The organism is Secundilactobacillus malefermentans DSM 5705 = KCTC 3548 (genome assembly GCF_001436395.1).
GTDB lineage: Bacteria > Bacillota > Bacilli > Lactobacillales > Lactobacillaceae > Secundilactobacillus > Secundilactobacillus malefermentans.
On the sequence record NZ_AZGJ01000017.1, the window covers coordinates 1 to 44,012 of the forward strand.

The 44,012-nt window shown below is 42.4% G+C and carries 41 protein-coding genes; 27 read left to right on the plus strand and 14 right to left on the minus strand.

Going from position 1 to position 44,012, the window contains the following annotated elements:
• Positions 1 to 99: 99 nt before the first annotated feature.
• A complete protein-coding gene (thiD, locus tag FD44_RS04550; RefSeq protein ID WP_010619495.1) occupies positions 100 to 915 on the minus strand; it encodes a bifunctional hydroxymethylpyrimidine kinase/phosphomethylpyrimidine kinase in 816 nt (271 codons plus the stop codon).
• A 77-nt stretch (positions 916 to 992) separates the two neighbouring features.
• A complete protein-coding gene (locus tag FD44_RS04555) occupies positions 993 to 1,928 on the minus strand; it encodes a helix-turn-helix transcriptional regulator (protein ID WP_010619496.1) in 936 nt (311 codons plus the stop codon).
• 82 nt (positions 1,929 to 2,010) lie between these two features.
• Between FD44_RS04555 and FD44_RS04560 the strand changes: the two genes are divergently transcribed.
• From FD44_RS04560 to FD44_RS04580, 5 genes are all read left to right on the plus strand, one after another.
• Positions 2,011 to 2,655, plus strand: coding sequence for an FMN-dependent NADH-azoreductase (locus tag FD44_RS04560; protein WP_010619497.1), 645 nt, complete (start codon positions 2,011 to 2,013; stop codon positions 2,653 to 2,655).
• Positions 2,656 to 2,867: 212 nt separating this feature from the next.
• Complete coding sequence (locus FD44_RS04565; protein WP_010619498.1) at positions 2,868 to 3,461, plus strand: hypothetical protein; 594 nt, start codon at positions 2,868 to 2,870, stop codon at positions 3,459 to 3,461.
• Between the two features lie 35 nt (positions 3,462 to 3,496).
• Positions 3,497 to 3,928 (plus strand): MarR family winged helix-turn-helix transcriptional regulator, encoded by a 432-nt coding sequence (locus FD44_RS04570; protein ID WP_010619499.1) that lies wholly within the window; start codon positions 3,497 to 3,499, stop codon positions 3,926 to 3,928.
• A gap of 498 nt (positions 3,929 to 4,426) precedes the next feature.
• Positions 4,427 to 5,014 carry a hypothetical protein gene (locus FD44_RS04575; RefSeq protein ID WP_010619500.1) on the plus strand — a complete coding sequence of 196 codons (588 nt, stop codon included), beginning with the start codon at positions 4,427 to 4,429 and terminating at the stop codon, positions 5,012 to 5,014.
• 26 nt (positions 5,015 to 5,040) lie between these two features.
• A complete protein-coding gene (locus tag FD44_RS04580) occupies positions 5,041 to 5,751 on the plus strand; it encodes a glycosyltransferase family 2 protein (protein ID WP_010619501.1) in 711 nt (236 codons plus the stop codon).
• A gap of 84 nt (positions 5,752 to 5,835) precedes the next feature.
• Here the strand turns inward: FD44_RS04580 and FD44_RS04585 are convergent, their stop codons facing one another.
• Complete coding sequence (locus tag FD44_RS04585; RefSeq protein ID WP_010619502.1) at positions 5,836 to 6,183, minus strand: MerR family transcriptional regulator; 348 nt, start codon at positions 6,181 to 6,183, stop codon at positions 5,836 to 5,838.
• Positions 6,184 to 6,258: 75 nt separating this feature from the next.
• On the opposite strand from FD44_RS04585, the gene FD44_RS04590 reads away from it, so the two are divergent.
• The 4 genes from FD44_RS04590 to FD44_RS04605 are packed head-to-tail and all read left to right on the plus strand — an operon-like array spanning position 6,259 to position 9,446.
• Positions 6,259 to 6,900 carry an NAD(P)H-binding protein gene (locus FD44_RS04590; RefSeq protein WP_010619503.1) on the plus strand — a complete coding sequence of 214 codons (642 nt, stop codon included), beginning with the start codon at positions 6,259 to 6,261 and terminating at the stop codon, positions 6,898 to 6,900.
• Between the two features lie 9 nt (positions 6,901 to 6,909).
• Positions 6,910 to 7,812, plus strand: coding sequence for an amidohydrolase family protein (locus tag FD44_RS04595; RefSeq protein WP_010619504.1), 903 nt, complete (start codon positions 6,910 to 6,912; stop codon positions 7,810 to 7,812).
• Between the two features lie 14 nt (positions 7,813 to 7,826).
• Positions 7,827 to 8,849 (plus strand): aldo/keto reductase, encoded by a 1,023-nt coding sequence (locus tag FD44_RS04600; protein ID WP_010619505.1) that lies wholly within the window; start codon positions 7,827 to 7,829, stop codon positions 8,847 to 8,849.
• A gap of 45 nt (positions 8,850 to 8,894) precedes the next feature.
• Positions 8,895 to 9,446 (plus strand): sugar O-acetyltransferase, encoded by a 552-nt coding sequence (locus FD44_RS04605; protein ID WP_010619506.1) that lies wholly within the window; start codon positions 8,895 to 8,897, stop codon positions 9,444 to 9,446.
• 41 nt (positions 9,447 to 9,487) lie between these two features.
• On the opposite strand, the gene FD44_RS04610 is transcribed toward FD44_RS04605, so the two are convergent.
• Together FD44_RS04610 and FD44_RS04615 are read right to left on the minus strand one after the other, a co-directional pair.
• Positions 9,488 to 10,216, minus strand: coding sequence for an SDR family oxidoreductase (locus FD44_RS04610; protein ID WP_010619507.1), 729 nt, complete (start codon positions 10,214 to 10,216; stop codon positions 9,488 to 9,490).
• An 11-nt stretch (positions 10,217 to 10,227) separates the two neighbouring features.
• Positions 10,228 to 11,070 carry an oxidoreductase gene (locus tag FD44_RS04615; RefSeq protein ID WP_010619508.1) on the minus strand — a complete coding sequence of 281 codons (843 nt, stop codon included), beginning with the start codon at positions 11,068 to 11,070 and terminating at the stop codon, positions 10,228 to 10,230.
• A gap of 91 nt (positions 11,071 to 11,161) precedes the next feature.
• On the opposite strand from FD44_RS04615, the gene FD44_RS04620 reads away from it, so the two are divergent.
• The 4 genes from FD44_RS04620 to nudC all read left to right on the plus strand — a co-directional run bounded on the left by FD44_RS04620 (position 11,162) and on the right by nudC (position 14,992).
• Complete coding sequence (locus FD44_RS04620) at positions 11,162 to 11,653, plus strand: MerR family transcriptional regulator (protein ID WP_010619509.1); 492 nt, start codon at positions 11,162 to 11,164, stop codon at positions 11,651 to 11,653.
• 147 nt (positions 11,654 to 11,800) lie between these two features.
• Positions 11,801 to 12,763, plus strand: coding sequence for a DMT family transporter (locus FD44_RS04625; protein ID WP_010619510.1), 963 nt, complete (start codon positions 11,801 to 11,803; stop codon positions 12,761 to 12,763).
• A 220-nt stretch (positions 12,764 to 12,983) separates the two neighbouring features.
• Entirely contained in the window at positions 12,984 to 14,024 is a 1,041-nt protein-coding gene (locus FD44_RS04630) for a zinc-dependent alcohol dehydrogenase family protein (RefSeq protein WP_010619511.1), read from the plus strand.
• A gap of 122 nt (positions 14,025 to 14,146) precedes the next feature.
• Positions 14,147 to 14,992: an NAD(+) diphosphatase gene (nudC, locus tag FD44_RS04635; protein ID WP_010619512.1), complete on the plus strand. Its 846-nt coding sequence runs from the start codon at positions 14,147 to 14,149 to the stop codon at positions 14,990 to 14,992.
• Between the two features lie 31 nt (positions 14,993 to 15,023).
• Here the strand turns inward: nudC and FD44_RS04640 are convergent, their stop codons facing one another.
• Both FD44_RS04640 and comA read right to left on the minus strand, forming a co-directional pair.
• Positions 15,024 to 15,683, minus strand: coding sequence for a histidine phosphatase family protein (locus FD44_RS04640; RefSeq protein WP_010619513.1), 660 nt, complete (start codon positions 15,681 to 15,683; stop codon positions 15,024 to 15,026).
• An 8-nt stretch (positions 15,684 to 15,691) separates the two neighbouring features.
• Positions 15,692 to 16,462 (minus strand): phosphosulfolactate synthase, encoded by a 771-nt coding sequence (gene comA, locus FD44_RS04645; protein ID WP_010619514.1) that lies wholly within the window; start codon positions 16,460 to 16,462, stop codon positions 15,692 to 15,694.
• Positions 16,463 to 16,629: 167 nt separating this feature from the next.
• Here comA and FD44_RS04650 point away from each other — a divergent pair, with 167 nt between their 5' ends.
• The 5 genes from FD44_RS04650 to FD44_RS04665 all read left to right on the plus strand — a co-directional run bounded on the left by FD44_RS04650 (position 16,630) and on the right by FD44_RS04665 (position 25,084).
• Positions 16,630 to 17,415: an alpha/beta hydrolase gene (locus FD44_RS04650; protein WP_010619515.1), complete on the plus strand. Its 786-nt coding sequence runs from the start codon at positions 16,630 to 16,632 to the stop codon at positions 17,413 to 17,415.
• A 72-nt stretch (positions 17,416 to 17,487) separates the two neighbouring features.
• Positions 17,488 to 20,034 carry a M1 family metallopeptidase gene (locus tag FD44_RS04655; RefSeq protein WP_010619516.1) on the plus strand — a complete coding sequence of 849 codons (2,547 nt, stop codon included), beginning with the start codon at positions 17,488 to 17,490 and terminating at the stop codon, positions 20,032 to 20,034.
• A 234-nt stretch (positions 20,035 to 20,268) separates the two neighbouring features.
• Positions 20,269 to 22,338, plus strand: a complete 2,070-nt coding sequence (locus tag FD44_RS04660) for a MucBP domain-containing protein (RefSeq protein WP_010619517.1) — start codon at positions 20,269 to 20,271, stop codon at positions 22,336 to 22,338.
• 182 nt (positions 22,339 to 22,520) lie between these two features.
• On the plus strand, positions 22,521 to 22,616 hold the full coding sequence (locus FD44_RS10900) for a KxYKxGKxW signal peptide domain-containing protein (RefSeq protein ID WP_076621467.1): 96 nt from the start codon (positions 22,521 to 22,523) through the stop codon (positions 22,614 to 22,616).
• Positions 22,574 to 25,084: a leucine-rich repeat protein gene (locus FD44_RS04665; protein WP_010619518.1), complete on the plus strand. Its 2,511-nt coding sequence runs from the start codon at positions 22,574 to 22,576 to the stop codon at positions 25,082 to 25,084. Before FD44_RS10900 ends, FD44_RS04665 begins: the two co-directional genes overlap by 43 nt.
• Before the next feature lie 60 nt (positions 25,085 to 25,144).
• Here the strand turns inward: FD44_RS04665 and FD44_RS04670 are convergent, their stop codons facing one another.
• The 3 genes from FD44_RS04670 to FD44_RS10630 form a co-directional block, all read right to left on the minus strand.
• Positions 25,145 to 26,539: an FAD-binding oxidoreductase gene (locus FD44_RS04670; RefSeq protein WP_010619519.1), complete on the minus strand. Its 1,395-nt coding sequence runs from the start codon at positions 26,537 to 26,539 to the stop codon at positions 25,145 to 25,147.
• Positions 26,540 to 26,570: 31 nt separating this feature from the next.
• Complete coding sequence (locus tag FD44_RS04675; RefSeq protein ID WP_010619520.1) at positions 26,571 to 27,626, minus strand: zinc-dependent alcohol dehydrogenase family protein; 1,056 nt, start codon at positions 27,624 to 27,626, stop codon at positions 26,571 to 26,573.
• 183 nt (positions 27,627 to 27,809) lie between these two features.
• On the minus strand, positions 27,810 to 28,097 hold the full coding sequence (locus FD44_RS10630) for a hypothetical protein (RefSeq protein ID WP_010619521.1): 288 nt from the start codon (positions 28,095 to 28,097) through the stop codon (positions 27,810 to 27,812).
• Positions 28,098 to 28,312: 215 nt separating this feature from the next.
• Here FD44_RS10630 and FD44_RS04685 point away from each other — a divergent pair, with 215 nt between their 5' ends.
• On the plus strand, positions 28,313 to 28,771 hold the full coding sequence (locus FD44_RS04685; protein ID WP_010619522.1) for a MarR family winged helix-turn-helix transcriptional regulator: 459 nt from the start codon (positions 28,313 to 28,315) through the stop codon (positions 28,769 to 28,771).
• A gap of 5 nt (positions 28,772 to 28,776) precedes the next feature.
• On the plus strand, positions 28,777 to 30,195 hold the full coding sequence (locus FD44_RS04690; RefSeq protein WP_010619523.1) for a DHA2 family efflux MFS transporter permease subunit: 1,419 nt from the start codon (positions 28,777 to 28,779) through the stop codon (positions 30,193 to 30,195).
• Between the two features lie 44 nt (positions 30,196 to 30,239).
• Here the strand turns inward: FD44_RS04690 and FD44_RS04695 are convergent, their stop codons facing one another.
• The gene (locus FD44_RS04695) at positions 30,240 to 30,800 is read right to left on the minus strand and encodes a cysteine hydrolase family protein (RefSeq protein WP_133278386.1); all 561 of its coding nucleotides are present in this window, start codon (positions 30,798 to 30,800) and stop codon (positions 30,240 to 30,242) included.
• A 137-nt stretch (positions 30,801 to 30,937) separates the two neighbouring features.
• Between FD44_RS04695 and FD44_RS10635 the strand changes: the two genes are divergently transcribed.
• The 6 genes from FD44_RS10635 to FD44_RS04725 all read left to right on the plus strand — a co-directional run bounded on the left by FD44_RS10635 (position 30,938) and on the right by FD44_RS04725 (position 40,089).
• Positions 30,938 to 31,525: a hypothetical protein gene (locus FD44_RS10635; protein WP_010619525.1), complete on the plus strand. Its 588-nt coding sequence runs from the start codon at positions 30,938 to 30,940 to the stop codon at positions 31,523 to 31,525.
• 21 nt (positions 31,526 to 31,546) lie between these two features.
• Positions 31,547 to 32,296, plus strand: coding sequence for an SDR family oxidoreductase (locus FD44_RS04705; RefSeq protein ID WP_010619526.1), 750 nt, complete (start codon positions 31,547 to 31,549; stop codon positions 32,294 to 32,296).
• A gap of 55 nt (positions 32,297 to 32,351) precedes the next feature.
• Complete coding sequence (locus FD44_RS04710) at positions 32,352 to 32,678, plus strand: hypothetical protein (protein WP_010619527.1); 327 nt, start codon at positions 32,352 to 32,354, stop codon at positions 32,676 to 32,678.
• A 448-nt stretch (positions 32,679 to 33,126) separates the two neighbouring features.
• The gene (locus FD44_RS04715) at positions 33,127 to 37,788 is read left to right on the plus strand and encodes a KxYKxGKxW signal peptide domain-containing protein (RefSeq protein ID WP_056973810.1); all 4,662 of its coding nucleotides are present in this window, start codon (positions 33,127 to 33,129) and stop codon (positions 37,786 to 37,788) included.
• 179 nt (positions 37,789 to 37,967) lie between these two features.
• Complete coding sequence (locus FD44_RS04720; RefSeq protein WP_010619530.1) at positions 37,968 to 38,516, plus strand: PadR family transcriptional regulator; 549 nt, start codon at positions 37,968 to 37,970, stop codon at positions 38,514 to 38,516.
• 1 nt (position 38,517) lies between these two features.
• Positions 38,518 to 40,089: an MFS transporter gene (locus FD44_RS04725; protein WP_010619531.1), complete on the plus strand. Its 1,572-nt coding sequence runs from the start codon at positions 38,518 to 38,520 to the stop codon at positions 40,087 to 40,089.
• Positions 40,090 to 40,182: 93 nt separating this feature from the next.
• Here FD44_RS04725 and FD44_RS04730 read toward each other — a convergent pair whose 3' ends face one another.
• A complete protein-coding gene (locus FD44_RS04730) occupies positions 40,183 to 40,995 on the minus strand; it encodes a hypothetical protein (RefSeq protein WP_010619532.1) in 813 nt (270 codons plus the stop codon).
• Between the two features lie 80 nt (positions 40,996 to 41,075).
• Positions 41,076 to 42,290, minus strand: a complete 1,215-nt coding sequence (locus tag FD44_RS04735) for a DUF2075 domain-containing protein (RefSeq protein WP_010619533.1) — start codon at positions 42,288 to 42,290, stop codon at positions 41,076 to 41,078.
• Between the two features lie 129 nt (positions 42,291 to 42,419).
• Between FD44_RS04735 and FD44_RS04740 the strand changes: the two genes are divergently transcribed.
• Positions 42,420 to 43,241 carry a serine hydrolase gene (locus tag FD44_RS04740; RefSeq protein ID WP_010619534.1) on the plus strand — a complete coding sequence of 274 codons (822 nt, stop codon included), beginning with the start codon at positions 42,420 to 42,422 and terminating at the stop codon, positions 43,239 to 43,241.
• 36 nt (positions 43,242 to 43,277) lie between these two features.
• Here the strand turns inward: FD44_RS04740 and FD44_RS04745 are convergent, their stop codons facing one another.
• Positions 43,278 to 43,961: an N-acetylmuramoyl-L-alanine amidase gene (locus FD44_RS04745; protein ID WP_010619535.1), complete on the minus strand. Its 684-nt coding sequence runs from the start codon at positions 43,959 to 43,961 to the stop codon at positions 43,278 to 43,280.
• Positions 43,962 to 44,012: the final 51 nt, after the last annotated feature.

The following is a 44,012-nucleotide window of genomic DNA, read 5'->3' on the forward strand; positions in this document are numbered from 1 at the left end:
CAATACCGGGGGTTCACTTCAAGACGTTGTTCTTTTATTTCTATCCACATTATTTAAACATTGATTATTTGCTACATACCATCAAAAATGGATGTGATTTTAATCCATATTCTTCATCGCCGCCCAATGATTAATCGGGCCATACTTGTGACCCACAGCGATTTCATTTGAAATAGCGGTGTGGACAAATGCTTTCGCAGTTCGAATTGCCTGCTCAACGGAAAATCCTTTGGCAAGCTCAGCGGCGATAACGGCGGATAGCGTGTCGCCAGTACCATTGACTCTTTCCGTATTAACGAATTGCTCTGTTAGCCAGAAGGAGTCACCATTTTCCAACAAAATATAATCGCTAACGTCAGCTTGTTCAGGATTGTCATGGCGGCCCTTAATCATGACGTTTTTTGCGCCAAGATTCTGCAATTTGGCTGCCGCGGCAATGATGGATTCTTTTGAGTCTAACGGCTCGTCAGTTAATTTTTGCGCTTCAAAGAAATTCGGTGTAATGACGTTGGCTAACGGAATTAGTCGCTTCTTGAAGGTTTCATAAGCTTCTTCCTCAAGCAGCATCGCGCCGTGTTTGGTGATGATGACCGGATCAACAACGAGTGGGCCAAAGACCTGCGTATCGTAGTTATCGGCCACAACGTTGATGACGTCGGAATCTGCCAACATACCAGTTTTGGATGCTCGAATTTTAAAATCCTTTGCTAAAACGTCAAATTGAGTCTTGATAAAATCCACCGGCATTACATGAGCGGCTTCGATACCATATGAATTTCCCGCCACTGCGGCCGTGATTAGTCCCATACCATAGACATTTCGGGCATAGAAACTGCGCAAATCAGCGGGCATTCCGGCGCTTCCGTCAGAATCGTTACCCGCAATGGTCAATGCTTGAATCTCGCCATTTACCATAATCTCACCTCATTTTAATTTATGATGCCTATTTTACCATTAGAGAGAAGAAGTCCCTAATTTGAATGTTAGCCTCATCAAATATAGCTTCCCCGTATGTCATCTAGCTGATTCAGATAACTTTCCTGGAGCTGCTTCGGATACTCAATATGCATGTGCTTACCAAATGAAATCAAAAAATGGGTCATATAGTCTAGTTCTGTCTGGTTATAACCGCCAACCATGTAGGGAATATCATTTATTACTTCCAAATGCATGTTTGGATAATGATGTTTCAGGAACAACTCCTTGCCGTAAGCGGTCAATCGACAGCGAAAAGGGATGTTGTGGAATTTATTTTCATATTGATCTTGGATTTGCTGGAGTTCTAATCTCGAGTAGGTAGTCTTAACCGTTTTATTAGTCGATAAATCGAACATGTAGTCACAACGGTAAGTGCCCCATTGTTGAGTCACAAAATCAAAAGCACTCGTAAACCAAATGCCGTTTCGATAAAATAACTCAAGAATTTGCAGTTGCAAATGACTACGTTCGTGCTGTGTATAGGTGACGTTAACAACTTTTTCATCAAAAATTGCGTCTAACAACTTTTCTAAATCAATCGAAAGTGTCACCTGTTCAGCGTTGTAGTAGTGGACAGCAGCCAGCATTTTGGTCACATTTTTCTGGCGTTCAGGCAAAATTGTGGCCATTAGTTTTTTCTGAATTCGTTGATAAGATTCGTTGAAAGGCGTCGCGGAAATTGCCTTCAAGGCATCCAATGCGAAAAAGATTGCCTGCGTTTCCTCACTGTTAAAGTAGACCGGAATTAAAGGTGTTTGGTTAATCAGGCGATAGCCGCCACTGCGCCCGTTCTCACCGTAGAGGGCAAGGCCCATGGATTCAAGTTCCTCAATGTCCCTGAGGGCAGTTCGTTTGGAAATCTCAAATTCAGCCATGAGGTTCTTAAGCTGAAATGTGTGTTTGTCCCTGAGAAAAATAAGTTCCTGGTTAAGCCGTTCAGATTTATTCATTTGAAAATTCCTCCATAAAGGTGCCATGTATTGGCACCTTTTAGTTATACACTAAGTTTATCAAAGAAAAAGGAGTATGACGATGCAAACTTTACTTATTAATGCTCATCCAGATTTCGCAAACCAGGATCACTTTTCTAACCAATTAGAGGAACAGTTTTTAACAAAGTATCAGCAGCTCTTTCCAAATGAGCAGCCCACAGTTCTAAATCTCTACGACTCAGAAATTCCACGGATTGAAAAGGGACAACTATTAGATGTTTGGAATAAGCAACGAAGTGGTGAAAAAATGACTGCTGACGAGGACCACGTCGCGCAAGTATCTAATAACTTATTAACCCAATTTAAAGCGCACCATCGAATCGTGATTGTTTCGCCACTTCACAATTTTAATGTGACCTCCCGAATGAAGGATTATATCGATAACATCTTGATTGCTCAGCAGACTTTCAAATATACGGAAACTGGCTCAGTGGGATTGATGACAGATGATTATAGAGTGATGCTATTACAGGCAAGTGGTTCAATTTATACCAATAACGATCGATACACACCGCTTGAATTTTCTCACTTTTACTTAAAGGAAATGTTTGTAGAAATGATGGGATTCGATCAATTTAACATTGTCAGGGCACAGGGAACCAGCGTAAGAAGTCCGGAAGAAGTGTGGCAGTCGGTACCAGAAGAGCTGGATCAGGCAATACATGATTTTTATGCAAAGAAGTGACCTGATCTAAGTTGCAATTGTGACTGTATCTAAACAAAAATATGGATCAAAACCTCCTCAAAGTTGGGTTTGGTCCATATTTTTTTGTTTCGCGGTTTATATACTGTCACCTTTATAAGTTTAATTGCTTGCGCACGCAACTAAAATAGGACATAATACCGATGGTTAAAAGATTATTGTTGAACAACTATTTACTGAAAAGGGGTTAACTAATGACTAAACTCGAAATTAATGGTCGAACTTATTCTGAGCTACCTATTCCAGATGATTATCAGTTAGTTTATGATCAGACGGTTGAACGTGATGGTGAGAAAATTCAGTTGCGTCGATATCAACCGGCTAATTTGAAAAAAGAAGCTTTGGGGCGTGAACACGTGACGGTACTATGCCGAGACGATGGTTATGTGATGACCTATAATTCGCTAATCCACCCGAGTTCAGGAAATTTACCACAGGAAAAGGAATTATGGGCCAAGGCGGAGCAAGTATGGCAAAATGTTGATGCATCATATCGGCAACGACTTGAGCCCTTAAGCACATCATACCAGGAACGCCACTACACTGACGATACTGGTAAAACAGTTACAGTACCAATTGTTTGGGCAAAATATGCCGATACGCAAAATATGGGTAACTATTGCTGGGTTGGACTTGGAGCTAACGGTGAAGTTTTGGAATTCGAACGTGATAGTTATTGGGATTATTCAGCTGGTCGACAAAGTTCAGAAATGTGGAACGGAGATGACTGGATTCTTGCACATCGGGGAGATGGACCACAGTTGCAAGCACCGATGGCATTGGCTTGAAAATCAATTTAGATGAAAGATGAGGAGCTGACAGTTTGCAAGAATCACGAGATAATTCAATCCATAAGTGGTTGATTATTGCTGGACGACAGGTAAGCCAACGGTTGGACCAACAATTGGCCCTGATTGGACTCAGTGCCAGTAATTATTTTTATATTTTAAAAATTCATGATAATCCGGGCCTAACTCAGAAAACGTTGGGGGAACGGGAATTCATTGATGCGAGTAATGTGACCCGAGCAGTTAAGCAGTTGATTGACCAGGACCTGATTGAACGAAGACCGAATCCACAGGACAAGCGGGCGTACCAACTTGCACTGACGGAAAAGGGAACCGCAATCTATCCGAAAATTTTTCAAATTTTAGATGCTGAAGAAAAGCAGTTGGCCGCCGTTGTTTCAGAACAGGACTTCGATCAGCAAAAATTTATTGATGCCATGCGGAGTATCAGTGACACAAGGAAATAAAGTGGCGTTACTTTTTTATGAAAATTATTATAGCTGAAGAACACTTTGATACACCAGCTAATATTAAGCAATTTAATGCTTATTCAGCGGTTAAGAACAATAATCCCCATCAAGAATGTTGACGCGACCTTAACTGATTTCGCTAAGCACATTGATTATATGGACCAGTACGGAATCAATATGCAGGTTATCTCTGACGCCGGGAATTCTCCCCCTATATTGAGCGTAAAGAAAATGTCCAAGGCTTTATGACGAAAGCTGATTTGAGTGAAAAAGACCGTGAGCAATTTGCCCATGGTACTGCGGAAAAACTATTCAAACTTTAATATAAAATTGCTTGATTATAATGCTTAAGGCCATTCTGTTGTCAGTAGCGGGATGGCTTTTTTATGTCATTTTTTGCAATAATAAAAACGCTTTAGTAGCTATTCCCGCTCAATGCTCTATACTTTGAACCGACTAGAGGCCGATTGCCAGGATAAGAAGGAGGAGACTTAAATGTTTGATTGGGAAGATAGAGAACAAGCAGAATATAGTCGCAGCACTCATATAAGTTTCGTGGAACTGACAAAAAGAAGTTACCTAACGGCAAGTGGTACCGCACCAAAGCGAACCGTTGATCCAACTTTCTTGGCAAAAGCGGCGGCCGTCACAAAATTAGCACAGTTAATTAGTGAGGGACCAAAGGCTGGAATTGAGGTTCCGGGGTTTAAAGATTATCGGCCGTACCCAGTTCAAGCCGTTTGGCATGGAGATGATTTTAAGATTTGGCTTAAACAACCGCTGTTCATTAATGAAACAATTTATAATCAGGCAGTGAATCAGGCCAGCCTATCCGAACTCGTCAACTTTGAACAATTGAGTGAAGGCACTGAAATGCAAACCAGTTTCAGCGGTGCTGTGACGGCCACTCAAGTTGATGGATTACAAGAAGAGGCTAAAGAAGTGGGCTATCAACTAGTCGATTCAGGTAGTCACCGGGAAGTTTATTTGGATGGACTACCGCTAACGGACGACAAACAAGTGCTCGTGAGAATACCAATTGACGCGACCGGTAAACGGCCACCACTGGCTGCAGTAAACTAATCAAGATAGAAAAGTGGGCGATACGTATGAAACTATCAGTTGTCGTACCAACCTATAATCTGGGGTCATATGTAAAAGCATTGTTGGAAAACTTAGCAGATCAAACGGTGCCATTTGAATTATGGCTGATTGATGATGGATCAACCGATGACACCTTTGCGCAGCTAAGTGAATTTTCAAAAAGTAATTCAGACTTCCATGCGGTTCAGTTAGAACATCGAGGAGTTTCAGTGGCTCGTAATTTTGGTCTGAGTCATGCGACTGGGGATGGCGTAGTCTTTGTGGATGGCGATGATATGATTGCACCAAGCTTTGTTGAAATGTTGGGGAAAGGCTTGAATACTGGAGCGGTTATGGCAGCTGTTGGATATGAATGGTATCGTCGTCCGGCGACACAGTCTGACTCTTTTATTGAATTAAATCAAAAAACGGCATTTGATCAGGTCTCGCAACGAGGGACTGAATTCGGTGGGTATGTTTGGAATAAGGCCTTTCGAACTTCAGCAATTCGTTCAGCAAATTTATCTTTCGATGAGTCTTTGCACTTAGCTGAAGATTACCTCTTTACATCAACTTTTGTGGCTAACACTCCTGGTCAGTATGTGTATTTACCAAAATTATTGTACACAAAACGCAATCGGCCAGGTAGTACAATTCACATGGCCAGTCGACAAGATCGACAGGAAGAAAATCAGGTGTTTCAGCAGATCTATGAGTTACAAAAACTAATTAACTAAAATTCATTTTACTGACAGATATACTCCAAAACCTTGCATCAAAAAACAACCTTCAACTTATTCTATGAATAGTTGAAGGTTGTTTTAGACTAACGCCTTAACGTCATTAATTTTTGTTTCCAGGTGCTCAATTGACTGTTCCAACTTATTTAAATTATCGCGGGATGTTTGTAATTGCTTTTGGAGGATTGTTAATCGCTCCGTAGCGGTTGAATCTCCCTTTTGATAGAGCGCCATGAAGGACTTCATTTGGCTAATCGTCATGCCACAACGCTTTAAACAAATAATAAAATCGAGTTGTTCTAAATCAGATTCCTTAAATTCGCGAATCCCATTGACACGATTCACGGGACCTAAAAGATCTTCATTTTCGTAGTAGCGCAATGTAGAATTTGAAACTTGGTATTGGGTTGCAACTTCATCAATTTTCATAGCTCGATCCACTCCTTGACTTAAAGTATACTTTAAGGAGTAAAATTTGCAATAAGAAGTAAGGAGGAAAAATTAATGACAAAAATAATGATTATTGGTGCATACGGAAAAACGGCGCAATTACTGACGGAAAGATTATTAAGCGAAACGCAAAATGACTTAATTTTATTTCTAAGAAAAGCAGAACGGTTGAATAAGTATACTAATAATAAACGGGTTCAATTAATAGATGGGGATGTTTTGGATACGGAACAGCTTTACACGGCCATGGCAGACGTCGACTTGGTTTATTCGAACCTAGGCGGCATTAATTTGGCGGAACAAATTCAAAGTGTCCTCGATGCAATGAAAAATGCTAACAAGCAACGCTTCGTCTATATAAGTTCATTGGGTGCCCATCATGAAGTTCCAGGTAACTTCGGCAAATGGAATGAACAGGCAATTGCGGCATATTTACCAGGATTTAGAGCAGCTGCCAAATTAGTTGCGGAGTCTGGCCTGCAGTATACGGAAGTTCGGCCTGCTTGGTTAACGAATACCGATGAAGTCGATTATGAAACGACACAGGGGAGCGAACCATTTAAGGGAACTGAAGTATCTCGCAAAAGTGTTGCGGACTTTGTTTTCAAAGTAGTGACAGACCCTAAGACCCATTTGAACGAAAGTGTTGGGCTTAATAAACCGAATACTGATGGGGATAAGCCAAGTTTTATGTGAGGTGATCAAATGATCGACGTTTTTGCACATGTATTGGCACCTAAATTTCTAAAAAAGATGCTCGAGGTTGCGCCGGATGCCCTCGAAAAAAATAGCTGGATGAAGAACCCGTTGCTAACTGACTTATCAAAACGAATCGCAACAATGGAAACGGATCAGCAGCAAATTATTTCCATGGTTAATTTGAATCCGGAAGATTTTACTGGAGTTGAGGAATCAGTTAACCTGTGTCGTCAGGCAAATGACGAACTTGAATCTATTGTCAAAACTTATCCAAATCAATTTCCAGCGTTTGTTGCGATGCTGCCAATGAATGATATCCAGGCTGCGTTGAAACTTATTGACCAGCAGGTTGTTGATAACCCACTTGCGGCAGGTGTCCAATTATTTACGAGAGCCATGCAGAAGCCAATTGCGTCTGAAGAATTTGAGCCTATTTTTGCAAAGATGGTGCAGATTGGGAAACCCATTTGGCTCCATCCAGTTTTTGATGAACGTAAATTGGACAATAATTTAACATTTGGCTGGGAATATGAACAGACCTTAGCAATGAATGATATTGTTAATAAAGGGTACTTTGATCGATTTCCTGGATTAAAAATTATCGTGCATCATGCGGGCGCAATGGTGCCTTATTTTGCACAACGAATTTATCATATTCAGGGACAGGAAAAATATCAGGTATTTAAAAAGTTTTATGTAGATACTGCCCTCTTAGGAAACTCAGGAGCTTTGGCGCTTGCAGTGAGTTTCTTTGGGATTGATCATGTGTTATTTGGAACGGACACACCATTGGGAATTGCGCCCGATGGTCCAACTGAGGTTATCAAGCAGGCCATTTTGGCGATGAACCTATCAGAGGCGGAGAAAAATCAAATCTTTTCGGGTAATTGGCAGCAGCTTAAATCATAATTGGGAGTGATGATATGCAATTTGATACATTAGGCAATACGGATATAGAGGTTTCAAAAATTTGTGTGGGCGCTATGAGTTTTGGTGAACCCGGCACCATGCACGACTGGTCACTTAGCTATGATGATAGTAAAAAGGTGATTAATCATGCGCTAAATTTAGGCATTAATTTCTTTGATACGGCCAACGTTTATTCCAAGGGAACCAGTGAGGAATATTTAGGTCAGGCATTAAAGGAGAATGGGATTGCACGGGACAAAGTTGTGCTGGCATCGAAAGTTTATTTTAATCCGGGCCGACTTTCTAGCGAAGCCATCCATCGAGAAATTGATGGGTCGTTGAAGCGCCTAGGAACTGATTATTTAGACCTGTACATCATTCACCGATTTGATTTTGATACGCCAATTGAAGAAACGATGGCCGCTTTGAACGATTTGGTTAAGTCAGGAAAAGTTCGGGCAATTGGGGCTTCCGCCATGTATGGCTACCAATTCTATAATATGCAACAAGTCGCCAAAGACCATGGTTGGGCCCAATTCCAAGCAATGGAAAATCACTATAACTTACTATATCGTGAGGATGAGCGTGAATTAATTCCCATCTGCAAGCAAATGAACGTGTCATTAATGCCATACAGTCCGTTAGCGGCTGGACATCTTAGCCATCGAGATTGGCAAATTGACACAAAACGAAGTCAGACGGATCGCGTGGCCATGGGCAAATATGACCGGGCGGAGACTGAAGACTTGAAGGTTGTTGCCCGCGTTGATGAATTGGCCAAAAAGTACCAGGTTTCGATGTCGCAGATTGCCTTAGCTTGGCAATGGGCCAAGGGAGTCACGGCACCAATCGTCGGTTCAACGAAGGTCAGCCATTTAGATGAGGCCGTTGATGCATTGGCGGTTAAGTTGACTAAGGAAGACGTGCATTATTTGGAAGAACCGTATACACCGCATGAAATTGTTGGCGCCATCGATTCAAATCCGGCCCAAGGTGTGACGTTGATTGATGAAAAAAGTAATCTAACTTACCTTTGACTTAAACCCTAGTTCAAGTGCTACCCTAGTACTGAGGTGAATGTGATGACTGAATTAGAAAAATTGATGGCCGGACAGGAGTACTATTTCTTGGATCCGGAGGTTGCTAAGCGAAAGGCGCGAGCCGCTCGTTTATGCCAAGAGTTTAACGATATTTCGGCGACAGATCCGGAAGCGCAAACAAGCAAAATTAAAGAAATCCTGGGCTCAACGGGCGAACGGGTTTCGGTCCAAGCTAACTTTAATTGTGATAATGGGAAGAACATCCATGTGGGTGAAGATTTCCTGAGCAATTACAATTTGACGATTATCGATATTGCACCAGTGACGATGGGGCATAACGTGATGATCGGTCCTAACGTTGATATTTACACGGTTAACCATCCAATGACTGCCGAGGGACGTAGCAAATACTTGGCACAGGCAACACCAGTCACTATTGGGGATGACGTTTGGATTGGTGGCAAAGTTGCCATCATGCCAGGAGTCACAGTTGGCAGTAATGTCGTGATTGCTGCCGGTGCAGTGGTCACCAAGGATGTTCCAGATAATACGCTGGTTGGTGGCGTACCGGCACGTAAAATTAAATCATTATAAGCAAAAATCGACAACTGGAAATATATCCAGTTGTCGATTTTTTAATAGGTGACATTATTTGAAGCTAAGCGTAATTCGACGATTCTTGAGTGCTTGGGTTGGGTACAAACACTAAGGAGTGCTTGGCCAACATCTTCTGGCGTTAAGAACCCAGATTCTGCAACTTCCTCTGGGGTGCGACCGTAGCCAACTTCAAATTCTGTGGCACCGGCATGGGGGCAGAAAACACATGTGCGGATTCCTTTGCCAAGTAACTCTTTATCTAAAGCCTGACCGAAGCCACGTAGCGCGAACTTGCTGCACGTATACGCTGTTTCGTCAGGGTGACCTTTGATTCCAGTCACGGATGACGTAAGAATAATTTGACCGTCTTTTCGTTTTAGCATCTCTGGCACGGCATACTTAGTAAAAGCGTAGGCACTTCTAACATTTGAATTCATGATCAAATCATAGTCTGCCATTGATGTTTCAGTCAGTGATAAAGTTCGACCAATTCCCGCATTATTGATTAAGATGTCAATCTTGCCGAAATGGTTAATAGCTAATTTAACAGCCTCAATAGCTGTCTCCTCAAGCTGTGCGTCACCGGCAAAGTAAATTGCGTCTACGCCAAATTGCTTACAAGCTTCGACAACTTGCTGTAATTTTTCTTCGCGGCGAGCAGTTAAAACGAGATTACAGCCTGCCTCAGCAAACGCCATTGCTGTTCCGCGGCCAAAGCCGGAGCTGGCGCCGGTTATTAGGGCAACCTTTCCTGTTAATTTCTCCATTATTAAATCCTCTATTCTGGTTGATCAGCAGATGCAGACAGGTCGTGTAACTTTTTGAAATCTGCTAAAGAATCAGTATACTTTTGGACAGCCGTATCAGCTGCAAATTTACCTAATGGTAATCGTAGTGGTAAGTCTGATTCGTGATTCGTCACTTGGTCATAGATGATTGCTGCTGCCTTGTCAGGATCGCCGGCTTCATGGTGAGCGCCTTCTGCATTGCCTGTGATAGATTCGCTAAATTGTTGATAATCAGCAATTTTTGGCATTTCCTTTTCGGATGAACGGCCTGCCCAATCAGTTCTAAAGCCACTTGGTTCAATTAACATAACTTTAATATTCAAATCAGCAACTTCTTTTGCCAAGGATTCGCTAATCCCTTCGACGGCGTACTTTGTTCCGTGATAGAAGGAAAGGGTCGGAAATGAAAATAACCCGCCAATTGAGGAGAAGTTGATAATGATGCCGGATTTTTGTTGACGCATTGTCGGGAGCACACTGCGAGTCATATCGACCAAGCCCCAAACGTTTACATCAAACATGTATTTCACAGCGTTGCGGTTGCTTTCTTCAAAGGTACCAAAGTAACCAAGGCCAGCATTATTAATCAAAACATCGATTGACCCAAATGCGGCGATCGTTTCTTTAACAACGGATTTAATTTCAGCTTGGTTAGTGACGTCTAAGGTTAATTTTTTGATTTGGCCATGATTAAATTCATCCAAGTAGTCTAATCTTTCGGCATGGCGCGCCGTTGCTACCAAATTAACATCATCCTTTTTTGCAAGGAAGGTTGCTAGAGACTTTCCAAAACCAGTTGAAGTACCCGTAATGAGCCATGTTTTATTTGCCATTATAAATTTCCTCTTTTCATATTAATTGATTCTCTGTTATCATACGACTTGAAGTAAGGTTTAAGTCAAACGTGAAATGGAGATTATAATAATGAAATATTCAATTGGTGAAGTCGCGGAAAGAATGGGAACGAATACTTCCACACTTAGATACTATGACAAGCAAGGACTCTTGCCATTTGTGGACCGAAACGCAGCTGGCAGAAGAGAGTTTAAGGACAATGATTTTAATTTTTTAGAAGTGATTAATTGTTTAAAAAAGAGCGGGGTACCAGTTAAGGATATTGGCAAATTTATTAATCTATGCTTGCAGGGTGATGAAACACTGCGGGAACGATATGATTATTTAGATCAAGAAGAACGGGTGCTGGAAGAAAAAGTAACTGAAATGCAAAAGCAGTTGGACTTCTTGAGATTCAAAAAGTGGTATTACAAAACCTCTGTGGAAGCTGGGACGGAAGATATTCATTTTACAAAGGGGACAAAATTTGTTGATCCGGAAACGCATCAGCAATATCGATATGAATTGAAGAACACAAAAGACATCCATCAACTAATTAATTTAGCGGTGGATGAAATTTAACTGTGCGAAGTGATAGGTTTCTCCTAGCGATAGGAGAAACTTTTTTCATTATCCGAATATTTAGGAAGGTAAGTAATCAGGATAATAGTAAATTAGGGCTTATAATGAACAGGAAACCTAATTGTCGAACATAACGGAGGAGAACTAATGATAGCTATCATAATCGGCCTTACAATTGGGTTCGGATTGCCCATCCAAACGACCATTAATTCGAAATTAAGGGATGCATTTGGTTCGCCATTTTTATCGTCATTGATTTCCTTTATCATTGGGACCATTTTTCTGGCGATTGTCGTGGTTGCGTCGGGGCAAGTTTTAATCGTTGGAATGACAACAATTTCCAGTCAACCTTGGTGGCTTTGGCTAGGTGGCGTTTTCGGAGTGATTTATCTAACGTCAAACATTCTGCTATTTCCCAAAATCGGCAGCGTTCAAACGGTTATTTTCCCGGTCTTAGGACAAATTTTGATGGGGCTTTTAATTGATAATGGTGGTTGGTTTAGTTCTGCCGTTCAACGCCTGACGGTTAGCCGGGGATTGGGTGCACTCCTGGTACTAATCGGTGTGATTGTCACGGTTGCATTACCAAACTATCTTGAAAGTCGAAAGGCATTGGTCGATGTTCAGGCAAAGGCAGATGTTCAGGGGAGTGGAAAAGATGGACTGAATAGTTGGCTTTGGCGACTCTGGGGTGTTTTTGCTGGGATGTTGAGTGCTAGTCAAACGGCGATAAATGGGCATCTCGGAATTGTTGTCGGTTCCGCGATAAAGTCCGCATTTATTTCATTCTTGATTGGGACGGTGCTATTGATTATCATCGTTTTAATCATGCGGCCAAAAGTTCGTTACAAGGAAACCACAGATCAGCATCGCTGGTGGATGTGGATTGGCGGCGTCATTGGCTCGCTATATGTACTTGGCAATGCCTATTTGGCACCAACGATTGGAACCGGTCTTGCCGTCGTCATTGTCCTAATCGGTTTGATGGCCGGCAGTTTATTGATTGACCAATTTGGTTGGTTAGATGCCAAACGAAACCCAATCACGCCCATTCAAATTATTGGTTTAATAACAATGATTTTGGGTGTTGTCGTTATCAGATTAATATAGTATAAATCAGTTTCGGACGATAAAGTCTGGGGCTGTTTTTGTACGACTTGGCAAAAAGACACTTGATGGACTCGGACGTTATTCATAAATTTTTATTATCAGAATCGCTGGTATTAGATCCAAGAAACCAGATGATTAAAAAAAGGATTGCCTTGAAGTGTAATTCAGGGTATATGATACAAATGTGTGAAATTTAACAATAAAATTTGGAGATGATTTTTTGAAAGCAACAGCTTTTATGGAACCTGGAAAAGTAGAAATTCACGAGGTCGCTAAACCCGAGATTCAATTATCCGGAGATGCGATTATTAAAATTGTTAGAGCTTGTGTTTGTGGTTCAGATTTATGGTTCTTCCGTGGTATTAATAAGATGCCATCAGGTTCACGAGTGGGTCATGAAGCAATCGGCATTGTTGAAGAAGTTGGTAGTGAAGTGACGAATGTGAAACCCGGTGACTTTGTTATCGTACCTTTCACCCATGGCTGTGGTCACTGTGCTGCTTGTTTAGCCGGCTTCGATGGTGACTGTATGGATGTTCCAGAAAATGTTAACAACGGCTATCAAGCTGAATATTTACGTTACGTTAACGCCAACTGGGGCTTGGTTCCCGTTCCTGGCAAACCTAGCGACTATTCAGATGACATGTTGAATAATCTGTTGACCTTAGCTGATGTTATGGCAACGGGTTACCATGCTGCTGCTACCGCAGAGGTTAAAGAAGGTGACACTGTAGTCGTTATGGGTGACGGTGCCGTTGGGCTTTGTGGTGTAATTGCTTCTAAACTTCGCGGCGCAAAGCGGATTATTGCCATGAGCCGTCATGAAGATCGTCAAAAACTTGCTAAAGAATTTGGTGCCACTGACATTGTTGCAGAACGTGGCGACGATGCAGTGAAAAAAGTTTTGGAAATGACTAATGGTGGTGCTGATGCCGTACTTGAATGTGTCGGCAATGAGCTGGCCGTGGAAACCGCAGTTAAAGTCGGTCGTCCAGGAGCTGTTATTGGTCGAGTGGGAATTCCTCAAACACCAACTATGAATACAAATGACTTGTTCTGGCGCAATACCGGACTTCGTGGTGGAATTGCTGCTGTTACAACTCATGATAATGCTATTTTGTTAGACGCTGTATTGAACGGTAAGATTAATCCTGGAAAGGTCTTCACCGAAACCTTTGATTTAGATCATATCGAGGATGCTTATGAAGCAATGGATCAACGAACCGCAATTAAATCATTGTTGAAGGTTAGCGAAGGCTAATAAAATTCAGTATTTTTAAGAATGTATCGTGTTTCAATGAAGCAATAAATGCTATTTAATAATAGTGTTTATTGCTTTTTTATTTGATTTGAGTATCGTATGTGATAAAAGGAGTCGAGAAAATGTTTCAAGACATTCAACCACACATTTTAGACACACAGTATTTTTCCAAAGAAATAACCCCCGCAGACTTTGTCGTCATCGTTAAACGGGGAAAGGTTTTAATGATTGATGAAACTGAAACGAGTCGGACACCCACTTTCAAGGAATTGAGCGAAGGCTACTCAAATCATTTTGATAAGCCAAACTACCTCCTATCGGTAGCGGACAAACGGTTCTTCACGTTTGACGTTGATTTGGAAGAACAGGGTAACTTCCATTTTCATCAGTTAAATGATCTACGAAATTTAGAGCCTCGCTGGTCGGCTTTTGCCACGGCAACCAGCGCTCACCTTGCAAATTGGTATGGGCAGAACCGCTATTGTGGTCACTGTGCCCATCCCTTAGAAAAGAGTCAAGATGAACGCAAACTCGTTTGCCCAAACTGTGGAGCGGAGATTTTTCCAAAAATTTCACCAGTCATTATTGTTGGCGTTAAGAAGCAAAACAAACTTCTGCTTACCAAATACGCATCAGGCTATAACCACTTTGCCCTAGTTGCTGGTTTCGTTGAAATTGGTGAAACGCTGGAAGGTGCAGTGCGACGTGAGGTTTTTGAGGAAACTGGACTGCAGGTCAACAACATCCATTACTATAAGAGCCAACCATGGGCGTTTTCCCAGTCCGTTTTAATGGGATTCTTCGCTGATGTGGCTGGTTCGGATGCCTACCCGACCTATGAATACAAATCGGACAAAGAGGAACTATCACTTCGAAAGTGGTTTGACCGCGAAAAGATGCCTCATGATGATACTCGGCTTAGTCTGACTTGGGACATGATTGAAGCGTTTCGTCATGGGTTAAACTAAAAAAATCTCAACGATTAACGTTGAGATTTTTTTATAGGATTGAGACGTTACCTTCGTTCAAATCGATATCCTGTAAGTAGGCGGTTTGATTGTACACATCGATGAAAAAGTCACTATGATTTTCAGCAATGATTGAAGTGGATAAATTCTTAAGTCCCAGTAAATGTTCATTATGCGTCAGTTCTTTGATGCCAAGTTGACTAATCCCACCGTGAGCAAAAACAACGGCGTTTTCGTCTGGTCCAAGCTTAGCAGAAATAGACTGAATGGTATTTGCAAAACGTTGACGAGCTTCCGTGAAATTTTCAACGCCAATCGCGGCCAACTCAGGATCATTTTGGCGCTTGGACAACTTTTTGAAGAGTTCCAAATTTTCGTCCATGAGTTCCGCCTTGGAGCGGCCCTCCCATTTGCCGAAGGAGACTTCTTTCAAGTCGTCCAACTGCTGAATTTTAAGGTCAGAATTATTTTTGAATTGTTCAATGACTAATCGTGCGGTTTCGGTTGCCCGTTCAATTGGACTGGCGTACGCAGCGGCAAACTGGTAAGTGTCTAAATAGGTCGCGAGTCGGCCGTAATTTGCTAAATTAGCGTCATCCAATAGGAGCTTGGAGTTAGCGCCAGCTCCTTGCAACCGTTTTTCGAGATTCCACTGAGTTTTACCGTGACGAATAATAAAGATCCGTTTCATCATTAACCTCACACTTTTCCGATTGTGTCAGCACGTAAGCCACGGCGCAGTGTTTCCAAAGAAGTGACCTCATCATGCGCAACGTTACCGACGTTGATTTGATTGCCGAATCGTAAAATTAAAGCGGTTTGCTGAGACTTCAATGGGGCTTCGAACATAATTTGATCGATTCCATTAGCGGCTAACGCATCTAATTCGTCCTCGGCAATTTGACCGTTTTCATCGTAAATGCCAATGTTCTTACCAGCTTCGCGCGCCTCGATGATGACGTAATTTGAACCATTTGCTAAGTCATCGTTAATTTCGGCAACGCGTTCTGCTGGACTCATTTCGTGGTCGAGTTCTGGATTCTTTTTACCAACCTCGGAAATGACGTAAAAACCGGCATCTCTCGCTTGTTTTATCAAATGGCGACGGGTTTCTTTATCAACCGTTGTGGAGCCATCGCTGACCTCGATCCCTTGAAAGCCGAGTAATTCAGCTTCCTCGAAGAAGGCGTCTGCCTGGTTATTTGCGACAGCTATTTCGAGGAGCGTGCCACCAGGGTAGGGGATGATGCCGGCTTTGCGGTACCGAGCAGTTTTGGCCTCGATTAAATGCCAGTCCATTGTGGCGGCAGTTCCCCAACCAAATTTGGCAAAACTGATATAATCGCCTGCCGTGCTAATTAAATCATCAACCGCGTGAAGCCCCATGCCTTTATCAAGCATCATGGTTTTACGACCATTTTTATTATCTTGGGTTGCGGATGCCGTGTTCAAAAAATCAAATGCTTTCATTATTTCAGCTCCAAATCGTTTATGTTCTTAAAATACTAACCCTTTTTTGGACAAATGTCAGTTTAACCCGGAAAAATGACATCGAATCCTAATGTTTATAGGCTTTAACACCGCAACTAAATGAATTTCTGTGCTAATATGGTGGCGAAGCTGAAGGGGGAATTCCCATGGACAACGTTAAGGTGACCAAAAATATGACCTATGATCAGACTAATAAGCTGCAGTTAGATTATTATGAATCAACAGAAAATTCAAGCAAAACGGTTGTGATTGATATTCATGGTGGCGGTTGGTTTCGTGGTGATAAGCAAAAAGATGTTGATTTGGCGACGGCCATTGCAAAGCTGGGTTATCAAGTGGTCGTTCCCAACTATCGCTTAACACCTGATAACCATTTCCCAGCACCTTTGGAAGACATGGATCAACTAGTAAAATGGTTGCGGGAAAAGTTTAACAATCCCTCGATTATTGCCGTTGGTTCCTCTGCTGGAGGAAATATGGCGGTTGAGTTAGGAATTAAATACGGATTTCCCAGCATCTCATTATCGGGAATCTTGGCGATTGATTCTTGGCTTGAAGGACATGAAGAAGTGGTTGGAAAGCCTGATACAACGCAAGACTTTACCAACGCAGCGAGCGCAACCATCAATCAAACGGGACATGACGATTCATTTTATAAGTGGTTCTTGATGAACTATTTAAATAATGATATGACGTTAGCTGAAAAAGCGACACCATACCGACGAGTTGGCAGCACTGCTGGCCCCATGATGTTAGTGAATTCGTTAAATGAATTTGTCCCGACTTCAGGCGTTTTCACACTGGCAGAACGACTCGTGCAGAACAACGTCCCAGTCGAGACCACCTTTTTACCTGGTACGCAGCATGCAAAGGGGTACCTGGAGCAAGTTTGGCCGCAAATTGAATTATTTTTAAACAAGTACAGTTTATAAGAATTCTAATGAAAATCTGCACGAAAAAGTCGTATAATGAGATTATTCTAATATTTTTAAAAGGAGAACTTTATGGCTGACACAACGCATTTTTATCAATTATTTGAACCGGAACACTATAACGTTTATTTAGACATTAATCGTGAGACAAAGAAGATTACTGGTAAAACAACGATTGCTGGTGAAGCAAAAGCCGAAAAAATTTCAATTCATCAAAAATATATGAACATTGAATCTATTTTAGCTGATGGCCAAAAAGTTGCTTTTACAACAGATGACAGCGCGGATGCGATTCGCATTGATTTAGGAAAAACGGGCAACGTGACCTTTACAATCGACTACACAGCTCCGCTAACAGACTCCATGATGGGCATTTATCCATCATATTACGAAGTAAATGGTGAAAAGAAACAATTAATCGGAACCCAATTTGAAACGACTTTCGCGCGTCAAGCGTTTCCTTCAATTGATGAGCCAGAGGCAAAAGCAACCTTTGACTTAGCTATCAAGTTTGACGAAAAACCTGGCGAAACGATTATTGCCAACATGCCTGAAGTTCGACAAGAAGCTGGCGTGCACTACTTTGACACGACCGTGAAGATGTCGACCTATTTGGTGGCATTCGCTTTCGGTGATATGCAAAGTAAATTGACGACCACTAAGAGTGGCGTCAAGGTTGGGGTATTTGGGACTAAAGCCCACGATGCCAAGGAACTTGATTTTGCCCTTGATATTGCGAAGCGCTCAATTGAATTTTATGAAGACTTCTACCAGACCCCATATCCACTACCACATTCATGGCAGTTGGCCTTGCCAGATTTCTCGGCCGGCGCTATGGAAAACTGGGGCTTAGTGACTTATCGAGAAGCTTACTTACTCCTGGATCCTGATAATACAGCACTAGATACGAAACAATTAGTGGCGACGGTCATTGCGCATGAACTTGCGCACCAGTGGTTCGGTGATCTTGTGACGATGAAGTGGTGGGATGACCTTTGGTTAAATGAAAGTTTTGCCAACATGATGGAATATGTCGCAATCGACGCAATCGAACCAGACTGGCACGTTTGGGAAATGTTCCAAACGTCAGACGTTCCGGCTGCTTTGCAACGGGATGCGACGGATGGTGTACAGTCGGTCCACGTGAAAGTTGAGAATCCAGCTGAAATTGATTCGTTATTTGATAGTGCCATTGTTTATGCCAAAGGAGCGCGGATGCTTGTGATGGTCCGGGCACTGCTTGGCGATGACGCCTTGAGAGCAGGATTGAAGAAGTACTTTGAATTGCACCAATATGGTAATGCAACGGGGGCCGATTTATGGAGTGCCCTTGGAACAGCTTCCGATTTGGATGTTGGCGCGATCATGAACTCTTGGTTGGAACAACCCGGTTATCCAGTGGTTTCTGCTAGTGTTGTGGATGGTCAATTGACACTTTCGCAACAACAATTTTTCGTTGGAGAAGGCCAAGATACCGGCCGTCAATGGCAGATTCCGTTGAACGGAAATTATGATGAAACACCAACCATCATGACTGAAAAGACAATCAAGCTTGGAAACTACGAAGACTTACGCCAATCAAACGGCAAGCCGTTCCGCTTAAATGTCGGCAACAACTCACACTTTATCGTGAAGTATGACGAGACCTTGCTGAAGGATATCTTTGCCTATAGCGAAATGTTGGATGCTATTTCACAACTACAACTATTGCAAGATTTCCGATTATTAGCTGAAAGCGGCAAAATTTCATACGCGTCCGTTGTGCCGATACTGACCCGTTTTGCTAATCATCCTTCTTCAGTTGTCAACGCAGCCCTTTACCAAGTTGCGGGTAACTTGAAGAAGTTCGTGACGCCAGGATCCGATGAAGAAACGCAACTGCAAGCGCTGTTTAACAAATTGAGCACCAGACAGGTTACCCGTTTGGGATGGACACCAAAAGCTGGCGAGTCCAACGATGATCAACTGACACGTCCATATGTTTTGAATGCAGCTTTGTATGCCAAAAATGAAGAAGCAGTTGCTTCAGCACACAAGTTATTCACCGCAAACAAGGCAAGTTTGGCAACGTTACCTGCAGATATTCGAGTCTTTGTTTTGCGTAACGAAGTCAAGAACTTTGGCAACGACCAATTGTTTGATCAATTAGTAGCTGATTACCGTCAAACGCCGGATGCAAGTTACAAGGCCGATATTCGTGCAGCGTTGACGAGTACAACCGACGATAACCAAATCGCCAAAATTGTTGATAACTATGAAAATGCCGACCTTATCAAACCTCAAGATTTACGAGCTTGGTACCGTGGCGTTTTAGCCAATGATAAGGGCCAACAAGCCGCTTGGGATTGGATTAGAAATGATTGGCAATGGCTGGAAGATACAGTCGGTGGCGATATGGAATTTGCAACGTTCATCACTGTGACGACGGCTGTATTCCATACACCGGAACGTTTGGCAGAGTTCAAGGCTTTCTTTGAACCTAAGCTAAATACGCCAGGCTTAACTCGCGAAATCAAGATGGACATCAAGACAATCGAGAGTCGCGTGGCACTGGTTGAAAAGGAAAAAGCTGCAGTAAACGAGGCAGTTAAAAAAATCGTTTCAACCTGCAATAAATAATGAAATAACGATTAAATTAGGTTCCCTAATGGTCAGCCGAGATGATGAATCTTTGCTGACGGTTAGGGGATTTTTTTGTTCCAAATGAGACTCAATTTATTATAGCTGATAATAGTTATTCATCATTATTTTAGTAGATGTTAATTGTTATCCGTGTGGCTAAATGATATTCTATAAAAAAGATTAACTTTTCATGTGAATCGCACATCAACTTCTTTGGGGGAGGAAATGCAAATGCGACAAAAATGGGGAAATATGACCAAAATAGTTCATTACAAGCTACATAAAAGTAGGGGAAAATGGCTACTAATAGGCGTCACATTTTTATCTGTGGCGGTATTTGGTGTGTCGTCAGTTTCTGCGGATCAAACTAGTACAGCAGTGGCAGAAGAATCAGTAACAGCGCCTGCACCAACCCAGCAGGAGACTCAGGTAGCACCAGCACCAACTGAACAACAAACTGAGTCGGCGGCACCAGTTGAAAATCCAGAAGCAGAACCAGTGACTGAGGCACCACAGTCTGAAACGCCTGAGCCGGCAGATTCACCGAGCGATGAAACGCCACCAGCTGCTTCACAGTCGAATGCCAATCAAACAAAAGTTGCTCAGCGTCAATCGGGTCAGCCTGCCTTTCTTCCTGATGGGCCAGTTGAGCTTCCCGATGTAGATAGTGAAGGATTACCACTTAATAACGGGTACGTAACGGTTATGACCGACCAAGATTCCGTTACCCGTCAGGTATCGTCCACAATTCATATTACAAATGAGGATGTATCGTCTATTGATCCAGCTGAAATGGGCAAGCCCGTGTCAATTAAATGGAACGTTGTTGATGAAGATGGAAATCCGGTCACAACATTTACGTTCCGAGGAGAATATGCGATTGGTAAAACACCGAAAATTCAACCGCTATATTGGAGTAATTTATTTGATCACATGGTAACGTCGCAAGCAGAATTAGTTAATTATTGGATTGACGAGGACGAAGCAAAACCGTTTAATGTCGTGAACGCTTATACGACGGATGATTTGAAGCTGTTGCTAACGCCAGATTTAAATTATGATGGCCTTAAAATGGTGAAGGATGAGGCCACTGATACTTATGTACTGGAGATACGATTACAGATAGTTCCGAATTATCAAAAAACAGTGGTTCACTTTGTTGATCGGGCGGGAAACACGATTCGCCCCGATGAAGTACAATGGCTGATTTTTGGTGAAGCTAGTAAGACAACTGATTTCAATATCGAAGGTGCAGATTTATACGAAATTCAGACGGATGGGACGCAATATTACCAACCGAATCGAGTTGTATTTGATATTCACAATAAAACGATTACGACTGATGGCTGGGATAATCACTATGATTTTACGTTTGATAATTTTCCAATTGAAACTTATTATGTTCAGGGTGCGAGGGGGAATATCACTGAAAGCAACTTGTTCATTAATTTGGATGCTCCAACGGAACCCATCGAAACTCGGGCACTCTACGACACGCTTGGAATGACTAGGGCCGAGTTTTATGCAAAGGTGTTGAACGATTGGACCTATGATCTTGATGCTGTTTGGGGACCAGGGTATGTGGATGATTGGCGAACTGATAATCCTTACCTCACGAGTGAATCCAAAGAAGTAAACACGCAGTATAATGATGCCCTTGCACTTTACGCAACCTGGAAGAACATCCATACGTATGAAGTGACGGCAAGGTACGATGTTCATCAAGAGCCAGCGGTGGATGAAGCAACACTGATTGTGCATTATGTTGACGACGAAGGAAATTCAATCAAGGCCGATACAATCAAAAATGGGCATATTGGCAATTTGTATCAAGTGACTCCTGAAAAGACGATTGGCAATTATACGTTTAAAGAAGCGCACGGGGCGTTAGCTGGGAAATTGACATCGGCGTTGACTGAAATTACGCTGATTTATACGGCCGTAGATGGCGGAACCACCACCCCAAACATTCCGGAGACGCCAACAACGCCCGAAACACCGACGACTCCTGAAAATCCGGAAACACCGGTCAACCCAGTTGTGCCAAGCAATCCTGAAGAACCAGATGGCCCTAGACCAACACCAAGTACGCCAGCAAATCCAGGAACGGTAGCAGAGCCCAAGAATCCTAGTGATTCAAACGGTGAAGAGGCAAAGTTAAAACAAAATAATCAGCTCAAAATGACTTCGGCAGCAATACTCCCGCAAACAAATGATAGTCAAACAAATTCATTTACGATGATCGGGGTTCTAATGTTTTTGGTGGGGTTACTAGGCTTCAGACGGAAAAGAAAAGAGTAGCTATTTATAGATAGTTAAAACACCTTCATAACGAAGGTGTTTTATTTTTGAGGTATATAAACTTGTAAGCGCAAACGTGATTTTTAAATTGTAATCAAATACACACAATTCTCAGTATAATATAAGTGATTTTATGAACATATTTGGTATAATTGAAGTTGTAAAACTAGGGGGAATAAAAAATGAATATTTGGGATAAGAAAACGCATTTCAAAATGTATAAATCCAAAAAGGGTTGGATTATAGCAGGGGTAACGCTTTTTCTGCTGGTGTTTTAGGATTATCAACGCAGGCAAATAGTGCCAGCGCGGCAACCGATGATACAGGAACAGGTACACCTCAAACGGAGGCTGCTCCGGCAAGCACGAGTAATGATTTGAGTGCGAAAGAAGCAGTGTTAACAGGAACTGATTCAGGAAAAGACACACCTGCTACCACAGCACCTGCCACTGATGAGGGTACCAATGTCGGTACAGGTACTGAAGGTGCCGCTCAAACACCAGCAGCTGATGAAACAGGATCAAACGCAGCTGGTCAGAAGCTTGAAAATGAAGCACCAGGGGCGGATGCAGACCAAACTGCCGTCAAGACAGATAATGAGGCTACTGAGACAGATAAGCCAGAAACTCCTGCACCAAACGTACCGGTTTCAGATATTAAGTCAAAAGATACTGCAGACAATGAACAAACTAACAGCAATGATACTTTAGTAAAAGAAACGAATTTACCGAAATCAAGTAAAATGGCAACACAGATGTTCGATGAAACGGCAGTAGATGATACAACAGGAGTAAATGCTACAACTGATGTCCTAACTCCAGATTCCGACTTTAATTTTAGGGAAAGCGACGGAGAAATAACTATCTGGGGGTATACAGGAACGGCAACAAACATCGTTATTCCTGACACAATTAACGGAATGGATGTCACTATGATTGGTACAGGTGCTTTTGCAAATCAAACAACACTCCAAAGTGTTATCTTACCAAAGCATCTAAAGGAAATTGGGATGACTGCTTTTTATAACACACCTAACCTTACGAGTATCGTTATTCCTGATAGTGTCACTACAATTGATACTAGCGCTTTTGCTCAAACTGGATTATCAGCAAACCAAGGATTAAAGACCATTACCTTTGGTACAGGATTAACCTCAATTGGGAATTCTGCTTTTGCTAATAACCAACTTACTAATGACCTGAGTCAGGGGGAGACTTTCAACATTCCGGCGAGTGTAACGACTATTGACAACTATGCATTTGCCAACAATCAACTAACGGGTGTTGTGGTAGAAGGTACGCCAGCTAATTCGACAGCTTTTGGCAACGGAATTTTTGCAAATAATGGCTTAATGGAACTGATAGCGCCAGTTGCTCTTTATGGTAATAAGCAAAAACCTGGAATTTTTAATATGCCTGTTAATGGTCCTATAAACTTAGAGAATAATATTAGCTACGTCTATATTGGTGCAAATGTACAATTTGGAGAGGTTACCGATATTTCAGATGGTGTTACCTTCAGCAATAATAACTTTAAATTGCCTATGAATGCAGACGGAACAACAATTCCAGCGTTTAATTTTACTGTTACTTATTCGGATGAAAATGGTATGCAATTTCAAAGAACGGATTATGTTGAGTTATACAATATTGTGGCCCATGATTCCACTCTCTACGTTGGACAAACTTGGAATCCAAGTAGTAACCTAGACAGCACAACGCAAGGCTATTATGCAAACTACGATGAAAATGGAGCTCCCGCTAATTCTACTCAAGCAAATATTAGTGTTAGTTACTTACCAGCTGCCGTTGATACTAGTACTCCTGGAGTTACCCGAGTTATTTACTACTATGGCGCTCAATATACACCGATTAATGTCACAGTTTTGGCCAACCAAAGTACAATCACCGGTCAAGACCAAACAGGACATGTCGGTGATCCTGTTCCAGATGCTTCTAACTTTGTTGACAAACTCACGGATCCTGATGGTAATCTAGTTGATAATTCTGAGGTTACGGCTGATACAATAGCTGTTGATAATTCCACAGTTGGCGATTATCCTGTTACCCTAAGTTACACCGATAAAGTCGGCGTAGTTCATACAACTACGGTAACTTACCATGTGGTTGCCAATCAAAGTACCTTAGTCGTCCACGACGTCACCAATACCGCTGGCGATTCCCATGCCACAGCACCTGACTTTGTTACCAGTGCTACTGACTCAGATGGTAAAGATGTCAGCCAATCAGCCACATCTACTTTTGAGGGTGTTGATTGGAATACACCAGGTGACTACCAAGTTACAATTACAGTTGGTGGCATTTCGCAAACAGCCATTTTACACATTGTAGCCTCAACTAGTGGTGGCGGGGCGGTAACCCCACCAGCTGAGCCAGGAACACCAGAAACTCCGACAACTCCTGAAACCCCAACGACGCCAGAAGTTCCAGAGACGCCAACGGAACCAGAAACTCCAGTATTGCCTGGAGAACCTAATCCAGGAATTTCGGATCCAACAAATGAACCTGGAGCTACTGAAACAAAGACAACGGAAAAATCGGCTTCAAGTCACTACGCAATGAAGCTGCAAACAAAATATACAACTAAACATGAACAAGCATCATCAGAAACAAACCTCCCACAAACAAATGACTCAACATCAAATAAACTAGTGAGTGTCGGGTTGAGTATGATGATTGGTCTATTAGGCTTAATTGGATTTAAGAAACGTTCCAAAGAAGAATAGAAATCAAAAAATCCTTAATGTCAGAATTTAATTTCTGGTGTTAAGGATTTTTGCGTCTAGTTAATTAATCTTTCGTTTAGGATTTAGAATTCCCATTGGATCAAATAAATGCTTAATTGCATGCTGAATTTCATCTACATCAAAGCCCAATTCCGCATTGGTCCACTGATTTTTCAACATCCCAACAGCGTGCTCACCGGAAATGGTTCCACCCAGTTCGAGTGTTTTGCTAAGCAAACGGCGAGTTGCCTCAAGCACTTTGACAGGTGGTTCTGGCTGATCCTTTGGCCACAGTAGGCTTGGGTGCACGTTGCCATCACCAGCATGACCGGCAGTGTAAATGTCGACGTCTAGCTCGTCCGCAACCTGTAAAATGTAATCCATCATTTCGGCGAGTTTGGAAAGGGGAACGGCCATATCTTCCATGATGTGATTTCCATGGGCAAAGACCGCTGGAAGCATATCTTGGCGGAGCTTCATCAATTCGGCAGCCTTTTCAGGATTCGTTGTCAACTGAACGTTAGTTGCCACATCATCAGATAGGATCTTTTGGGCAATATCGAGGCTTTCCTGACCACCAGCATCCAATTTAAAAATGAGCATTGAAGCATCATTGCTGGCGTAGTGGGTATTTTCGTATTCATCTAGTGCAGCAACGGTTTTGCTATCTAGCGCCTCCAACATTACTGGGGCAATCCCAGACATGCGAAGATCGCGAACGGCTTTGGCGAGTGCAGCCATATTTTTGAAAAACGCAACGCCAGTAACCGGCTGACCAACGGGGATTGGGAAAAGTTTGACCGTTATTTCAGTGACAATTCCTAAAGTTCCTTCAGAGCCGACAAACAGTTGCGTTAAATCGTAGCCGAATGCTTGCTTATAGGTTCGACCACCAAGACTAAGTTCGCGGCCATCCGCCAATACAACTTTTAATCCAAGAACTGAATCCTTAGTAGCACCGTATTTTGCGGTACTCATGCCGCCAGCATTGGTACCGACATTTCCACCAATTGTCGAAATGGGCTTTGATCCAGGATCTGGTGCATAAAATAGGCCTTGTTTGCGAGCTTCGCGGTCGAGATCACCATTGACAACGCCGGGTTCGACAATCGCAATTCCATCATCTGGACTGATTTTTTTGATGTGATTTAATTTAGCAGTTGATAAAATAATCCCATCGTCAATGCCGTCAGCACCAATAACGGTTGAGGTATCACCACTTTGAGGGATGACGGGCAAATGAAATTTGCGGGCTGCCTTCAAAGTTCCTTTAATATCGTCAACGTCCTGGACTTCAACGTAGGCGAGGAGTTTTCCCGCCATAGAGTTAGCAGCGCGTCCATTTGCACCATGCTTTTCACTTGTCTCATCGTTAACGTGGATTTCGGCATGTGGTGCCTGTTCTTTTAAATAATGAAGTTTTTCATCATTTGAGTACTCAGAAAATAATAACATTTCATGACTTCTTTCTTTTTAGGTCGCCAATTTAATCTTGGCCAATTTGGAGAACACAAGCGCCTGTGATATCACCTTTTTTAACAAAGCGAAGTGCTTCATCTGCTTTATCAAAGGCGTAGGGGGTTGTGGTTGGTTGAATGTTTAATCGATCAGCCAACCGCAAAAATTCTTCCCCGTCCTTTCGGGTATTGCTCTCAACACTGGTCAAGTTTTTTTCATGGAAAATGTGTTGCTGATAATTCAGCTCTGGGATATCGGTTAAGTGAATGCCGGCTAATGCCAAAGTGCCACCAGGCGCAAGGCCCTTAAGCGCGTTAGGCACAATGTCCCCAACTGGGGCAAACATGATGGAAGAATCCAGCTTGACGGGTGGTAAATCATAAGCGCCATTTGCGGAAGTTGCGCCCAGTTTCAGAGCAAATTGTTGGGAATCTTTGCCACGGGTTAAAACGTGAACTTCGATTCCTTGGTCCAGTGCAATTTGAGCCGTGATATGGGCGGACCCGCCAAAGCCGTATAAACCAAGCCGACCACCAGCGGGAACGTTTGCCCGGCGAAAAGCACGATAACCGATAATGCCGGCACAAAGGAGAGGTGCAGCTGTTGTCGAATCAAATCGATCAGGAATGTGATAAGCAAATCCTTCAGGAACCGTGACGTATTCAGCGTAACCGCCATCATGATCCCAGCCAGTATATTTTGAATTTGGACAAAGGTTTTCGCGACCCGAGCGGCAAAAATGACACACGCCACACGTCCATCTTAACCAGGGAACCCCAATTCGTGCTCCCAAATTAAATCGACTAGTTTGTGGTCCCGTGGCCACCACTTCGCCCACAATTTCGTGTCCGGGGGTTACGTGTTCTTGGTGAACGGGAAGGTCACCTTCAGATACGTGCAAGTCGGTGTGACACACGCCACACGTTAACACTCTGACAAGAACTTCACCAGCTGCCGGAGTTGGAACTGGTTTGGTGATAAATTCTAATGGGGAACGAGCACCATCAATCGGACCAGGCGTGGTAACCTGCCAGGCTCTCATCGTTGTTGGTAAATCTGTGATTTTAGCATTAGCTTCAGCCATTATTCAATCGCCTCTATTGTATTGTGACACCTTAACCATAAAATTTTCCTGGTGGAGAATCAATTTAAACGACTTTGTGAATTTGAAATAATCCAGAATTTAAATCAAATTTTTCAGAGTATCTAAGAATAATTGGCTCACATTTAGTAATCGACGACTTTTGTTCCAAATTAATGTATTAGGTTACGTTAATTCCGGATTCAGTGGCCGAAAAACGAGTCTATTCTCGCCCGCAGTGTCAATTAAATGTTCGTAGGTAAGGGCAATTCCGGCGCCAGCTTTGACTAGTAGACTCGCATTATAAAACAAATTATAGGTTCCAATAAAATTAAACTGATCAAGTAAATCATGACTCCATTCATCAAAATTGCTGAGGTGTTTCATTTGAGCAGAGGTAATTAAGGGACGGCCAATCAGATGAAGATATGGAAATATTGCAGCATGTAAAGCCACTGGATTATGGCGGTGCAAGTGGATTTCCGGTATTTGGTGGGAAATTAAAACATTATACTGGTTAAGAAAAACAGGCGCCAAGATTAGTGTATTGAAATTGACTAATCTTGACGCCTATTTATGTCCTATTTTTTATTTGCTATCCCTCAAGTCAAGGCGACTAACACTTGCATATTTTAGCAAAAGAGAATAGCATAAAAACGTTAGCTTCCTAACGAAATGAGGTAGAACATATGGCAGAAACTAATTTAAATTATGGTCGATTAGCCAAGCAAGCAACGAACGTGATGAGCCGTCATTTAGATGCATTTGCGGCATCATACGGATTGACTGGCGTTCAATTGTCGACAATCGACTTTTTGGCAAGACAGAAAAATCAGTCTGTCCTTCAAAAGGATATTGAAGTTGAATTTTCAATACGCCGATCCAGTGCAACCACACTTTTACAGCGAATGGCTCAGAAGGAACTTATTAGCCTTTCGAAGTCGGCTGCTGATGAACGTCAGAAGGAGGTCCACTTAACGGCCAAGTCGCAAGACCTTATTCAAGTTGTTGGTGATTACTTAGAGGTTCAACAAAATAGTTTGGAAGCAAATTTTACGCCTACTCAATTGCGCGCTTTTAGTTCAATTTTAACGTTTCTTAAAAAAGACGAAGCTGGTAAAAATTATAAGAAGAATGGAGATCGATAATTAAAATGATTAATACGAATCAAAAAATTCGAGGACAGGTGATTGCGGCGGTCATCGCTACGGGCCTGATGTCCTTTTGTGGGGTGATTGTCGAAACGGCAATGAATATTACGTTCCCAACGTTGATGCGAGAATTCGGGGTGACGACTAGTACCGTTCAATGGCTGACGACAGGGTATCTGCTGACCGTTGCAATCATTGTACCGTTATCTTCCACACTCAAAAAACGATTTAAAATGAAATCTTTATTTATAACAGCAAATCTCCTGTTTATTTTAGGATTGATTTTAGATGCGGTGGCGCCAATTTTTCCAGTCCTGCTCTTAGGTCGGATCATTCAAGGCTGTGGGACAGGGATTGCGCTACCTTTGATGTTTAACATTATTATTGATCAAGTGCCACAGCAGAAGCTTGGGTTAATGATGGGAATTGGCACGCTTATTACGGCCGTTGCGCCAGCCATTGGGCCAACGTTTGGTGGTGTGGTGGTTGCCAGCTTGGGATGGCGGTTTATTTTTATTATTTTACTTCCTATTCTAATTATTTCTTTCTTCATGGGAATAAAAACGATTGAACAAAAATCAACGATTCAAGCGGTAAAAGTTGATGGCTTGAGCGTTCTCCTCATTTTCGTGACCTTTATTGGGCTCATTCTAGGTTTTAGCCAAATGGGAGGACACCCGTTCATGAGCCTGTCGGTTGGCGGTGCAATGCTAATTGGTTTAATTGGACTCGTGGGCCTCGTCTACCGAAGTCTGCGAATTTCTCAACCAGTTATTGATATCCGAGTGCTGAAAAACAGCTCATTTTCTGGTCACGTGGTCGCCTTTTTCATTTTACAAGTTGCGTCACTGGGGCTCTCATTTATTTTGCCAAACTATATGCAGTTAGTGAATGGTTCCACGTCCACCATTGCCGGACTCGTTGTTCTTCCTGGCGCAGCTATCGGGGCAGCCATGTCGCCAATTAGTGGTCGGTTACTAGATAATCTTGGCGCAAAAAAGCCAATTTTCACAGGTGTGTTTATCGTCCTGATTGGACTGGCATTATTTACGCTACTAGCCCTGAATATGGGCAATCTGGCGATCCTAGTGATTTATGTTATTTACATGATTGGGATTGGCCTTATCTTTGGAAACATCATGACGAATAGTCTATCGGTTCTGAATGCTGCCCAACAGACCGATGGGAATGCTATTTTAAATACACTGCAACAATTTGCCGGCGCAATGGGGACTTCAATCGTTTCCGCCATCATTGCGATGAGTCAGTTATCGGGTCATGGTTCTCTGGCCAGGTTGACTGCGATTGGCTCGCGGAACGCTTTGCTGGTTTTGACCTTGCTGGTAATTGTCGCAATTGGAATGCTAATTTATGCGGTTAACCTTGGTGAGAAGCAGAAAGTGAATCGAAGTAAACGTTAATAAAAAATCGTCCTATCTTAAGTTGATAGGGCGATTTTTTATTTCTAGTCAACAACCTTAGCGCCAAGCACATGTTCAAAGTGATCCAGTGCCCAGTCGTTTCCAGCGGGCGTCAACGCCGCCACGGCCTGCTTATGGATAACCATTTGGTAGTTAAGATTATAGGCATCGACTGCCGTGTGTAGCACACAAATATCGGTACAAACTCCCACTAAGTGAAGGGTATCAATGTGGCGCTCACGCAATCGTAAGTCTAAATCGGTTCCCGCAAACGCGCTATAGCGGGTTTTATCAAATTGGCTAACCCGTTTATGATTCTTGTGAGCATCAAACCAGGGGGCTAATGAGCCAAATAGATCACGGCCCCATGTATCGCGGACGTTATGAGGTGGGAAGAGTTTGGTTTCTGGATGGTAGGGGTCATTGGGGGTATGCACATCAGTGGGAAGGTAAACCCAGCCACCATCGGCCAGTGTCCGATTGGCGAGTTCTAAAATTTGAGAATTAATTTTCTGACCGGGTTCACCGCAAGTTAGGGCGCCTTTGTCGGCAACGAAATCGTTTGTATAATCGATAATCAGTAGGGCTTCATTTGCACTCATAATTGAGCCTCCAAAATTTTTGTTCAGGCAATTTTATCATTAACAGCATTGTACAATATTTTCACTATTTTTACTGGAAAAAGGGCATTGATAAATCTATAATTGTCAGCACATTAAGCAAATACTGGAGGAATTCATCCATGAACGATATTGCGGAAATTAGTGAACTTGTTGCCAGAGAAAGACTGTACCGAGTTAGACATAATCCGGCGATTGCAGATTGCTACTACCCAGATGCAACCGTTGCGACCAGCTGGCAAAGTGGCAGTATTGACACCTTTTTGAATCAAGAACCTGCTGAAGTCGATCCCCGATTTTCGATTGTGGGCAGCGTCAGCACCCCCGTTGTTCATCAAAATGGCGAACGAGCCTACGTTGAGTTACCAACAAACACCAGAATGCGAATGATGGTGAAGGGCGTTCAAATGGAAATTGAATCATTTCGGCGTTTAATCTATTATGTAGAAAAACGAGAACAAGACTGGAAAATTTCAAAAATGATTTCGATTAATGAAAGTGATAATCTTTATCCAGTTGTCCCCGGAACCCATTTGGATGTCGATCCTAAAGAACTGGAAAAGTTTCGACCATCCTATCAATTCTTAGCCTATGTCAGATTGGCAGCTGGTGGCTCAATCAGTCAGGAGTTACTGGGTATTGATCGACCAGATGATATAAAAAAATTGTATCAACAAGCTGAACAATGGTTGCTCGAAAAAAATTTATAATAATGAAGGAAGTTTAATCAAATGACGAATGAAATAGTGACCCTTATTACTGGTGCCAACCAAGGAGTTGGATTTGAAACGTCGAAGGAACTCGCCCAAAAAGGACAGCACGTTTTGCTCGGTTCTCGAAATAAGGAACGGGGCGAGAAAGCCGTCCAAGAGTTGAAGAAACTGAAGTTGAACGTCGATTTAATTCAAATTGATGTGACGGATAAGACGAGTATCAAGCAGGCAGCAGACAAGATTAATTCTGACTATGGCTACCTTAGCGTTTTGATTAACAATGCGGGGATGACAAACGATGCCCATCAAAAGCCTTCACTGATGTCGACCGATGTCATGCGTGAGGAGTATAACGTGAACTTCTTTGGTCTCATCGATGTGACGCAGGCGATGCTGCCGTTATTAAGGGAGGCTGATTCGGCAAAAATTATCAATCTTTCGAGTAATATGGGGTCGTTAAGCTTGGCCAGTGACTCAAAGTCTCGTTTCTATCAGGTGAGTTCACTGGGTTACCAGTCCTCAAAGGCGGCAGTCAACTTTGCAACGATTTGCTTTAGTAAGGAGTTGGCCGATACGAACATCACTGTCAATTCGGTTAATCCGGGCTGGACTGCAACGGGATTTGGAGGCCGCCCAGCCGATGCACTTAAAATACCAGGGATGCAGGAAGTTGAAGAGGGGGCCGCTCGAGTGGTGGCAATGGCAAGTGATCCAAATAATGAGGTAACTGGGACGTTTACTGAAAATGAGGGAACGTTGCCTTGGTAAACCGAAAGGAATCGTTGCATAGCAATGATTCCTGTTTAATTAGATAGGAGAAAAAATGGCTTATTATCTTTGTGCAGCATTTACATTGATTAGCGCGTTGGTTAGCCTCGGTTTTTCAATTGACGCTTATCATAGTGCTCAACCTGAGACTGCTTTGACTAATGCCAAATACGCGTTATCCCGCAGTACCGCAATTGCATTGATAATGGTTGGACTTATCTTGATAAAATCAACGCCTGCTTTGATGGTGATAGCACTTATCATGATTATTGTGCAATTACTTGATGGCCTTATTGGGATTAAAATAAGCCTGTTTAAAGCGATTGGACCATTGGTAACTGCAATCGTTAATGCTGTTTTGCTGGCGGTGCTATGGCTGTAGGGATAATAAGACTCGTTTTGGAACGTTTACTGAAAATGAGGGAAAAGTAGTAATGAATTTATTCAGAGCTAACTGAAGTCTTCACAATTGAATTAACAGGCTGACGTCTTTGCTCTCCCTGTCATGAATCGTTCAGAAAAATAAACGTAAAAGGCTGGAACTAGAAAAAATACTAATAAAAGGGTGTCATCCATTTGGGTGACATCCTTTTCAAGCTTTCACAGATTATTGTTAATGAGATGAACCAGTCGTAATTGTTATACATATGATTAGCTTTATCTTTTGAATGCTAATATACTAATTGTCGGTGTAGATAATTGTAATCAAACAGTTAGGCTGAAAATGTTTTATTATTTGTTATTTTGTTATATAATGAAACCGTTAACATGATCTTTTATTTATAGAGGGATTAACTACAAATTGAATATAAAATTAGGGGGTAACAAATTTGAGAGGGAACAATTTTGTTAAAGCCAATAGTGATGTGAAAGAACATTACAAAATGTACAAAGTAGGGCGTAGATGGGTGTTTGCTGGGATTACACTTATGACGTTTGGGTCGATGGTTCTTTTTGGTTCTCAAGATGTAAATGCAAGTACAAGTGAAATGAATAATGAATCTTCTAGTTCAGTGGCCAACAACAGTTCGGTATCAAACAATGAATCGAATACAGCGGTTATTAGTTCAAGTTCATCTAGTGTGCAAAAAACGAGTTCTTCTGATGAAAAAAATGAAGATTCAGCTGGCAGTTCAACTACAGAATCTGGTTCATCTTCTAACCAGAGTGGAAGTGTGGTACAAAATAAAGCTGCCGATGAAAATACGACAGATTCCAGTGATGCGGGCACGACTTCAGAAAAGAAAACAACATCTGATTCAGAAAACGTAAAGTCTGATACCAATAGTGATACAAAGGCTGATACTAATGCGGATACGCTGGACAATATAGATAAAAAAGCTGTTGATAATACGGATATCAAAGCTGATAGCTCAAATGTTGATGTAGCCTTTGACGGTCAGTCAGCTAAAGCGACTGTATTCAAGGCGAGTTCGAGAATGTTAACTTTAAGTGATGCTGTTTTGGCGGATGAGACAACTTTGGCTCAGTCTATTACTGTGGCTTTAAATGGTGTTACCACCGAGGTAGCAACGATTAATCTTGCAGATGCCGATGAGCTAAATGGTAGCAAGCCAGCACCAAGCGAAGTTCAAACATTAACCTTTAGCGGAACTTTTAATCCGGGGGACTCTTTTACTGTTTCCCTACCAGATGAATTTAACATTACGGGATTTGATGATGGCGGTGCTCAAGATGGCAACGTAATTACCTTTACATATGATGGTACGACCACCGCAGTTGTGAGCTATAAAGTGGAGTTTGATATTGTCGATTTAACAGCATCTGCACTTAAACAAAACCAGGCCCAAATTCCAGATGGGACTGTTGTTGATGTGACAGTTTCTAAGAATGGGGTTACAGATAATAGCATGGCGGTTACGTTGACTAACCCAACCCAATATTCAATCATTAAAGAAATTAAACGGGTTGTTCCAACTGAGGCAGATTCTCCTAATATTGTTGCTGGAGAAGAATACGGTTATCGGATTCGACTTGGAGCCGCAGATTATGATGGAAATGGCTGGCAAGTGGGCAATGGGTATCGTACCCAACTTACTAATGCGGTGGTTACGATTCCTGTGCCAGCAGGCTTTATTTTAAATACGGCTGATTCTGGTTTACTTTCAAGTTCTTCTAATGGAGAAAATGGTACTACTGGTTTGGCAAAGAATAGTGATTTGATCTTTTCGCAACCCGATGGTACAGGTTGTGACATTTTGGTGACCTTACCAGACGGCGATTATTTAGATGACTTTAATCTTTATTTAGCAGGTAGTTATGCAGATGGAACTATTGGAACGGTTACTGCCACAGGAAATGCAACGTTAACTGGAACACTCATGGGCCAAACAATTACAACGAGTGCTTCAACTGCAATGAGTGACACTTTAGCGACAGAAAACTATAGCACCTCTTATATATTAGGGAGTCAAAACAAATCTAATACCCTTTTGATTGGGTCTGACACGTCTGGCGTCAACAAAGGTGGTATGGGGTACATTAGTGTAAAAGATAACAGTAATTATGAAACTGGAGTTGATTATACCGTTACGTTGCCAGATGGTATGAGTATTACCGGTATCCAGGCTCCTTCAAGTAATTTTAAAACAGGTACAGAGTTTACAATTACAGCTACTGATATAAATGGGCAGACTTATACCGATACAGTCGGGATGGGTGACACATATTCGTTTGGCAATACAGCTCGAATTGCGACAATTAACGTGATGTCGACAGCACTTGATCCTGGTGATGGTGTAGATGGAACTTTTGCTCAAAATAATAATTATACCTATGCACTTTGGCTTTTAGGATCATTGGCAGATACTTATGATGATGGTAGTAGCTTGACTTCGGGAGATACATTGACATATACAGTCACTGATAACACTTCCGATGCAACTAATTCAAATACACAGACACTTACGAATGTGCCGGTTTCTGCATTAAGTGCAGACTCAATTACGTATACCGTACCCTCTACTGTTTTAAGTAGCGGTGATAAGATTACGGGAACTTATAAAATTGATATGGGGAAGGCAACCTTTAATGGTGCAGAAAATGATCCTACTCCTTTTGAACCAATTGTTTATGTAGTTGCGCCTGACAATACAGTGTTCGATAGTGATAATCCATTTGTTTTTGATACTACAGACACAGACTACAATGATGTTAAGGTTACAAAGTTGGCGGATTTAGATGGTCGCGAAGTTTACGAACTTGATTGGACAGGCACTGGTGATTCGCCATTGATTCACTTTACTGCTAACTATGTTGTAAAAAATAACCTGGTAGCTGGAGATACTGTTTCGATTGATCCTACTTTGGCCAATGGAAACGTTTTTATTACCTCTCCCGAAAATCTAGTTTCAGTAGTCTATCGTGACACTACTTACTTTACTAATGTGGCTGATCAAGTAACTGATACGGATTGGACCATTGATAATGGTGCACTTTATACGTATTACAAGTCATCATTATGGCAGACTGCTATACCACAAACGTTTGATCCAGTTGCAAGTATTAAGTCTGATGCAGATAGCGACTATTTGAACTATGATTCTAGCGATGTAGCCGGCACGTCAGCTGCTTTCAAGAATACTGATTTAAATAATGGTAAAGATGGAAGTGTTGAACTATTTATCAATAATGGTTCTTCAATAACCTATGCAAATGCCTATCAAGTATTTAATGTGGGTCCTTATTTACAAATGACGGGTGCGGGTGATGCAACCGATAATGGGACTTTGTTGTATAGTACTAGTGCTATAGACACTGCTAGCATCTCAAACATCTCTGATTTTGATAGTTTAGGATTAGTTCCCGCTGACCAAATTACTGATTGGTCAACTGTGAAAGCAGTCGTCCTTGAAACCACGAATCTAGAAGGCAGCTCTGCGGTAAAAGCAGACTTACCAATTGAAGTAACTAGTGCAACGGATGATGGAGATTATCATCAGGAAGCTGTTCAAACATTTGCGACCAATGCCAGTGGTGCTTTGGTAACATCAACCTCGCAAATTAGTCTTAAGACATTACAAAAGATTTCGTACACTGTTGATGTTGTTAATCAAGATGGTGAGTATATTAGCAATACTATTTATCCAAATGATCCAACTACGGTTGATGATGGATTTGTTGGAGATGAAGTATCAGCCCCAACCATTTCAGGATACACACTAACGAGCGACAATAATTCGGTTGAATTGACTGAAGCTGGACAAAATATTGTATTCACTTACACAGGGGATCCAGCCAGCGCAACAGTGACCTACGTTGATGATGACGACGAAGGTGCCACAGTTGGTGAAGTAGGAACTTTAAGTGGTAAGACCGATGATGTTGAAACCGTTACGGCAGACGTTCCAACTGGGTATCAATTAGCAGATGGACAGGCTGCGACCGTGACAACGACGTTGTTAGCTGGAGAAAATACAGATGACAACGTGGTAATTCACTTAGTTCACAAGCACAGTACAACGTTGCCGGATGGGTTTACTGGAACCACAACCTTAACGACCACGTATATAGGAGCCGGTGGAAGAACGCCAGTTTCAGCAAGCAGTGATGTGACATGGACCACAGATACTGATCTCGCCACTGGAGCCACGGTCTACACGCCAAATAACCAGTATGCAGTAGTTAACACGCCAGTTATTTCTGGTTTTACGGCTGACTACTCTGACAATAGTGACGCAACAGCCGTTTCAGAGACAACCACACAGCCAACTGATGTGTCATTTGAGATTAAGTACACCCCAACTGACAATATCGACCATAATACGGGAAACGGTAATCCGACAGTTGACGAAATTGTTGTTACGCGAACGATTCATTACACAGGTGCCGGAACACTCAATCCAACTGATGTTGTGGAAAAAGTTTGGTACAAGGCAGTTACCAATACGACTACTGGGAAGACCGCGTGGACTCCTCAAGGCGTTTATTATGAAGTAACTACGCCAACTTTAACTGGATATACGGTGGACATAGCCAAAGTAGCGATGGAATCTCCAGAAGCAATTATTACTGATCAAGGAGTTGTCCCTGAAAATACAACGATTACGGTCACTTATATAGCTGATCCTGTTACGGGAGGCGGTGGATCCACTACAGAACCAGGAGATGGAGTAAATTCCGAACCAGGTGAAAGTGGCGACAATTCTAATCCTGGTGGAGACAGCACTATCCCAGGCGACAATGACACTGGTGAAAGTGGTAAGGACAGTAGTGCTGCTAACACGAGTGGTGTTGATGATAAATTATCAAACCATTCTAAGCTTGACGAAGAACAAACAACTCATCAAGCAGTAACCCGTATGGAGCATGGTGTTAACCAAGCCAAAACGGATGGATCCTCAGCCCAATCAAGCCAGAAACTTCCTCAAACCGATGAGAGTCAGAATAAGGAAATGACGATACTTGGATTAAGCCTAATGGCAATTCTCAGCTTGTTTGGATTAGCTGGAAAAAAGAAACGTCAACATTAGTGGGAGGTAAAAGCAGGACAGACAGGCTTTAGAAAATTTTCAAAGTGTTAAGCTTATAAATAAAGATTGTATTAAGAGGACGCTATCACAGGTCTTCTTATTTTTTTGAGAAAAAAGCTTGCATAATATGTCGGAACGACCTATAATCGATAAGTCGTAACGACATATGGAGGGAAACGATGTACGAATTACTAATATTGAGCATTTTGAGAAATCGGGATATGTCTGGTTATAAGCTTGGACAGGTACTAGAAAGTAGTCTGGTGCCCCGTCGAGAAATTTCAAATGGCGTCATTTACCCGCTATTAAATCGGCTCGAAGAGAATGGCGACATTTTGGTGACGGAAAAGTCTGGGGAGCCGCGGAATAAGAAAATGGCCCACATTACCGAACTGGGTGAGCAACATTTTCAAGAGCTCATGCGGTTACCTGTCGCGAATGATGCCAAACGAGAATCCACCTACCGTTTTAAATTTCGGGGAATGGTTGGTGTGGATAAGCAAACCCAACAACAAATTCTGAATGATTACGCGGCGGCAGTTCAATCGGATCTCACACTTTATCAACGAGACCAGGCACATTTGAGGAAACAAATCCAAACTAAAAATGGGAACGTGGCCTCTTTGAGAATGGCGGTTAAAGCGCTAGACCTTAGTACCTCCATTTGCCAAACGAAACAAAGTTGGATTAAAGAATACAGACAAGAATTGGAACATGAGGGAGAATAACATGCAGAAGAAAACATCAATTAAGCAATGGATAGCTTTAACGGCGATGGGTCTCGGTGTATTTATGGGATTGCTGGACGTCACCGTCGTTAACGTTGCGTTGCCAACAATGGCCAAAGATTTTGATACAACGTTTACCAACTTACAGTGGGTACTGAACGCATACACATTGGTCTATGCGGTGACGCTACTGATTGCGTCAAAACTGGGGGACATGTTTGGTCGAAAGAAAATTTTTGTGGCATCCATGTTTTTATTTGTAATTGCATCAGCAGTGAATGGTATGGCAACCAATTTACTGGTGCTTGATATTGGACGAGGCGTTCAAGCAATTGGTGGCTCAGGAATGATGTCACTGTCAATGGCACTTGTGGCGTCGAACTTTGAAGGTAAGCAACGGGGATTGGCACTTGGAATTTTAGGATCCATTATGGGAATTTCAACCGCGTCAGGTCCGTTGATTGGCGGATTCCTAGTTGAAAATTTCGGCTGGTCCTCTATCTTTTACGTCAACGTACCAGTTGGAATTATTGCCGTCATCATGACGATTATTTACGTAAAGGAAACGCCAAGTTACGGGAAGGGTCAACGAATTGATTTGGGAGGAATGGTCCTCTCAGCAGGTGGAATATTTGCCATTATTTACGGCTTAATCGTCAAAGAAAGTCATCCCCACCTGGATTGGACCAGTTTCCAAATTATGGGTTGGCTACTACTCGGAGTGGTGCTCATGATTATATTCGTCATTGTTGAGCAGCACGTGAAGCAACCAATGGTCGATCTTAGTATGTTCAAACGCGCTCACTTTATCGGCATTATCCTGGTGGCCTTTGTATTGGGATCGGCAATGTACGCGTACAACGCGTATTTGACCGCCCTAATGCAAAATTACATTGGCTATTCTGCCGTTCAAACGGGTCTCCGGCAGCTGGTGATGAGTGCCTGGTCGCTGATATTAGGACCGGTCGTTGGGATTTTGGGTGCTCGCTACTCAAAGAAATGGATGATTATCACTAGTCTGTTTATCGGTGGAGCCGGATTCATTTGGATGGCTCAAGCGGTTGGCCCAGCGGTATCCTTTAAGGCAATATGGCCGGGGATGGTTTTAATCGGAATTACAAACGGAATGGTCAATCCGTTGTTAAATACAACCGGGATGGAAGGTGTCATCCCGAGTGAAATGGGAATGGCCTCTGGTCTACTAAATGTTTTCCGTCAGTTGGGTACCACGGTTGGTGTGGTAGGCTTGGGACTCGTTCAGGATTCAAAGTATGAAGCCTACTTAAGCAACCATCTTGGAAGTGTTAAAATGCCGGCGCAAGCTTTAGCAGGCTTGAAAAAGGCGTTAATCGATGCTGGACCGTTTTCTGGTCATGGCATCGCATTTTCAGAACGGTTAAGTCGGGCACCATTTGCGAAGGCGTTTCAACAGGTCGTTGTAAACGCCTATGACAAAGGCTTCTCAGCTGTTTCCTTAACAGCTGCGGGGATTGTCATTGTTGGTGGGATTGGCGCTGTTATTCTCCTAAAAAATCATGTTGAAGGAATTGACCTTACAGACAAGAAAAATTAAAAATTAGACAAAAAGAGGTGGCTTAACATCAATCAGATGTTGAGCCACCTCTTTTATGCTCGGAATCAGTCTATTTTTAAATTGGTTAAGGCACTAATTGCCCACTTCACTTAGCCAACCCTGAATCTGGTTCTTAATCTGATCTAAAAAGCTGGTGCCATCGCTAGTTTCTCCATCACTGGTGGTACTTTCTGAACTGCTAGACTCATTAGGAAAATCGCTTGAAGATTCTTCACTTGAGGACGAGTTGCTTTCAATCTTGTCCTTGATGCCGGAAACGGCACTGCTAATTTTATCCTTTGCTTTGGAAGCGGTGGTGCTAGAACTTGAGCCTGCTGTTGAACTGCTTGAGCTACTTTCAGCTTGTGCTTCAATCTTAGATTTAATTTGCTTGTATTCTGAGGAGTTCTTTCGAACAAGGGTCACGGTAGTTTGATTGCCCAAACCAGTAATCGATTTACTACTGTTGAACGTTACCTGATCACTATCTGCAGAAAGGGTGTAGCCCGTTACGTCGGAATCAAAAGTAGCTTGAGAATTCGAGCTCTCATCCTGGAAGGTTCCGGTGACGGAACTGGTTTGCTCGTTGCTAGGGGTATAAGTGAATTTGTCACTCGTTAGGGTTAGCGTGCTCAGACTGTCAATATCATCGACAGAGGTGTAAGTTGCACCATTAGCATTGCTGATTTCGACCCATGAACCGGTTAATTCAGAACGAGAATTGCGCCAAACGTTAAAGCCAACAATCACCAAGACAATTACCAACAGCCAAAGTAAGAACTTCCGCCAACGATGGTGTTTCCTCTTTTTGTTTGCCTTTTTATCATATTTATACGTTTGTTTTTGCTGCTTTTTCTGGTTTCGCAGTTCCCTGCGACCCATGAGTTCATCATGATTGTTTGACATCACTAACACTCCAATGACTTCAGATTAACAACAGTATACGTTATTTTCGCCAAATAGCAGCTAAATGATGCCATTCGTAATTAAAGCTTATTTTCTGTTAGGCGGGCTCTTAATTCGGGTTGACTGGCATAAATGTAAAGGCCGTGGACGCCGCGTTTAAAGAGGACGTTTAGTGTATTCATAATTAGCTGCTTTTTGAGTTGCACAAGAGTTGCGGGATCCGTGATGTCTGGCCGCTTTTTGAATATCTCAACATCTGTGACCTTGTTTAAGTTAACGGTCACGGCGTCCGTTTCTGGAACGTATTCGATGGGCGGCCCTAAAATGACGCCAACATAATTTAGATCAAAGCCTTGGACCGTGTAGATCGAGCCAACTTCGTTGATGGTCTCTGGCTTTTCCGCCCAGGGTATTTTGGAGTAGTTATATTGATCCCAGGGCAAATGAAACTTTCCTTCATCGATATAATGTTTGCGACCATCCAAGGTAGATGGATAGCCAGTCGTCGAAACAATCCGGGACAAGCCGTCTTCACGGTCATGCTGACGAATTAGCTGATACATTTTTTCAGCATCGGCCATGATGCGAAAGTCGAAGTTTCCAGAAGTTGACTGCGGCATTGGCTTAATCTTTCCGCGAATAAACGCATTAATCCAGTCAACGATTTCAGGACTGGCCTGCATTCGAAATTGGCGGTGCAGGTCGTACTCCGCATGAATGTACTGGTCGACGATTTTTTGGAGTCGTTCCCGATTCCAAAAGCTCTTTGTTTTTAAGACCTGGTACTCGTCAAAAACAAGTACAACCACTTGGGCTCGTTTGATAATTTCAATCAGTTGGTTATCCTGATCAAAATTATTATAACGATCGGGACGCGAAAGGAGGAGGTGCGCCTCATCAATCACGGCAACGTCGTAGTGTTCATCCTTTTTAGCTGCCCGATTAATAAACGTCGTCGGTCGGTCAAAGTTCTTTTTAAGCATGTGGGGTAATTCCCCAGCGATTGATTGGTAAACTTTTAAAAGTTCAGGATGATTGACCAGGAAGATATTTTTGGTGTGGTAAAGGGGACTATTCTCATTTGCTGCGGCAGTTTGCAGATCGTTGAAAAGCTGACTCAGGACGACGCTTTTGCCAGTTCCGGCGTCTCCGCGAATCGTGAAAACGGCGTGCTGCTCCGCGTGCAAGTTTGCGATAATGAATTTCTCAACGGTCTCTTTTAATTGCTTTTGTTCGTTTGAAAGCGCCTTGAAGGGCGAAATTTTCTCAATTGCTTGGTTAACAGATTCTTGCATAACGATTGAACAACTCTTTTCTGATTGATGGGTTAATGGTAAGCCAAAATCAATTCATAAAGCAACTAGATCCTTGGTTGCACCCACCGTTGCTTTGGATAATAATTGAATCCTCAAGGAGGAGTTAAAATGAAGTTACAAAAATGGGTGCCGCGGTTCGTCATAATCGGAGTCGTTACGTTGCTGACGTTAACTTTAGTGGGGAATAATACGGTTAATGCGAGTTCAACGAAGAAGCAACAACAGGCAATTACCAAATTGATTAAGCGGGATATGCGGGGAGTTGGCGGTAAATGGTCAGTCAAAGTTACCCGTTTGTCAGGGGACAAATTGTCTGTTACCACAGGCAATCACAAAGTCGGAAAGCAGCGTTCAGTCAGCACCATCAAAGTGTACGTTATGCTGACGGTATATCAGTTGGCGAAATCAAAGCGGCTGAAGTTGACTAAATCGGTGAATGCCGATTTGAGAAGAATGATTGGCTATTCCGATAATTCCGCAACTAACCGACTGATTCGGCGAGTGGGCGGATTTAAACGAGTGACGAACACTGCAAAAAAATATGGGTTTAACCACACGATATTGAAACGGTTTATGTTGGGGTCACTGAAAAATGGTGATAATTATACGACCGTTACGGATTTAACAAATTTTCTAACTAAAACTTATCGTCACGACTTACTCGGCAAAAAATACGATGGCAAAATGTTAACCTTACTCCGGCACTGTCGGAATCACAGTAAGCTGCCGAAGTTGGTTAACCATGCAGTGGTTTACAACAAAACTGGTGAGTACCCAGCCAAAGGAGTGCAAAATGATGCGACCTTGTTTAAAACAAAGCAGGGGGTCTATTCAGTCGTGGTGATGTCACAGGCTGGAAACCAGGCTAAACAATATAAGGCAATGAATCGATTAGGAAAAGATGTCGTGAATCGACTAAATAGGAATTAAAAAACAGTCAGAATTTTTTTCTGACTGTTTTTAGTTCTATTTAATTTTTTCGTTTGCAATGGCCTCAACGTAGCCCTTTGCAATCTTATCGATGTTTTTGTTGAAGTGTTTGTAGTCTGATTTGTTGGTGATAAAGCCTGATTCAACCAAACTGTAGTCGATTCCGCGACGGCGGAGAACGTTGCAGTTACGCAAGTTGGTTCGGTAGCTATAACCATGATAGGCGGGATTTAGGCCAACGTACTTCTTGATGACTTTTGCTAACTTTTTGTCCCGGGTGGTTGGGTGTTTCTTGTGAATAATCACGTGACCACCATGGCCACTAGGTGCATCTAAGTGAAACATGATGACCGTGGTGCTTTTTTTGATTTTGTACGAGCCCTTATGGAAAACTAAGGTGTCGCGAACAATATTGTGTTTTGGATTATAAATAGTCACGTTGCTATTCTTAATCTGCTTTGCGTATTTTGCCAAATGTGGCATCAGTTTCTTACGCATGACGGTTGCTTCAGTCGTACCATTTCCCCGAGCACCACCATCACCGGCCCCGTGTCCCATGACGAGCAAATAATGATGCTTTTTAACCTTCTTTGCCTTCTTGACTTTTTTAGTGGTCGTCGCACTAGCCGTAACCGTTTCCGGTTGAATCGTTGCGACGCTAAGGGCAATCAAGGCTAAAATCGCCGTGAAAAGTAGCATAAATCGTTTTGATCGTTTCATAAGCTCCTCCAAGAGTATGACATAGCTCCAATATTTGAGACAGATTTTAAG

Bases quoted from the DNA above. Each gene is read 5' to 3' on its own strand.
- thiD (WP_010619495.1), bottom strand. From the start codon at position 915: ATGGTAAATGGCGAGATTCAAGCATTGACCATTGCGGGTAACGATTCT.
- FD44_RS04555 (WP_010619496.1), bottom strand. From the start codon at position 1,928: ATGAATAAATCTGAACGGCTTAACCAGGAACTTATTTTTCTCAGGGAC.
- FD44_RS04560 (WP_010619497.1), top strand. From the start codon at position 2,011: ATGCAAACTTTACTTATTAATGCTCATCCAGATTTCGCAAACCAGGAT.
- FD44_RS04565 (WP_010619498.1), top strand. From the start codon at position 2,868: ATGACTAAACTCGAAATTAATGGTCGAACTTATTCTGAGCTACCTATT.
- FD44_RS04575 (WP_010619500.1), top strand. From the start codon at position 4,427: ATGTTTGATTGGGAAGATAGAGAACAAGCAGAATATAGTCGCAGCACT.
- FD44_RS04580 (WP_010619501.1), top strand. From the start codon at position 5,041: ATGAAACTATCAGTTGTCGTACCAACCTATAATCTGGGGTCATATGTA.
- FD44_RS04585 (WP_010619502.1), bottom strand. From the start codon at position 6,183: ATGAAAATTGATGAAGTTGCAACCCAATACCAAGTTTCAAATTCTACA.
- FD44_RS04590 (WP_010619503.1), top strand. From the start codon at position 6,259: ATGACAAAAATAATGATTATTGGTGCATACGGAAAAACGGCGCAATTA.
- FD44_RS04595 (WP_010619504.1), top strand. From the start codon at position 6,910: ATGATCGACGTTTTTGCACATGTATTGGCACCTAAATTTCTAAAAAAG.
- FD44_RS04600 (WP_010619505.1), top strand. From the start codon at position 7,827: ATGCAATTTGATACATTAGGCAATACGGATATAGAGGTTTCAAAAATT.
- FD44_RS04605 (WP_010619506.1), top strand. From the start codon at position 8,895: ATGACTGAATTAGAAAAATTGATGGCCGGACAGGAGTACTATTTCTTG.
- FD44_RS04610 (WP_010619507.1), bottom strand. From the start codon at position 10,216: ATGGAGAAATTAACAGGAAAGGTTGCCCTAATAACCGGCGCCAGCTCC.
- FD44_RS04615 (WP_010619508.1), bottom strand. From the start codon at position 11,070: ATGGCAAATAAAACATGGCTCATTACGGGTACTTCAACTGGTTTTGGA.
- FD44_RS04620 (WP_010619509.1), top strand. From the start codon at position 11,162: ATGAAATATTCAATTGGTGAAGTCGCGGAAAGAATGGGAACGAATACT.
- FD44_RS04625 (WP_010619510.1), top strand. From the start codon at position 11,801: ATGATAGCTATCATAATCGGCCTTACAATTGGGTTCGGATTGCCCATC.
- nudC (WP_010619512.1), top strand. From the start codon at position 14,147: ATGTTTCAAGACATTCAACCACACATTTTAGACACACAGTATTTTTCC.
- FD44_RS04640 (WP_010619513.1), bottom strand. From the start codon at position 15,683: ATGAAACGGATCTTTATTATTCGTCACGGTAAAACTCAGTGGAATCTC.
- comA (WP_010619514.1), bottom strand. From the start codon at position 16,462: ATGAAAGCATTTGATTTTTTGAACACGGCATCCGCAACCCAAGATAAT.
- FD44_RS04650 (WP_010619515.1), top strand. From the start codon at position 16,630: ATGGACAACGTTAAGGTGACCAAAAATATGACCTATGATCAGACTAAT.
- FD44_RS04655 (WP_010619516.1), top strand. From the start codon at position 17,488: ATGGCTGACACAACGCATTTTTATCAATTATTTGAACCGGAACACTAT.
- FD44_RS04660 (WP_010619517.1), top strand. From the start codon at position 20,269: ATGCGACAAAAATGGGGAAATATGACCAAAATAGTTCATTACAAGCTA.
- FD44_RS10900 (WP_076621467.1), top strand. From the start codon at position 22,521: ATGAATATTTGGGATAAGAAAACGCATTTCAAAATGTATAAATCCAAA.
- FD44_RS04670 (WP_010619519.1), bottom strand. From the start codon at position 26,539: ATGTTATTATTTTCTGAGTACTCAAATGATGAAAAACTTCATTATTTA.
- FD44_RS04675 (WP_010619520.1), bottom strand. From the start codon at position 27,626: ATGGCTGAAGCTAATGCTAAAATCACAGATTTACCAACAACGATGAGA.
- FD44_RS04685 (WP_010619522.1), top strand. From the start codon at position 28,313: ATGGCAGAAACTAATTTAAATTATGGTCGATTAGCCAAGCAAGCAACG.
- FD44_RS04690 (WP_010619523.1), top strand. From the start codon at position 28,777: ATGATTAATACGAATCAAAAAATTCGAGGACAGGTGATTGCGGCGGTC.
- FD44_RS10635 (WP_010619525.1), top strand. From the start codon at position 30,938: ATGAACGATATTGCGGAAATTAGTGAACTTGTTGCCAGAGAAAGACTG.
- FD44_RS04705 (WP_010619526.1), top strand. From the start codon at position 31,547: ATGACGAATGAAATAGTGACCCTTATTACTGGTGCCAACCAAGGAGTT.
- FD44_RS04710 (WP_010619527.1), top strand. From the start codon at position 32,352: ATGGCTTATTATCTTTGTGCAGCATTTACATTGATTAGCGCGTTGGTT.
- FD44_RS04720 (WP_010619530.1), top strand. From the start codon at position 37,968: ATGTACGAATTACTAATATTGAGCATTTTGAGAAATCGGGATATGTCT.
- FD44_RS04725 (WP_010619531.1), top strand. From the start codon at position 38,518: ATGCAGAAGAAAACATCAATTAAGCAATGGATAGCTTTAACGGCGATG.
- FD44_RS04730 (WP_010619532.1), bottom strand. From the start codon at position 40,995: ATGTCAAACAATCATGATGAACTCATGGGTCGCAGGGAACTGCGAAAC.
- FD44_RS04735 (WP_010619533.1), bottom strand. From the start codon at position 42,290: ATGCAAGAATCTGTTAACCAAGCAATTGAGAAAATTTCGCCCTTCAAG.
- FD44_RS04740 (WP_010619534.1), top strand. From the start codon at position 42,420: ATGAAGTTACAAAAATGGGTGCCGCGGTTCGTCATAATCGGAGTCGTT.
- FD44_RS04745 (WP_010619535.1), bottom strand. From the start codon at position 43,961: ATGAAACGATCAAAACGATTTATGCTACTTTTCACGGCGATTTTAGCC.